This is a genomic window from Hyella patelloides LEGE 07179 (assembly GCF_900659865.1).
Classification (GTDB): Bacteria; Cyanobacteriota; Cyanobacteriia; order Cyanobacteriales; family Xenococcaceae; genus Hyella; species Hyella patelloides.
In genome coordinates this window covers 1-47,474 of record NZ_LR213787.1, presented here as the reverse complement: position 1 = coordinate 47,474, position 47,474 = coordinate 1, and the positions used below count along the sequence as shown (strand labels likewise).

The window sequence follows — 47,474 nt, the reverse complement described above, 5'->3', positions numbered from 1 at the left end:
TCAATACTTGAATATATTTTGTTTCTCTTCGCCTAAAAATGGCGAGGCGCATACTCCAACTTCGGGCTTGATCTAACTCCTGACTCCTGACTCTATCCTCCTGACTTCAGCCCGAAGGGCGTGGTAAAAAGTCATAGCTATATGCTTAGATTTCCTGATAGCTCACATTCCGCAGAAAAATTTAATTTCTTCGTGATTTTTTGAGCAATTTAGTCTACACACTTTAAGAGATAGAGAATACAGCGATTTTAGAAACAGAATAAGAACTAATATATTATTTGGTGTTTTTGAAGATTGGCGATTGCTATAAACGGCTATATTCAAGCAAATTCATTTAATTATTTCCTTGAGAAAATTATCTGCGGAATGTCAGTGATAGGTAACCCATTGGCGAAATTTTACAAAAATCAAACTTAATATCTTCTGCACAAATTAAGGTAGCTCTTCGCGATCAAAAAAGATATCAAGAATTAAATCTAGGGAATCTTAAACATGGAGCTTGTTATGACGACACAACTCTTCTTGATGCCTATTTCAATCCGCTTCAAGAAGGTATGAGGTATACAGGAACAGAAATTTACACTCCTAAAATTTTATTACCCTAAAAACTCTCAGGAATTAGTCGGTTTTTAGTCTTACGAATGTTGATAAGTCTGAAACTTACGCAATTAAAGGCAAAATTAAAAGTTTGAGCTATGGGAAATAGGCAATTATAGGCATTGTTATGAATCTGAGTACATCAATCCTGAACTCAATAATTTTAGGTATTTATCCTCATTAGAGATATTTTTTACTTTGATAATCGATAATTTGTATTACTTATTTTTAGCTATCTATTGAGAAAAGATAGCAAAAGATGTAAGATTTGTTTTTGAATCGAATCAAACGCTCTAACTTTAAGAGCCTAAATATTAGTCAATAATCAATGAGCAAATTTACAAGACGCTTTTTCTTGGGGACTGGTGCAGCTACCGCAGCAGTAGCAGCTAGTCAGCTAGTCAAAACTAAACCAGGATTAGCCCAAACCGAACAAATTAATCTTTATTCTTCTCGTCACTACAACACAGACGATCAGCTATATGACATTTTCACTAACCAAACAGGAATTCAAGTCAATTTAATTGAAGGGAAAGCTGACGAATTAATCGAGCGTATCAAGAGTGAGGGAGCCAATAGCCCAGCCGATATCCTGATTACAGTAGATGCTGGTCGTTTGTGGCGAGCAGAACAAGAAGAAATTTTTGCACCAGTATCGTCTCAAGTCTTAACTGAAAAAATACCTGCTAATCTGCGTCATCCCAATAACCTTTGGTTTGGCTTTACCAAAAGAGCGCGGGTCATTATGTATAACAAAAATACTGTCGATCCTGCTCAACTTTCTACCTACGAAAATTTAGCCGATCCCCAATGGAAAAATCAATTAGTTATTCGCTCTTCTAGCAATATTTACAATCAGTCTTTGGTAGCTGGATTAATTGAAGTTCATGGGGAGCAAACAGTAGAAGAATGGTGTAGAGGAATAGTTGATAACTTTGCTCGTCCTCCTGAAGGTAACGATCGAGCGCAAATTGAAGCTGCTGCTGCTGGCTTAGCAGATTTAGCTGTGGCGAATACTTACTATTTACCTCGTTATGCCAAAGATACCGATCCTGCCAAGCAGGCTATTTTTGAACAAATTGGGGTATTTTTCCCCAATCAAGATGAGCGCGGTACTCACGTTAATATCAGTGGTGGCGGTTTAGTTAAGAGCGCGCCTAACAGAGAAGGTGCGATCGCATTTTTAGAATATTTAGTCAGCCCCGCAGCCCAAACTTTCTTTGCTCAGGGAAATGATGAATATCCTATAGTAGCAGGAACACCAGTCGATCCGATTGTGGGCAGTTTCGGCACATTCAAAGAAGACGCAACTAATGTAGTCGCTTATGGTGCTAATAATGCTTTAGCAGTACAAATTATGGATCGGGCTGGTTGGAAGTAATCCGCCAAGTCTTGCATCATCATGAAATAGTTAAGGCTGACGGGGAGACTAAGAGATTTTTTTCTTTTTTATTTCTTAATGTTGACCGCAATTATGCAACACCTCAACAACCAACTAAGCTTCTATGAGGTCTTGGTTAAGATAATTTACTTTTGACTAAAGCCTGAATTTTTTTACCGTCAGCTTTACCTTTTAACTGTTTCATAGCTGTTCCCATCACTTTCCCTAAATCTTTAGCAGAAGTTGCGCCCACAGAAGCAATAATCTCATCTAAAATAGATTCTAATTCGCTATCATCAACTTGTTTGGGTAAGTAAGTTTCTAAAATAGCTAATTCTTGCTGTTCTTTCTCTGCTAAATCTTCTCTTCCTGCTTTTTGATATTGTTCAATAGAATCACGACGTTGTTTTGCTTGTTGTGCTAGTAGTTCAATTTCTTGCTCTTCTGTTAGGCTATCTTGTCCTTTGGGACGTAGAGCCACTTCTTTTTCTATAATTGCTTTTTTGATACCTCTGACGGTTTCCAGACGAATTTTATCTTTCGCCTTCATAGCTGATTTGATGTCTTCCCCAATACGTTCTTTAAGGCTCATATTTTTATTATTCTTAATTCCAAATTTTACCTCATCCACTGTAGCGTAATCAGGAAATAAGATTTTTTGGCGATCGCTTTACAGTTATTAACATCATTTTAATTTTCTTTTGTCCTCGACTCAAGAATTCTGTAGATATCTTACAAAACTAACGATGCAATTTATGGGTCAATATTTAGAGAATAAACCACCAAGCAAAGAACACTTACAAAAATGCGTAGATTTTTTTCATGAAAATGGTTATTTAGTAATTCCTAATGTTTTAACTCCAAAAAGATGCCAAGAACTAAGAGATGATTTGGATCGTGATATTGCTCAACATCCTGAATTAAACAATCGCAAGTATTATTTCAGTCATCGGATGTTTGAACGCTCTCAAGCTAATTTAAACTTATTTGAATTAGAACCAATGATATCTTTTGCGGAAAAACTAATTGGAGAAGCTAATGGTCAGGGAATGGCAAAAAATATAGGAATCCCAAACTCTAATACTATTCATGTAATCCACAATAACTCTTTTGTGGTTTTGCCTAAAAGCCCAGGTTTAGCTAATAGTAGTTGGCATCAAGATGATAGTCCCCATATACTTTCTCTTGATGGAAAACCAATTAAAAATGTGCGACTTAATGTGTTAGCTTTTACGATTAATTTTTACTTAACTGATGTTCTAAAAGTTGAAAATGGCTGTACGCAAGTAGTTCCTGGCTCTCATTTATTCGGCAAAGTCTGTCCATCAGATGTTAGGGGCTATAAAATTGATAGCTGTTTGGCACCAATTGGTTCGGTTGTTTGCTTTAATAATCAGGTATGGCATAGAGGCGCGCCAAACTTATCCAATCGCCCGAGATATATTACTCAAATAACCTATGGAAAAAGATTAGTTGGACATAAATATTATCCTTTTATGAATTATCAAATGCCCGAACATTGCTACAAAAATGCTAGCCCCCGACTAAAAACTTTATTGGGTTTTTTACCCAATGGTGCTTATGGATAATCAAATTAAGAAGCATGAGCTATGGTCTGATTGGTTAACATTTCCACCGCAGCTTTATATTGCACATCTTTTTCTGTGCCAATTTCTGTATAAAGAATAGGTGCTTCTTGTTTAATCACGCGATCTGGTTCTATGCCCAGCTTATTAATATCTTTATGACTGGGAGTTTCGTATTTAGCCACAGTAACAGCTATTCCTGCACCATTGGGAAGTTCAAACAGAGATTGAATTAATCCCTTACCAAAAGTTTTTTCTCCCACTAAGGAAGCTCTACCATTATCTTGTAGCGCACCAGCTAATATTTCACTAGAACTGGCTGTACCAGAATTTACCAGCACCACCAGTGGTGCATCGCTGAGTAATGCTTCATTAGAGTCAAAACTACCCAAAGTACCTTGACGGTTAACTGTGTAAACAATTGTGCCTTGATCTAACCAAAGGCGAGCCACTTCGACACCTGATTGCAATAAACCCCCAGGATTGTTACGTAAATCTAAAATGTAAGACTTGGCACCTTCTTGTTCGAGTTTAACTACAGAATGGGCAATTTCTTGGGCTGCATTAGCACTAAACTGAGTCAGACGTACATAACCAATCTGATTTTTCCGATCTAACTTAGCATACACGGGATTAAGTTCAATGCGATCGCGAATCAATCTCACATTTTGAACTGATTCATCTTCATGTTTTTGAACTCTGAGGGATACTTCAGTCCCTATTTTGCCCCGCATGGTGGCTGCTGCTTCATCTAGAGTTAGGTTTTTTGTATCAATACCATCTATTTCTAAAATGTAGTCCCTTGATTCAATTCCCGCCAATGCTGCGGGAGAACCTGCTAACGGTGAAATCACCTGTACTAATTGGGTTTGGGGGTCTACATTAATTTGTAAACCAACTCCTGAAAGTTCTCCAGAAGTACTAACCTGTAAGCTACGATACTGCTCTGGTCTTAATAGCCTGGTAAAAGGATCGTCCAGGGTAGCCAACATCTCATCGATCGCATCATAAGCCTCATCACGGTTTTTCATCGGCTTTTTGACTAACTTTTGGCGTAGTAACCACCAATTCTGATGATTAAAAGTTTCATCTACATAAGACTGGTTAACAATACGCCACGACTGTAATAGTAGCTTTTGTTGTTCTGTAAAAGCCTGCGCTGGTGTAGGAAGCCAAACCAAAGAAAATGTACACCAAACAAATACCAGCAAAGTAACCCAAAAAGCTTTTTTTAGCATGAGACAGATGACTTAATAATTGAGCGTTAATTTGACGGGAGGAAATGAGGGAAGACCCCGCGTTATGCGGAGCGGTATCCTTTAGGACGCTGTAAGTGCGTGACCGAAGGAAATCCTTTAGGGTGACCGAAGGGAATCCTTTAGGGCAAGCGTCCGACTTAAACTGCGCGGGAAACCCACGCAGTCGCGGACTTGGGAATGCTTCCCGATGCTCTGGTCGCCAGAGCATATTCCGAGAGCGAGTGTTGACCAAGAGGGATTCTCTTGATTAGAGAGCATATCCAATTGCAGTGTTGACTACTATTACTTAGTGTAGTGCAGCTATTCTTAACTAATTGTTACTAATTTCTTAGTAAATTTACCGCAATAAGGAAACCCTAACTACAAAAGGGAAATACTGCCATTGTAGACTATGAATATGTGGTCGCGGTACAATCTAAGATTAAAAGACCACACCATAGCTTAAAGCTATGTTACATTTTTTAAAGGGAAATAAGGATGCTAGCACTTTGTAGCTAGCAATTCTGTCACGACTCGCGCGTTCCTTAGATGAGGAAGGGTCAGAAGCCCGCATGGCGCGAAAGACATTTATCCCCATCGCATTTGGGGGTTTATGCCCGTCGTTTTGGGTGCAAGGGAACGTCCTCCAAGACAATCTCATTAAGATAGCTCATCAACCGCACAACGCGGTTAATATGGAAGTAGAATAGCGCAACAGCCTTGCAGGAGTGTTTCCCGACCCAGAGGACTGTTGTAAGACAGCTTCTTAGCCAGAAGTGTTTCCTTCCGTCATAATATTCATAATTATTCTTTGTTAGCTAATTAAAGCTTCATGTTCACTAAACAAGTAACAGACTCAAAAGTTTATAAGTGGTTTGACGAACGCCTTGAAGTACAGGCGATTTCTGATGACATTTCCAGCAAATACGTACCTCCCCATGTCAATATTTTCTATTGTCTTGGTGGCATCACTTTCGTTTGCTTTTTAATCCAGTTCGCTACTGGATTTTGCATGACTTTTTATTACAAGCCTACTGTAACTGATGCTTTTGCTTCCGTACAGTATTTAATGAACGAAGTTAACTTTGGTTGGTTGATTCGTTCCGTGCATCGCTGGTCTGCCAGCATGATGGTTTTGATGATGATCCTTCATACTTTCCGCGTTTATCTGACTGGTGGTTTCAAAAAACCCCGTGAGTTAACTTGGATTACTGGAGTAATTATGGCAGTAGTTACTGTCAGCTTTGGTGTAACTGGCTATTCTTTACCTTGGGATCAAGTGGGTTATTGGGCGGTCAAAATCGTTTCTGGTGTACCTGCTGCTATCCCCATCGTAGGCGACCAAATGGTTGAATTACTTCGTGGTGGTGCTAGTGTTGGTCAATCAACTTTAACTCGTTTTTATAGCCTACATACGTTTGTCTTGCCCTGGTTAATGGCAGTGTTTATGTTAGGTCACTTTTTAATGATTCGTAAACAAGGCATCTCTGGTCCTTTGTAAATCTCTCTTGACATCAGGCGACTTAGCTCTAGCTTTGTCGTCTACAATTTTTTTAAGAGATAGATTGCAGTTATCTAAAATCTAAATTTTAATTGAAAAAGCTCCGACAGCATAATTATTGAGTATTATCTGCTGATTCCGAGTTCATTAAGGAGAAACTAAATGTCCACATTAAAAAAACCCGATCTTAGCGATCCTAAATTACGCGCTAAGTTGGCTCAAGGAATGGGTCACAACTATTACGGTGAACCCGCTTGGCCTAACGATCTATTGTATGTTTTCCCTGTTGTAATTTTGGGAACTATCGGTTTAGTAGTTGGTCTAGCTGTTTTAGACCCCGCATTAATCGGCGAACCTGCCGATCCTTTTGCAACCCCTTTGGAAATCTTACCTGAATGGTACTTATACCCCGTTTTCCAAATTTTGCGTATTCTTCCTAACAAACTATTAGGAATTGCTTGCCAAGGTGCTGTACCTTTAGGCTTAATGTTAATTCCTTTCATTGAAAGCGTTAACAAGTTCCAAAACCCATTCCGTCGTCCTGTAGCTACTACAGTATTCTTATTTGGTACTGTTGTAACTATCTGGTTGGGAATTGGTGCTACTATGCCTATTGACAAATCTTTAACTTTAGGTTTGTTTTAAGACACTAAGCAATCATAATCTTTTAATTAAGAATAACGCTTGCGATCGCTATTTGAGAGTTTTTTTATTTTCTCAGGTGATTGTAAGCGTTTAATTTTTTCAAGCAAAATCCTGAAATAAGATCGCTGATAAAATAGAGAGGAGATTGACATCACTGAGATTGGCATCATTGAGGTGGACACCTAAGAGTATGGCAACAAAGAGGTCGAGTCTTATATTGGGATGATCTTTTAGCCACTAATTCCAAGCCTTTACTCCTTGTTCCAGTTTTTCTAAATGCTTCTGGTCTGCCATACCTGTTTTAGATAATGCATTTCAAGGAAGTCTAGCAAAGATATATATGGTAGTGTGGCTTTGAAAGTGAGCAATAGCAATTATTCTAAGGCAGCTTCAATACCAGCTTTGGCAATGTTGAATATGGGATTATCGACGGCTTCGGCGAGGGCTTCAATTCCCATTGCTTTGATAACTTTGATTGGTTTTTGCCAACGATTAGGATTGTTGGTGATTTCTTCTATTACTTTTGCTCCTACTACCATTTTTTCTGATGGTGTTTTAGTAGGATAAGTTTTAGATAGTTGCTCTAGAAGTTGTTGAATTTCGGCTGCTGCTTGGGTTAAATTTTGTGGTGCTGCTTCGTTATATTCCCCAGTAATTATTCCTCCTGAGATATCACCTTCATTGTTAACTATTCCCGCTTTTTCAGTTTTAAAGTATTTGTCAATTTTGGTTTCCTTATTATTAGTCATGTTGTTTGTTCGTTGTTGATTAGCTAAGTAGTTGTTGACATTAATTTGTTGATTCGCTCTGAGTTTAATAATTTCTAATAGCTCATTTTTCTCTTGACGATTCAAAAATAATTCTTCACGTTTGATATTTAACTCTTCATGTAAAAACTTGATTTGTTCTTCTTTGGCTTTCACCATTGGTTGATATATTTGCTTGAAAGACCTTTCAACTTCTCCTTTATCCGTGTCAGGAGAAACACCAATTTCGATTACAAAAGAGCCATCACCAGTGTTTTTGATTCCTTGAACTATAGGAAATTGACGATCGCCATCTTGAATTTTGAGCTTTTCTTCCTCCTGAAGTTTCTGAAATGATTCGAGGAATACTTGCCAATCAATACCTTCTCCGAAATATAAATCGACTGTTTCTAATATCTTCTGATAGCGTTTGGTAAACTCCCCTGGGGCAAAGATGTTATAAGGATCGTGAGGTCTGCGATCGCTATAAAAAGACTTTTGTTTTTCTTCAAAATAAATCTCTTTCAAATAGATATAGTCGCACTTCACATTTTCCAGGTTAGTTTTACTGTTAATATTCCAATCTTCGATACAAGCACCAGTTAGGGTTGCACCTGCAAAATTAGTATCCAATGCTTGAACTCTTTTGAGGATGGCACCAGAGAGCTTGATATCACTGAGATTAGCACCAGAGAGCTTGACATTACTGAGATTAGCACCCGTGAGATTGACATCACTGAGATTAGCACCACTGAGTTTGACATCACTGAGATTAGCACCAGAGAGGTTGACATTACTGAGATTGGCACCAATGAGATTGGCACCAATGAGATTGGTACTAGTGAGATTGGCATCACTGAGATTAGCACCACTGAGGCGGGCGATATAGAGGTTAGCACAACTGAGATTGGCACTAGTGAGATTGGATCTAGTGAAATTGACACCAAGGAGTTCGACACCACTGAGATTGGCACCACTGAGATTGGTATTATTGAGGAGTTTAGCAAAGAGGTCGGGTCTTATATTGGGATTATCTTTTCGCCACTGATTCCAAGCCTTCACTCCTTTATTCAGCTTTTCCAGATGCTCTTGGTCTGCCATACCTGTTTGATCTAATGCACTTAGTAAGAAGTGTAGCAAAGATATATATGCTAGGATTCTAAAATTGATATGAAGATTGAAGGCAATGGTTACAAAGAAACAAGACAAGCCCAAGCGGAAACCCAATAACCCCACTGGAAAAAATCAATATGCTGCGGGTAAAGGATTAGGAGAGAAAAATGATTCTTTTTTATTGAGACTTTCCAGTAAAGATAAGCAGAAATTTAAGAAAGCTGCTAATAAGAAAGAGATGAACCTAACTAACTGGCTGATTTCCGTGGCATCGGAAGCAGCAGAGTCGTAAATTAGGGGCGCGAAGTTAAAGACGATTATAGATCGAGATGAGGGATGAATATTCCACGATCTTTTACTCAGGGCGATCGCATTATACCGATCTAAAAATGATCTTAACAACTAATTTCAAATCACTAAAATACTTAAATTTTTTTAATTATTTCATGAAAGCATAAAGCATTTAAACTAATTGTTGCAACGGAGAGAGGGGGATTCGAACCCCCGTCAGGAATAAACCTGAAATAGTTTTCGAGACTACCGCATTCAACCGCTCTGCCATCTCTCCTAGGTCTACCTGGTTATTTTACTGAAATTGGAGCTATTTTGACTACTATTTACCACAAAGTATTGTTACGTTTTGCTTTTTCCGTTGCGGTGATAAATCCTGTATGGGGTGTCCAACTGATTGTACCTTGGCGATCTGTGGTATAAAATTGTAAAGACTTGTTAAGGTTAGTCGGTGGCTCGATCTTTTTTGCGATCGCTACTTTGCCCTCAAAGTTATTTAATGTTGCATAATCTAGCTCTTGACCCAACCACAATAAGATATTTTGTTGTTCAGATTGTGTTGTATTGAGAGATGAAAGTTTATTTGTAATTAACCATCGGTCATTATTGATGTTTAGTTGCAAAGTATTGGAGTTATTTACGGTATTAATAGCAAGAGAATTAGTTGTAATAGTAGAATTTAATTCGATAGGAATAGTGGTTTTCTGCTCCATTTTATCTAAAATGAGATCGCGAAGCGCCTCGGCGGAGCCGAGATCGCTATTTTTGTTACTTTTAGCGAGATCGCTGCCATAAATAAATAATTTTTTAATAGCTATTTGAGATTGTAGTGTTGATAATATCTGTTGATAATTTTGCCTGGGTTCTAAGCTCATTACTAAATAATCGAGTTTATTGATTCCCTGACTGGCTAAAAAAGGCAAAATTGTATATTTAATAGACTTAGATTCTGTATTATTTATTAAAATTACTTTTCCACTATTTTGAATAATGATAGATGGCTTATTAGAAGTATCTAAAATAGTAATTTGGGACAAATTAGCCTGTTGATACCGTAGAGGAATAATTGTAATGCCAATAATAATTAGCAAGATAAGATACCAGTTATTTTGACATTTTTGATTGAAGATAGTTAAAATAATTAAGCCATAGATAATCAACAGTAACAATAAAGATATTTCACCAATTGCCAAGGTACTACTAGGCAAATTAGTAAAAAATTTGGTGATAGCAATTAAGAGTAAAACGGGATATTTTAATACCCAAGTGATGTAACTTCCTAGAGATGGAACAATTAAGGCGATCGCACTAGTTAACATTCCTCCCAAACTAACAATAGTTATTAAAGGTGTCGTAATTAAATTAACAATAATACTGTAAGTAGCTATGGTGTTAAAAGTATAACTAATTAGTGGTAAAACCCAAATTGAAGCAGCCAAAGGAACAGCGATCGCAGTAGCAAGATTAGAAGGTAGCCAATCTAATTTATCTTCTAAAATAGGTAAGGTAAGAATAAGTCCTAAAGTGGCTAAAAAACTCAACTGAAAACCCAAATCCCAAATCCATAAAGGATTAAGTAATAATATAAATGTTGCTGCTAATAGTAATGAGCCTAATGGTCTAACTTTTGCTTTGTTTGCCATAGCAACCAAGACAGCAAATCCCATGATAACTGCACGAATTACCGAAGGAGAAAAACCAGTCAAACCAAGATAAATTAATAAAGTAACTACACTAACTATTAATTGTTTTTTCTCATCTAAAAAATTAGTTAACTTTAAAATAACTCCTAGTAAAAGAGAGACGTGAAAGCCCGATGCTGCAAGTATATGAGCCAAACCATTTTTAATAAATAAATTCCGAATATCTTCGGGTAAATCTACCGCCCTTCTTCCCAAAACCATTGAGCTAACTAACTGTCCTAGAGGACTACCTAAACCCTTAACTTGGGCGCGTATAATTCTCTTTCTGAGAAGATACCAACCCCATTTTGGCTCAGATTTTTCAACAGTCTTAAATCCTGTTAATCCAGCAAATGATCCGCGATCTCTCAGATATTTTTGAAAATTAAATTGTGTAGTATTATTAGGAGCTTTTGGTTTATATAAAGCCCCTTCAATAGCAAGTATGGTTTTAGGATAAATATTATTACTTTCTAGTAATGGTAAAGTAATATACAGCTTCCCTGATAATGTTTGAGAGTTATTACTATTTTTTTCTTTTGCTTCTTGAGCCTGTAACCAAAATGTAATCTTATTGTTGCTATTTAATCTTGGTTCGGTTAACACTTTACCTGTTACTGTTAATATCTGAGACTTGTCTGAAGTTACAAGATGGCTAATATCATTTTGTTGGGGTTGCGGTATACGAAGGTTAAAATAAACTGTTGCTAAAATTGCAATAAAAAAAGCACTTAACCAAACATTGTTGTTAATCTTTAACTTGCTATAAAATTTAGCTATTATTATTAATAACGCTAAAATAATTGCTGTTTTTAGAAAAACTAGACCAGAAAAATTATTGGTAGAAAAATAAAATAATCCAGTAGCCAATAAACCAATAATATAAGCCAAACAAATAATAATCCAGCTATAGCGATTCATTTAAAAAAATAAATATTGAGAAACAAAGAACAATAGTCTAGTTCATCAAATAAAAAACCGCTACAAATCAAAAGAATAAAGAAGAGGTTTATTTAAGATTTATTCATTTTTTTCTTTGATCTCAATTTTTTGCCACACTACCGAATGAAACAGCCCTACTCTTTAGGACTAACAATTAAAGCTTCAAACCCAGAAACAATATCGAGTAATTCTTCTGTAATAGTAGTTTGACGCTGATGATTAAACTGCATATTTAGTTCGGTTAGACGTTCGGCAATATTTTTTTCTGCTATCTGCATTGCAGCTAATCGGCTGGTATGTTCGCTTTTCAATGATTCTGCACAAGCACGATAGAGAGAAACAAAAAAATACTGACGAAATAAAGCTGCTGCTAAATTATTCTCGTTCATCGTAAAAGTCGGCAAACTGCGAGACTTCCATTGTTCGCATTGTAAGCTTTGTAGCCATTCTAAATTGAGGGGAAAAATTTGTAAGTCTGCGGGATGATAAGTAGCACTGTTAGTGATTTGGTTGTAAACAACTGAAATTTGCTCTATCTGATTTTCCTGTCGCCATCTTTCTAAAATTAAAACCATTTCTTGAACAGTAGATGTAATTCCCTCAATAGAACTTGGTAAGGTAAAACAAGCTTCACATCTATATCCTGCTGCGATAATGCGATCGCCTACTCTAGAACCAATAGCTAAAATAAGTTGATTTTCAGCATCAAGCGACCGACTTTCTAGTTTTTTAATAGTGTGATTGGCAATTCTTTCATTAAACTGACCGCACATTCCCCAATCAGAACCAAAAACCACTGTTCCCACACGATGATTGGTAATAGATGTTTTTTTCAACAAAACTTTTGGTCGCTGCTTGAGTAGAATCTGTAATCCCATTTCTATGGTGCGATTGTATTCAGTCAATGATTGCACAGCTTTTTCATATTGATGAATACTGACTGCTGCTAAGGCTTTCATCGTCTTGACCACAGACTGCAAGTCTTGAGCCGTAGTAATCTGATGTTTGAGTTCTTCAATAGTTGCCATTTCTTAAACAAGTTAGTTGATTGAGGTGGTTAGTAGTTAGTAGTTAATTATCTTTCTTACTTTAATTATTGCAAAATCAAAGGTTTAGGGAACTATAGGAATAGTTCGTGTATATTCCCAATTAAACTAATGGATAACAAAAAAGCTCTCGAAGAAATTTTGTCAGAACGCAATAAATTTATTTTAATTGGCTTAACTGGTAGAACTGGTTCTGGTTGCACTACAGCCTCAAATATTTTAAATAAGGAAAAAATAAATTTTCCCGATCCAGAACAGATAAGAACTAATGGTAAAGCATTTTACGAAGAACTCGACGTTTATAGATACACTATTTTAAAAAAATATGCTGAAGCAAATTGGCAGAGTTTTTTTACAATCAAAGTTAGTGATATAATATCAATATACTTATTTCAACTAAGTAAAACCAAGTTGATTGAATTCATTTATTACAATCAAGAAAAATATGATAATAAAGACAAAATTCCAAAAGAATCAATAAAGAATATTGTAAATAAAATCAAAGAAAAAAACAAAATATTCTTTAATAAAATCAAAGAAATTAGTGATATAACTATTTTCTCTGAAAAAGATTTATCGTCAGAGCAAATAAAACATCAATTATTTATTCGATTAGCAAAACTTGTTAGGAAGCTGACGCGAGATTTCAAGCAAGAACTAAAGTGTATTGATGAGACACTTTATGTATCAATCTATCAAGCAGCAGGTAATTCAATTAGAAAATTAGGCAAGGTAGATATTAATTATAAAGAAGCTTCATTTGATACATCAAAAATTTTTCACTTACCAGAAACACTTAATAGAATAATTAAAGCTATTAGAAAAATCAAAGATAGAGCTTTTATTGTTATAGATGCTCTTAGAAATCCTTATGAAGTTAGTTTTTTTAGAGATAGATATGCTGCATTTAAGTTGGTTGCTGTTAATGCTCCCGATCAAGATAGAAAAAAATATTTACAGCAGGTTCATAAATTTAATATAGATCAGCTAGATAAATTAGACAAAAATGAATCTGGACAATGGAAAAGTCTTGAAGATAGATTTACTGTTCAGAACGTAAAAAAATGTATTGAAATGTCAGATATTCATATATTTAATCCTAGAAATGAGCTAAAAAATCATAATATCTTGGCATCTCAGTTAGCATGGTATTTTTCGCTAATGCATCATCCAGGATTGGTTTCACCAACTTCTATGGAAAGATCGATGCAAATTGCATTTAGTGCAAAGACTAATTCAGGATGTATATCTAGACAAGTGGGAGCAGTCATAACAGATAATGAAAATTCTATTAAAGCAGTAGGTTGGAATGATGTACCCAGTGGTCAAGTTCCCTGTTCTTTAAGAAGCGTATATGGTGCATTGAATCATTTTGATGAAAGAATTTATAGTCATTATGAAAGGAATAATTCGGAGTTTCGCAAAGCTTTAGAAGAAAAATATAAAGAGAATATTGAACCAAAAAATAATTCTTTACGAGGTAGAAATTTATCTTACTGTTTCAAAGAGATAAAAAATTCAATTAAAGAAGAAAATAATCAAGTTCACACTCGTGCTTTACACGCTGAAGAAAATGCATTTTTACAGTTAACAAAATACGGTGGAATTGGAATACAAGGTGGAAAACTATACACTACAGCTAGCCCATGTGAATTATGTGCCAAGAAAGCATATCAATTAGGAATTAAAGAGATTATATTTATCGATCCTTATCCTGGTATTGCCAAAGAACATATTTTGCAGAATGGAAAATATCCACCCACACTTACCCAGTTTCATGGTGCTGTAGGTCGTGGCTATCATCAATTGTATGAAAGTGCGCTTTCCTATAAAGATGAGCTTAAGTTCTTGTTATAGATGAAATTTTCTGAATATTTTAATTGTCCTGCATAACTTGCTCAACAGTATCTTCAGCAATATTTAACAAATTAGTGAGATCGCTTTCATTTAATTGCTCTCCCACTTCAATTCTTTGACACACATCAGGTAATTTTTCTCTAACAGCTTGACGTATCGAGTTTTCCACTAACTTAATCTTTTCCACAGGAACAGTATCAAAGCTCCCCTGAGTAGCAGCTAGTAACACGGCGATTTGTTCAGCTACGGGAATAGGTTGATATTGATTTTGTTTGAGGATTTCTCTAACTCTTTGACCTCTTTCAATACTTTTTTGAGTTGCTTCATCTAACCGCGTACCAAAACGAGAAAAGGCTTCTAATTCTTCAAACTGAGAATAGGATAAGCGTAAATCTCCAGCTACAGCACGATAAGCAGGTAATTGAGTTTTACCGCCGACACGAGAGACAGATTTTCCTACATCAACGGCAGGTAAAATACCTTTGTGAAATAAGTTAGGGGTGAGATAGATTTGACCGTCAGTAATAGAAACTAAGTTAGTAGGGATATATGCCGAAATATTCTGTGCTTCTGTTTCTACTATCGGTAAAGCTGTCAAAGAACCACCTCCGAATTCGGGACGCAGATGAGTAGCACGTTCTAAAAGACGAGAATGAATGTAAAAGATATCTCCTGGAAAAGCTTCTCTTCCAGGTGGACGACGCAATAATAAAGATAATTCTCGATATGCTCTTGCGTGTTGAATTAGATCGTCATAAACAATCAAAACATCTTTACCCTGTGACCTGAAATACTCTGCCATGGTAGTGGCTGCATAGGGGGTAATATATTGTAAACCTGGGGGAGTTTCTCCTCCTGCCACCACAACTATACAGTAATCCATTGCTTCTCTTTGGCGTAACTCAGCAATCAGTTTTGCTACTGCCGAACTTCTTTGCCCGATTGCACAATAAACACAAATAACATCTTTGCCTTTCTGATTGATAATTGTATCTAGAGCGATCGCAGTTTTACCCGTAGCGCGATCGCCTAAAATTAACTCCCTTTGTCCTCTACCAATGGGAATCAAGGCATCAATAACTTTTATCCCCGTTTGCAAAGGTACAGTAACAGGTGCGCGCTGCATTATTCCTGGTGCTTCTCTCTCTACTGGAAGCCTTTTTGCTGTAGAAATTGCCCCTTGATTATCTAATGGACGACCAGTTGCATCAATAACCCTACCTAATAACTCTTCTCCTACAGGTGCATCCAAGACTCTCCCTGTCCGTAATACCTCACAACCTGCTTTTAAATCTTCACTGTCATCTAATAAAATAATTCCTACTTCATCGCGATCGAGATTGTAAGCCATGCCATAGCAATTCCCTGGAAATTTTACCAATTCCTCTGCCTGCACGCTAGGTAAACCAACAGCCCTGGCAATTCCTCCACCTAAATAGGTTACAGTTCCTACTTCTTCAATCTGTAACTGAAGGTTATGCCGATCTAAAACCTGCTGAGAAATAGCAACAGTTTCATCTAGAAGATTTTGCCAGGATAGGGAATGAATATCTGTCACAATGTCTTTTTGAAATTACTTCTAATATAGATAGTGCAAAAGTTTGAGGATGTTGTGAATATTCGCAATATACCAAAGATAACTCTAAAGATTAATATTCAAGCGGTCGCTATTGCTCACAAAATAATATTTATGCTACTTGGTTATTATTCTCTGTCAAAATTTTGGCTGTGGCTGTTTCTAACTCAGTTAAATAGTGTTCTAAATTCCAAGAAATCTTATAACCGCGATCGCGCAATTCAATGCCACAGATAAAATCTGTTACTATTTCAAACTGCACCTCGGCATTAGCAGCAATTTGTTCTCGAATAGCAGTAATTACACGCTCTTTTTTCTCTTCAGGAATTGTAAACGAACTACAGATGTTAATTATATGGCGAGGATTGGGAACTGGCGCGGTGTTAATGGTATTTTTTTGAAGCTCATCGAGGTTATACAAGCGATCGATAAATGTTTCGATAATTTGTGTTTCTAAATTAGCATTGGCTAAATCTGATAAAGCTTTTCGAGTCGTTATCGCGACTTGTTGGCTCAAGCGATCGCGTAATTCACAAGTAAATTTTTGCCGATCTTGTTCTAAATTCGCATACCATTGGGAACGAGCTTGATTTACTTCAGCTTGTGCTTGCTGAGTTAATTTTTCTTTTTCCTGCTCTACTTCTTGTTTGGTTTGTTCTAACCAGGCTTGCTTTTGTGATGCTAACTCCTGTTGTTTTTGGAGATATAATTCTTTTTCTACTTCAGCATCTTTCTCTTTTTCTGCTGCTGTGGCTAACTGACGTTCAATTCTCTGCGATCGCGCTTCCATTGCCTGAGTAATGGGTTTATATAAAAAACGCTTCAGCAAAGCAACCAAAATTAGAAAGTTAATGATTTGAGCAATAACAACAAAAGGATCGATTAACATAACTTGGTTAGTGGTTAGTAGTTAGTAGTTAGTAGTTAGTGGTTAGTAGTTAGCGGTTAGTACTGATCGTGCTTTATTACTGATTACTGATTACTGATTACTTATCCACCTGCTTTCTCGATAAAGTAATTCCAAAAGGGATTAGCAAAGATCAAAATTAAAGTAATTACAAAACAGTAAATAGCTGTTGATTCTACTAATGCCATCCCCACAAATAAAGTACGAGTAATATTTTTAGCTTCGTCTGGTTGCTGAGCGATCGCATTTAATGCCTGTGCCAAGGCTTTACCTTCTCCCAAGGCTGGACCAATAGAACCAATAGTAATTGTTAATCCTGCGGTTACGATTGATGCCATACCAATTAGTGCGAGATTATCCATAGGTATATTGTTATTAGTATTGATAGTAGGGGCGATGTGCCTTTACAGTGGTTAATTATTATTCGTTAGTTGTCTGAGTGGCTGCTGCGATGAAAACCATGGCTAAAATGGCAAAAATATATGCCTGAATTAATCCCGTTAGTATTCCCATAGCTTGCATAATGATGGGGAAAAATAACGGCGCGATCGAGAGTAAAATACCAACAATCATTGTGCCACTCATAACGTTACCAAATAGACGTACTGACAAAGAGATCGTGTTAGAGAACCTACTAATAATATTAAACGGCAGCATGAAAGGAGTGGGCTGAAGATAGTATTTTTTAAAGTAACCCATAAATCCTTGTTTTTTAATGCCATAAAGAGGAATAGCAAAAAAAACACATATTGCTAGGGCAGCCGTAGTGGAAAGCGAACCTGTAGGGGGTTGATAGCCTGGAACAATACTGAGAAGATTAGAAACAGCAATAAAGATAAATAGAGTTCCCACAAAAGGAGTATAAGGTTCTGGTTCTTGTTGGCTAACTTCTTTAATTTGATTGCCGATTCCTAACACCAAAACTTCTAAAAGATTTTGTCCCTTAGAGATTTTGGTAGATGCCGATAGTTTACGAGTAACTAACCAAGAACCGAAAATCAATAAAACCATGATCAGCCAAGTAAAAACCAAAGTGGCATTGATCGTAATTATGCCTCGTTGCCAGAAAATAATTTGGTCTGGAGTTAAATTCATATATCAGGTTTTAACTTGATGTAATTTAAGTTCAATATTCTGGTTGTTTGCTAATTGCTAATAGTTATTTTCTCAGCCTCATGATTAGTTGCATTAGATGATCGCGAATGTGCCAGCAAAGCAAATCTCGATTAAATCAGCATGATTGCTATAGTTCTAACCATTAAAAATCCTAGACAACCAGTCAATAAGGTAATTACGTTATATAGTTCGGTATTGCCACCAATAATTAAAGATAAAACAAACATACTTATTCCCAATCTCAATAAAAAACTAGATAACATTAATCTGTAAGGGTGTTTGGTTACAGGTAGCTGCTGCACCGTCAGCCACAAACCACCAAAGTAGAACAATCCCAAACCAGAACCCACAATAAAAGCAATGATTGATGTCAAATTTTTATTTCATTCTCAACAGTTTGCAATAATCTTAGACAGAAAATTTGAGGAACTTGTGAAATCATTCAAAAATCACAGATCTGGTATTGTTCAACCTCTACTTAAAGATTAATTAATTTCAGCTTATCGTTTTAACTGAGTTTTTCTTTAGCAATGGACGCAATAGCAATGGAGAGGTAATACAAGTTATTGCCGAAACCAAAATCATACTGGTGAAAATTTGTGGCGATACTGCCCAATATCCCAATTGTCGCCCTCTTTCCATAATTACCATGGCAATTTCGGCACGAGGAATCATGCTAATACTTAGTAATAAGACACTCGTTTTATCTGTAGTTAGAAAGAATAGCGGGTAATCCTGTACCTACTACCTTCCCTAAAATTGCCACAATCAAGAGAATAAAGACTGGGAATAAGTTCGAGTTGAAGCAGTTTAGAGGCTGTCAAAAAACCCAGGATGCTACTAAAAGAGAGATTTCCTAACAAAATAAAGCTAGCGCGAGGTAATTGACGTATTAACCCCGCTAAATTACTTTCTAAACCAACACGAAACAATAAAGAGATAATGCCCAACTCGGCTAAAAAAGCATATACTTCTCTAACTGAGGGGGTTAGAAAATACATTCGGCTATTTACAACCCCCATTCCTATTCCTAAAAGTAGATAACCAACCAAAGGAGGTACGCCAAGTCGATCTAAAACAGCTTTAATTAGAATAGCGAGAATGAGGGTTACTCCCACGAGTAAAACCAGAAACAGCAGTAAAGTTTCTCCTTCAATCACTTTGACTCTCCTTAGCGATCCAATACCAAGCATTGAAACAGCCCAAGGCTACACCAATTACTAGTAGCATGAGAGTCCAAGAATATTTACTCTGGATATGGGTATCGATCCAGACACCTAAACCAATACCTAGCAAAGAAGGAATAGCCACCGACCAACCTACCATGCCAAACATACCCAAGCCAAACCAGATGTTTTTAGCTTCTCTTCTGGCTTTAAGTTTGCGATCGCTTTTAGTAGAAATTTGACGTTGAAAGTTTTTTTTATCCATGTCCCAACTCCTTAAAATGGCGCATCATACTCGCTTCAAACTTTGCCAAAACTGAACGGGTTAGTTTTTCTTTTTCGTCTAATATCTGAAACTGTTGCGCTACGGTTTGCTGGAGAGTTTCTAAATTATTTCCCTCAATTGCATTACGAGTAGATACTAAAACTTCTCGATCGCATTTGACTAAAATCCCTTCATCTACAGCGACAAATATTTCTTCTTCTGTTTCAACTGTATAGCTAAGTATTCCTGGGGCTAATGCAGTCGCAAAATCAATATGATGGGGGAGCAAACAAAAATGACCATTTTCTGCTTCAGCGATTACTTTGGTGACTTCGCGATCGATTAGTACTTCTGTAGGAATTAAAACTTTCAACTTCATCCTAATTCAAGAGATTCTGCGAATTAAAAGCTATTCTGACAGCAGTTTGTGAGCATAGTGTGATGCTAAAAATAATGCTCTACAAAAGCTCGATAAATTCCTCTACTGTCAGTTCTGAATCTCGTAATATTTTACGGAGTAAACCTTTGCCAATAGTTTTGCCTTATGAATAGGAACAGTCACAACACGATTATCTTCATGTTTCATCCTCACATGACTTCCTTTCTGTCTCACGGCTTGAAAGCCGATCTTTTCTAGAACTTTCATAACTTCGCTGGCTGTAACTACTGGAAGTTTAGGTATTAGACAACAATTTTCTGAATTCCGACAAACTCTGAACTTGATTCCTCAGTTGCTTCTAACATACAGAGTTCAATTACTTCCTTCATATTCGCCATTAATTCATCAATTGTTTCCCCTTGGCTATAACAAGCTTTTAGTTGTGGCACTTCCCCCACATAGTATTCATCTTCATCTCGCTCAATAACTACATAAAATTCTTTTTTGGTTTCGGTCATAAAATTATCTGCATAAAAACCATGACTGCTAGTATTTTGACATATTTTGTAAATACAGCATTGACAAAAGATTGCTGATTATAATGATTCTGGCATGAGTAAAGTTAATCTAGATTCACTAATAGAAAATTTGGATTCTAAACAAATATCGAATTTATTCTTCTTCATTACTAGAATATTCGTTTAATCGATTTACATTATCAACAATATCTCTCAAATTTATTTGAGGTGTCATAATGTTTTTTAATTCTTTCGCATTAAATTTATAGCTTTCTACTATTTTGCTCATTTCCTTACTTAATTCAGTGAACGGATTAAGTTGCTGATCTATCAATTTTTTTATCGCAATCTGATTTTTAAGATTAATTCTGGGCATCATAACTTTTTCTAATTCTTTTGTATTGAATCTATAATTTTCTAATACTTTATCTACACCTTTGAATGAATTAATTTGTTGACTTGATAAATTTCTCAAAATGGATGCAGTATCAGATTCTGTGCTTAATCTAGAATTATTTTCTGTTGTAGGAGAAATGTCTTCACCTTCGAGTCTAACTTCTTCTGCTTCCTCTATTGTTTCTGGCTGTTCGTTCAGTTTTAAATAATCTTCGGCATACCTCAAAAAACGATCGCCAGTATACATCCAGAAATCCACATTAGCTTCGTTTTTCATTTCCTCTATTAATTCTGTTCTGGGACTAATTGTTTGTCCTTGATGTCTCTTCCACCAATCGTCTTTATTGTCGTCGGTAACAAAAATAATCGGTTTGTTTTCAGTTTTTGCATACTCTATTATTTGAAGCCATAGAATAGCATCACCATATTGCTTTTGATCTACAGATTTGTTTTTATCTTTATAGCCTGGTGGTATGTTTTTTTCAAAACGAGATTTACATTGTGTATGAACTTCTTTTAGCTTGTCTTCGTCATGTGGGCTTCCAATTTTATCTTCAAACAAATCGCCTATTTTTTCTCTATAAATATCATTCTCAATTAGGTTTGGGTATTGAGATTTTGTTTCCTCTAGAGATTTTAATATTCTTTTGTTTGCTCTTTTTGTTGTGTCAATAAACTTTTTATCATCAACCAATGAAGTAAATGAATGACGTTTGCGATATGGCTCAATAGCTGAGTTAAGTCTTGCCAAATTCTCATTCAAGACCTTTTCTATTTCTTCATAAGGTTTTAACTGATGAGAAATAACGTTTAATCTTTCCTCTTGATATTCATAAGCTACTTGGTATGGCAACCAAATTCGAGCCTGTAGCAAATCTAATATTTCAAATAGCCTTTCTCTTGTCTTCTCACTGTAACGATAAACATTTAGCAGAATATTGGTGTCGAAGACAAAAATACATTCATTCCATAGCTTCTGAAATTCTTTTTCACTAGGTTTATAGTGACCAGGAAACAAATTTTTCATCATTCACACTTACGCTAAACTGGGAAAATATGCACAAAAAGCTATTTGACCAGCTATAAATATAACCTAAGAATGCTGATACTGGTTCTTGTACGGATAGCGTGGTTTGAAAGTATATTATTTTTCGACCTCATCAATACTACCAATCATATATAAAGCCTGTTCGGGATAGTCGGAAAACTCATCATTTAAAATACGATCGCATCCATCCAAAGCATCTTCAAGCCTTACTATTTTCCCTTCTAAACCTGTAAACTGTTCGGTGGTAAAAAAGGGCTGAGTCAGAAATCTTTCCAATCTACGGGCGCGATATACTATTTGTCGTTCGCTTTGGGCTAATTCTTCTAGTCCCAACATGGCAATAATATCTTTTAATTCTTCATAGTTAGCTAGGGTTTGACGTACTGTTTGGGCAATTTGATAATGGCGATCGCCAATTACTTGAGGTGTTAACATCTTAGAATCAGACTGAAGAGGATCGATCGCAGGATACAGTCCTTCACTTACGCGTTTGCGAGATAAAACAATAGATGCGGAAAGATGAGAAAAAGTATGTACCGCAGCAGGATCGGTAAAGTCATCGGCAGGAACATAGACAGCCTGAATGGAAGTAATCGAACCCGATGCAGTATTACAAATGCGTTCTTCTAGTTCCGCTAACTCTGTAGCTAAAGTAGGTTGATAACCGACTCTGGAAGGCAATTGTCCCATCAAACCAGAAACCTCTGAACCCGCTTGAATAAAACGAAAAATATTATCAATAGTTAGGAGAACATCTTTATGTAAATCATCGCGGAAATATTCTGCCATAGTTAAGGCTGCGTGTCCGACACGAAATCTTACTCCAGGTGATTCGTTCATCTGTCCGAATACCATGACGGTGTTATTTAGCACTCCCGCTTCTTTCATTTCACGATACAGTTCTTCTCCTTCCCGCGATCGCTCACCAATACCACAAAAAATACTCACTCCCTTGTAGCGACTGACAACATTATTAATTAACTCAGTAATTAAAACCGTTTTACCTACCCCTGCACCCCCAAATAGTCCTGCTTTTCCGCCTTTTTCCAAAGGTGCGAGAACATCGATCGCTTTAATTCCCGTGAGAAAAATATCTGTCGTAGTAGCGCGATCGCCCAAAGGAACAGGTGAGGCATGAAGCGATCGCCATTGACTAGCTGATAGTTGCTCTCTACCGTCGATAGTTTCACCAAAAACATTGAACATTCTTCCTAAGTTAGCTGTCCCTACAGGAACTTGAAGAGGATGACCAGTATTATTAACAATTGAACCTCTGGCTAATCCTTGAGTTGGAGTAAGAGCGATCGTTCTGACCACTTCTGAACTAAGATAGGTCATTATCTCTAGGGCTACCCGTTTATTTTCCCCTGCTGTTAATAAACTATGGAGTTCTGGCAATGAATGAGAAAATAAAACATCAACTACGCTACCGCGAATAGAAATTACTTTACCTTGATTTATTATCATACTGATAGCCATTTGTGGGAATTGTCGCCCACCTGAGTCTTTTTGATAACCGATCTCCGATCGCTTTTTATCGGGCGCGGTGTCCGATATCTCTACGGTAGTACATTTTATCAAAACTAATTTGGGCAACTGCGGGATAAACTTTTGCGATCGCCTCTTGAAAGTTATTTCCTAATGCTGTAATGCCTAAGACTCTTCCACCATTGGTAACTAATCGATCGCCTTCTAGTTTTGTTCCTGCATGAAAAACGATTGCATCGTTGACAGTCTCTAATCTGGCGATCGCTTTCCCTTTTTCGTAAGCATCGGGATAACCCCCCGCAGCAGCGACGACACAGACTGCACTACCTGATTTCCATTGAATATTTACGTTAGCTAATTCTTGATTTACGCAAGCCAGCATTAACTCATCTAAGGGAGTATCCAATAAAGGTAAAACTGCTTGAGTTTCAGGATCGCCAAAACGACAGTTAAATTCTACTACTTTGGGTTCACCATCAGGAGTAATCATTAATCCTGCATAGAGAATTCCCCGATAGTCAATACCCCGTTGATTAAAAGTGGCAATGGTGGGCTGCAACACTTCGGTTTCGATGCGCTGCATAATCTCAGGAGTAACTAAAGGTGCAGGTGCATAAGCTCCCATTCCCCCTGTATTCTTTCCTGTATCTCCTTCTCCAATGCGTTTGTGATCTTGGGCTGGTAATAAAGGAATAATAGTTTTACCATCGGCTAAAGCAAGTACAGAAGCTTCTTCTCCTACTAAAAACTCTTCAATGACCAAAGTGTTAAAACCCTGTCCAAACAATTCTTCCACTGCGTTTAGGGCTTCCTGTTTAGTCATTGCCACAATAACCCCTTTACCTGCTGCTAAACTGTCTGCTTTGACAACAATTGGCGCACCTTCTTTTTCTATATAAGCCTTTGCCTTTGCTGCATCAGTAAAAGTTGCAGATTTAGCTGTCGGGATACCCCCTTCTACCATTAAATCCTTTGCCCAAGACTTACTTGCTTCTACTTCTGCACCTGCTTTAACTGGGCCAAAAACCGCAATATCCTGTTGTTGTAAATAATCGGCAATACCCAAAGATAAAGGTACTTCTGGCCCTACTACAACTAGATCGAGATCGCGCTCTTTAACTGCTTCAGCAATCCCTGCAAAGTCATCTACTGCTAAAGACAAATTCTGACAGTTTTCTAATGTTGCGGTACCGCCATTACCAGGAGTACAAAAAACTTGTTCTACATTGGGTGATTTTAATAACGTCCAGGCGATCGCGTGTTCTCTACCACCGCTACCTACTACCAATACTTTCATGATCTTTTCCTTCTTAACTTGCCAGATTGCATTTTCTCAGAAAAAGGGGTCTTGCACAGTTTTGGTGAAACCAAGAACAGGCGATCGCTACTGCTTAAACAAGACATAAATATCTATTCTCCAATAACATCTTCATTGCCATCACTCCTGTATGTTAGCCAATCTGCGAACACCTTCTGTCAGTTGTAGCTCAGTAAGATTAGAGTAGCCAAAAATAAACTCCTTTGTCGTAGTAGCCTGAAGATAATAAGGTTTGAGACTAATCATCCCTACTCCTACTTTATAAGCAGATTTGATAATCTCGTCCTCACTAAGTTTAGTATGGAGTCGTACAATTAAATGAATTCCTGCATTTTCGCCTAAAATTGTGGCTCGTTCTCCCAAATAGTTATTAATAGCTTCTACTAAAACTTGACGACGGCGATCATAAAAACGACGTATGCGCCGAATATGCCTTTCAAAATGTCCCTCAGTAATAAAATCCGTCAAAGCATATTGTTCCAATAAAGGAGTAAAGCGATCGCCCAACCATCTAGCCTGACACACAATCGGTACTAATGTACGGCATATCTATCAACTGTAATGCTCCAAAAATCGGCTTCGGTTGCTGCCATAGTCAGCTTAACAACCGCCTTAGGTTTCTCTAGTGGTGCTTTGTTTACCAATGGCGTTTTGTTATTCGATGATTCTTTAGTTCCCTTTAGTTACTGGGTAGTCTTTGGCTTACTTTTAGGCTGTATTGGTTTGAGTATTCAATTATCAGAACAACCTACGTCCAAAGATAAATTAGTTCGCTTACCTAGCTTTCCCAAAGGAACTATCTCCGCAGGAATAGCGATCGCCCTGGCTTAGTCTTTAGCGGGAATTGTCGGCATCATTCTGCCAGAACAGTTAGAACAATATGGTTTGCCCAATTGGTCGGGCGCGATGCTGTTTATCTTCGTAATTTCTGGAGTTTTAATTCAGTCTTTTGCTCGTAAATTAGCAGCAAAGCGATCGCAAAAACTTGGTTCTATTTTATTGGTTATTGGCTATCTTACCTTTACCTGTGGGGCGTGGCTCAATGTTTTGGCTTTAGTAATTGCAGGAGTTGCGATCGCTGGTACGGCTTGCTACGGATTTACTTATTTGGGTGGATTGGCTCAAGTAGTAAAGATTGCAGATTCGCAGTCAGCAAGAGTGACATCGGGATATTTTGTCTGTGCTTATCTCGGCTATGGTTTGCCCGTAGTTTTGATTGGGTTTCTCGCTGAAAATTTAGGTACAATCGCTACCTTATTTGGTTTTGGGGCAATTTTAACCATTAGCAACATTTTACTTATACTTAACTATCAAAATGAAAAAGATTCTCCATCTCGATTCCAGTCCTAGAGGCGGTCTGGCTCTGCCAGCACTGCGTGGTCTGCGAAGCAGGCGCTGCGCGATCGCTCTCTATCTCGTTCCTTAACGAGTGAGTTTAAGCGTATTTGGCAGGAAACCTATCCTAAAGATAAAATTACCTATCGCGATTTAGGACATAATCCCGTTCCCTTTGTTGATGAAGCGTGGATTGCAGCAGCATTTAGTCAAGCAGGACAGCTAACGCCAGAATTAAAGTCGGCAATAGAGATTTCTGACAAATTGATTGATGAGTTTCTGGCTGCCCAAGTCTGCGTGTTTGGTATTCCCATGTATAACTACGGTGTACCTGCTAACTTTAAAGCCTACATCGACCAGATTGTCAGAGTAGGACGTACTTTTGCCGTTACAGCTAATGGCTATGAAGGCTTGGTTACAGACGACAAAAAAATATTGGTTATCACAACTAGAGGCGGTAGTTACAAAAATAGCCCTCTTGATTTTCAAGAACCATACTTGAAAGCTATTTTTGAACTTATTGGCGTTACCGATGTAAGTTTTATCCACGCTGAGAATTTAGCGATGGGAGACGAAGCGCGTCAGCAGTCTTTGAGTCAAGCTCGTCAAGTGATACAACAATTCATTGCTACATTTGCTGCTAGCTAAAAAGTTTTTATAACCAGAAAAAATAACTATGGTTGCGCGATTCACAGTCGCGTCAGGATTTCTATGTCTCAAAATAGGCAATTGCTAATTTTTATCTGTCTAATAATTTCTAGTATTAATGGCATATCTGCGGTCAATGCTCAAACATTTCCCGTTTCTCAAGTTCCTTATCCATCAGTCTCAAAACTCAAAGACGTTGCCCCTTCAGATTGGGCTTATGAAGCAGTTCAACTTTTAATCGATCGCTATGGCATAGTGACAGGGTATTCAGATAATACCTTTAAAGGAAACCAGTCTCTAACTCGTTATGAATTTGCAGCAGCGTTAAATGAAGTACTTCAGCGAGTTGAAGAATCAATAGCTCAGAAAAAAACATCCGTCTCTAGTGAAGACTTAGCTACATTACAAAGACTAAAGCAAGAATTTAACGCTGAGTTAGTTACTTTAGAGAGTCGTGTTAATGAGTTGAAAACTAGGACTAATTTTTTAGAAGCAAATTTTTCTTTTTAGAATAATTTTCCGCCAACAAAATTATTAATATTCAATCTACATAGCAATATCTTTCATTAATGAAGCTAAACTGGCAGCCAGAAGAATTAATTGAACACTGCACACTTATCTCTGCTGAATTAGACTTACTAACTAAGAAAACGGCGATTAATCGCCTGGGAATAGCTTTGTTACTCAAATATTTCCAGTATGAAGGTCATTTCCCTACATCTAAAGCCGAAATTTCCCGTGATGCTATTCGTTTAGCAGTTACATATCGATTGCTAATATGGGAAAGATGACGCAGTGTAACAGTGGAGAATTAATTCCGATCGTAGATGGTCAGAAAACACTTTATCAAGTAGGTGAGTGGTATCATGTACCAGCGCAAGCTACTCATGTAGCGCGTTATGATAAAACCACTTTTCAGATTGAATTTTGGTTCTACTTAAAGTAGTTAAAGTGACATCCTTATAACGCTATCACTATACTTTTTTAGTCTGGCTTTTACCAAATAATCCATTGGGCTTCAAAGTTAGAGCTAAAATCACCAAAGCAAAACCAATAATTTCTCGGTAGCTACCGCCTAAATATCCTGCTGCTAAAGATTCTCCAATGCCATACAGGATTCCTGCGATCGCAATTCCCCAAGGACTACTCAACCCGCCAATAATCGCCGTGGCAAAGGCTTTTAATCCTAGGAGCGTACCCATACCAGCAGAAACATTGTAGATTGGTGCAATGAGAATACCCGCAACTCCCGCTAAAACTGTAGAAAGAGCATAAGCAAAAGCGATCGCTCCTTCCACGTTAATGCCCATAATTTTAGCAGCGTCAGGATTTTCACTCGCAGCGAGAAAAGCTTTACCCCAAAGGGTATGGGTAAAAGTAAAACGAATGGCAAAAGCGATCGCTATACCAATAAGAGGTGTCAGTAATTCGAGGGGAAAAACCCCAAAGCCTAAAATATTTATCGGTGTTTGAGCCAAAGGTGAAGGATAACCCCGTACTTCTTTGCCAAATATTACCATTGCCAGGTTTTCAGCAATAATACCTACGGCAATAGTAGTTAGTAACCAGGAACTTGAACCATCCACAGCAAACGGACGTACTGCTAATCTTTCGACAATTAAGCCAAAAACAGCACACACTATTAAAGATAAAGGAATAGCGATCGCAATATGCCAACCGTAAGTAATATTAAGTGAATAACAAACAACTGCCCCCAACATCACTGAAGCACCCTGGGAAAAATTCATCGTATTAGAGACGGAATAGGTAATCTGCAATCCCAAAGCAACCAAACCATAAACGCTGCCGATAGCAATACCAGAAACAATAAATTGTTGTAACATAAATCCATACTGCAAAACAATCTTATCTTAATAGGAAAACCTGCGATCAAACCAATTGTGTTGCAAACAAGCTAAAAAAGTATTGCTATAAAATGTAATCAATAGTTATTTCTTCTGACAACTGGCTGAAAAATCTTCTGATTGCGGGATCGATGAATGGTTATTTTTTTGACTACATAAATACTCCAACAGCAAGCGTTAGAACCAGCGATCGCGCCAATTACTTATCTGTTTGTAGGAAAAGCCAAAAGTGAAGGTCTTCGCGAGAATTTTTCCAACTTTATCAAAGAAGGAGCAGCTTTTGAAGTAGGAGTTTAGGAGGTAAATAGCGATCGCAGTATTCCTTTGTATTTATCAGTTAATTATATTTATCTGACAAAATCGGAATCAAATCTGATTGACATCAAAATTCAAGATCGATCGTATAGAATCATGAGACCGAAAAAACGAAATAGTTTAAAAAAGTAGCCTTAAATCATGCTTGAAAATAAAGATATTAGTCAAACTCCTTTCGCAGAAGTCTCAACAGGAAGACTTAGTTTTCCTGCTCCTCATTTTATTGAAATTGATGGACAATCAGTGTTACTGATTACTGGTAGATCGGAAGTTCCTTTATTGGTTGGAGATCAATTTATCACAGTTTTCTCTGGGGAGATTGAGTATTATCCTTTAGTAGAAGGAGAGTATGTAGAGGCGGAATTAGAGGAGAGTCCTTTACAGGACATCGAAAACGGTAGACGAATTGTCGATTTTACGGTGGCTGACTTTAATAACGATGACATAGACGACATCATTAACAGTATCAATTTAACAGAAAGCGATCGCGATCCTTTGGGAAGTGGCACAATTGAATATTATCAACTTAATAGTAACGGATTATATCAACCTTTAGCACCCAGTCCTTTTACAAATCTCAATCAAGAAGATGCTGGTCAGTTACAAACGGCTCTTGATGTCAATGGTGATGGGTTACTCGACTTAGTATTTGCTACCGTTGAAGGCGATTCCTCTACTATTTATCTCAACAATGGAGACACTTTTGAGCTTTCTACAGCAGAAGTCAATTTACCAGAAGGAATCGATCTTAGTAATCCTAGAGTTATTTACTCCGTAGATGGAGATAATGATGGCGATCCCGATCTGGTGGTAAAACAAGAAGATAACAGTCTAGCTTTTTTCCGCTATCAAGATGGTCAATATACAGCAGTCGCCGAATCAGAAAATCCTTTTGCGGGGGTGAATGTAGTTGAAACAAATCAATTAGCTTTTAGCGATACAGACGGAGACACAGATATTGATTTATTAGCTATTGAAGATAATGGGAATATTAGTTATTACGAGAATAGCTTAGAAGAAAATGACAATCCTCCTACTGAAGACGACGATCCTAACACTGATTCTTTATTAGACACCTCAATCAATCGTTTCCAAAATATGGATATCCCTGGTACTTATCTGTATGCTGGAGAATCAGAAAGTGAAGCTATTCGCGAAGATTTTCCTGATTTTACGGAAGAGGGATTAGCTTTTAAAGTTGCTGTCGAATCGGGAGAGGATTTAATTCCTTTATATCGTTTTCAAAGTAATACTACTCCTGGTACTTATCTGTATGCTGGAGAATCAGAGAGAATAAATATTAATGATAATTTTACTGAAGAGTTTACCGAAGAAGGATTAGCTTTTTATGTCTACGGAGCAGGTACAGGTCAAGGAAATACATTCTATCGCTTCCAGAACGAAAACAAACCAGGTACTTATCTATTTGCAGGAGAAGCCGAAAGAGAAAGCATCTTAGCTGATTTTCCTAACTTTATCGAAGAAGGCGCAGCTTTTGAAGTTGGGGTTTAGGATTGTGGTTTAGACTAAAAAAATGGTGATGTTGTTTTGAATTATTTTGGCTCAATTTACCGTTTTTCTATGGGGGAGAGTGAGCGGTTACAACCTAAAGTACGATAAACTGATAAACTGCAAACCCACTTTGCAACAAAACCGTACTCAACTGCTCATTCTCAAAGTCGCAGGAGAGCTAAACAATAGAGCTAAACAATAATGATGTCAGCCCCAGGGATAAAGTCACTATCATTGACAACATTTTCTAAAGTTGCAAACTGCTGACCATTAAAGCTTAAAGCACCTGTACTAGAATTAAAGTCAAACTGGTTAGTGGAGGTCGCCCCAAATCCACTACGAGATATTTCAACTAAATCATTTTCTCTCCACTGAAAATCAGCAATACTGTCGTTTCCTTCAGAAAGACTGTTAAACACAAAACGGTCGGCATTGGCTCCGCCTGTCAGCACATCATTGCCTTCACCACCAATTAAGCGATCATTGCCTCTACCACCAGTTAAGGTGTCATCTCCTCTATCTCCAATAAGAGTATCCCGATCATCTCCTCCTAATAAAGTATCGTTTCCCCATTCTCCCTGAACAGAATCATTTCCAGAACCTCCATCAATGAGATCGCCAATGCTATCGATAAAACCTGATGCGTCCGAATCTAAGATATCATTGCCACTCCCTCCAAGGAGAGTATCTGCACCACCTTGACCACGTAATTGGTCATTATCTTCCCCTCCATCAAGGCTATCATTGCCAAAGCCCCCATCTAAAAAATCGTTGCCGATGTCTCCAATAAGAGTATCTCGATCGTTGCCACCAAATAAGGTATCGTTCCCCCATTCTCCCCTTAGACTGTCATTACCAAAACCTCCATCGAGGCGATCTCCAATTCTATCGATAAAACCTGATGCGTCCGAATCTAAGCTATCATTGCCACTCCCTCCAAGGAGAGTATCTGCACCACCTTGAGCAAGTAAAAGGTCATTGCCTTCACCTCCATCAAGGCTCTCATTTCCATTGTCTCCCCGAAGAGTATCATTGCCATCGTCTCCCCGAAGAGTATCATTGCCAGCTTCAGCGAGAAGCGAATCATTACCAGATCCACCTAAAAGCCTATCATTACCTCCTCTGCCTTCAAGAGTATCATCGCCAGCTAATCCGTCGATCACATCAGCTATTGCTGTTCCGATTAACAGGTCATTATTTGGTGTTCCGTTGATATTAGCCATAATTTAAGTAAAGAGTGAATCAATATAGTTTCGTCATGAGCCAGTTAATATCGCTATCACTAAGTTCCTGTAAAAGAGTCTGACTCATGACAATTTTTCTATTTTAAGAGCTGATTTTAAACATACAATTTCAGCGTTAATTAACCACATACTTTTCTGTACGAAATACAGTTTAAATTTTTAGTAGTCCCGACAAAGAGCGTGGAGGTACAGAATTCATCGGTACTTTCAAAGGTAGGTGCAAGGATCAAATCTTGCCATTACAACTGAGTTGAAGTCAGATCGAGACTTGGAAGGTTATACCGTTTCTCAAAAAGAATAAGAGACTTAGTTTGAAGTCAAAAATGAAAAATTAAAAGCTATAATTCAAGAATAAAAAAGCTTTCAGAAACTAATTATTATAGTAAATAATTTGATTATGTATTTAGCTAGTTTTGAGAATTGGTATTAAAAAAAAGTGAGAGACTGAGAAGAGGAAAATATCTCAAGAAAAATACTTCCCCTAGTCGGTATATCAGCAGCAGTCGCCAAGTTTCTCAAATTATATGAAAAGTATTTCGTAAAGAAGCAGGATTCAAACCCATTAATCATTACATTAATGGGTTATTAATGATTCCCAACAAAATCCGACAAAGAATCCATAGCCAATTAGTATGGAATGAAGAAGATCGGATAAGCATTTGTATAACTTACTTTAATTAAGTCAAAGCTTATTGCTTCAGGAAAAATCTACAGAACTCGTTCTGTAGGCAATGATACTTTTATAGTATTCTCGATCTTAATTAAATCTCTTCTCATTTGGAAACCTTCCAAATCGTGTCTATTATCTTAGATGGTTCGTTCATTAGCTTTTGTTTTTAACCAGAACAATAACTTAATCATATAGAGTCTTAGTTCGTAGCAAATTGTGACTGTAAAAACTCAACCACACGCTGATACACTCTGTTTGTAGGATGTCCTGACTCGCTACTATATCCCAAGGTTAAAACAGCATGAGAACTCTGGGGAAGATTGTAAGGATTATTGGGTTGAGAATTAATCTCTATAGTTTCCAAAGCTGCGTTACGTTTCCAACATAGTTCCGCATTATCTTCTATTACTTCCGTTTCCTCTCCAAACTCTTTTCGCAGTGTTGTAAACTTATCGGGTGGACTGGTTTTATCCTCAGAAAACCGCAAAGCTAAGATAGGAACACCATTATTTGCCCTTGCTTGAGCAACTTCTAATTCTGCGGGAGAAACTCCTAAAGCTGCTTTGTGAGCAGAGGTAATTCCAAACGGAAGAGAAGGCTGACTGGCAACAGAGGCAATTACCGAATCATCTGCCATTAGCGATAAAACGAATCCACCAGTGAGACACATCCCAATTACTCCAACACCTTGTCCTCCACATTCCTGTTTAGCTTGTCTGCAAAGTGCTTTCAGCCAGTCGGTTATGGGACTAGATTTATTTTGAGCAAAACAATAAAATTCCTGGCTAATACAAATTCGAGCCGTGTATTGCAACATTTTTGGGACAGAAAGAGGTTTATCTGGTTCTCCAAATAGCAACGGCATATAAACTGTAAAATTCTCAGCTAGCCGTCTGGCTAAGTCAACACATTCAGGAATCATTCCTGGTAATTCGTGCATCAAAATAACAGCAGCACCACTACCTTTCTTATATACTAGGCGTTTTGATGAACTATTCTCAGTAAAGTAGAATGTGCTGAAGTCTTCCATAAAACTAACGGAATCAAGTTTTATTACTTTTCCTCAGATTAATAGAGTTTTGGTTGATATACAACCCGTTACCACTTGTTCGGTTTACACCTATTTATCCTATCAAGTGGAATAATATCCCGTCAGGCGGGTACATAGTTTGGTTATTTGCTTGTTATCCTAAGCAGTTTCTATATGCTCCATCGACTAATATTAGGGACGCAATCACTGACATTAAAATTTGCTGCCAAATCAACATCTTGTTCAAAACCTCTCTCAATAAGTTCTTTACCCGAACCACACTGCTTTATTAGAGGTTCTAAAGTTTTGTGAATGCCTCGATATGCTGTAACCGCTAATTGTGCTTCTGGTGACAAACTACCTTCTAAATAACTGATAATCGCTCCTGCTCCTATAAAATCCTCAAATGAGGGACGAAGACTTCGATCGCTCCATTGCTCTCCTGCTGGTATTACAGTAATTTTTCGTCCATAGTTCATAGCAGCTAAAGCCACTGCTTTACAGTTTCTCAAGCATCCCGTCAAAATTGGTACTGTTGTTGTTGCCAAGCTCAAAGATGAACCGTTAGGCGAGGGAAGCACCAATCGAGTTCCCTGAGTAATTGACATTAATGAAGCTGGAGATAGGGAATAGCCACTACTACCGCGTTTTTCTGCTAGTCTTGCTCCCACAGAACGAGCGTATGCTTTGGCAGAGTCATCTTTCCACTGATAGGGAAAAACGATCGCACCTCGGCTATTAGCAATTTCAATGCAAGTCGAAAATGAGAGAACATCGACTACTATCATGACATCACTTGCTGGAGCTAACTGGACAACACCTTGCTTACCCCATTCGCACCGTACTTCAAAATCAGTTTGCTGAAAGTTCATATTAATTGGTTGTCACAGGATTCTGATTAGCTTTTGGCTTCGACGGGAACAATTTTGTTGTCCTCCCAACGCACCATAATATAATCATCCTCGGTTAAAGCATCGTAGTTGTCGGCGGTAAAGGGATTATCGTAAGTTTTAATCAATCCCTCATATTGAGGTAAATTGAGCAAGGCTTCTCGAATTTCTGCCCCTTCCGTTGTGCCTGCGGTATCGATCGCCATTTTGGTCAGCATTAGAGCATCATAGGCATTGGCAGTACCTACGGGAGCAAGTATTTCACTGGGGTCTTTTAGCTGAAATTTTTCGTCTAATTTGTTGAGAACTTTTTGACCGACTTCTGATTGTGTGTCAAAAAAGCTGTAGGTTTGCACGAACTCTACTTTACCAGCAATATCTCCTGCTAATTCAGGAAAACGTCCCCCAGAAATTCCCCAATGAGAGACAATCGGTACATCCCAATTAATTCGAGTGAGCGATCTCATGACTTGAGCAGCAGGAGCAGCATTCGCAACTAGCATCAAAGCTTCAGCACCAGAGTTTTTGAGCCTTGTTAGCTGTGCTGTTACATCGGTATCTTCTTCATTAAATTTCTCAATACCAGTAATCTCAAGATCGTATTCACCTGCCCATTCTTCAAATCCTTGTTGGTTGGATTCTCCCCAAGGGTTATTAATCAGCATTAACCCCACTTTACTGACATTGTAGGTTTCTCTGGCATATCGCAGTAAAAATTTATCGACTATATTGTCATTAGCGGAAACACGAAAGGCATAGTTAGGGTCAAAATCATTACGAGTAATACCTGTAGCTGCTGCCCAAACTCCCATATAAGGTGTTTCTAGTTCGTGAAAGACAGGTAGCATTGCCAACGATACAGGAGAATCAAGTCCGCCAAAAACTACGGCTGCATTCTCTTGTTCGATTAATTCTCTCGCAGCAGCAACTCCTTTAGCAGGATTTGATTCATCATCGCGACGAATTAATTCTAAAGGTCTTCCGCCTAATACTCCTCCTGCTTCGTTTACTTTCTCAATTGCAACAGATAGACCGCGAGTAATTGCTTCTCCTGATAGAGCGGATTTGCCAGTTAAAGCAGCTACTAAGCCTAGTTTGACTGGTTCAGTGGAGTCTGCTTGACCGACAATATCTGGTGCAGAATCGGTGGGGGAAGTTTCTGTTTCAGCAGCTTGCTCGTTTGATGCACAGCTAGCCAACTGAGAAATAGCTATACCCGTAGCGAAATAGCCAACTCCTTTTAATAAACCACGTCTACTAATATTATTTTGTTTACCAGTCATTATTTGTACTTGCTCCAATAATTATTATGCTCGCTTTGAAACGAATATTTCCGATACTGTGCCTGGGATCATTGTTTCCTTCTTAGGATAAATAGCATATTGTGTCGTCAAAATGGTTAAATAATCAAAAATATTGTAATGTTTGTGACTACAATGAGTCTTAAAATTGTCAACGCCACTTTACCAGATCGAGCAGGTTTTTGGAATATAGAGATCGCTAATGGTTATATAACTGAAATTGCTGTGGCTGATTCTACCATCAAAGAAACCGATCGGACACTTGATGCTCAGGGAAAGTTACTAATTCCTGGGCTAGTAGATGCTCATATTCATCTTGATAAAGCTTTATTATTGGATCGCGATCCTGCTATAGAAGGAACTTTTGCCGAAGCATTGCAAAAAACGCTTCAAGCCAAACAAGAGTATACCTTAGCTGACATTCAAACCAGAGCCAGAACTATCATTGAAAAAGCGATCGCTTTTGGCACTACTGCTATGCGAACTCATGTAGAAGTTGACCCCATTCTTCAGCTTAAATCTCTGGAAGCTTTACTACCTCTGAAAGAAAAATATGCTTGGGGGATTACTTTGCAGCTAGCGGTTTTTGCTCAAGAAGGAATTACCAATCAGCCTGGGACAGCAAGTTTACTCAGAAAAGCAATGTCAATGGGAGGGGATGTAATTGGTTCTGCTCCCTATGTCGATCCCAATCCCGAAGAGAATATTCGCCTTATTTTTGAGATCGCTCAAGAATTTAACTGCGATATTGATTTTCACCTTGATTTTCTCGATGATGATGCACCTTTATTGCTACCAGTGGTCATTGAAGAAACCCTAAAACACAACTGGCAAAATCGAGTATGTCTGGGACACATGACTAAGTTAGCGGGCTTGACTCCAAAAGAATTGGCTGCTTTAATTCCCTCGCTCAAAGAAGCTGGGATCGCTATTTTAGCTCTACCTGCTACCGATCTTTATATGATGGCACGACAAGATACCCATAACGTCAGAAGAGGCGTAGCACCTGTTCATCAGCTAGCAGAATCGGGAATTAAAGTAGGAATAGCCACTAACAATGTGCAGAATTTGTTTACCCCTTTCGGTGATGGAGATGTGTTAAAAATTTGTACCTTACTAGCTCAAGTATTGCAATTAGGAACAACTGCTAGTCACCAACTTTGTTTGGAAATGGCAACATCTAGAGCAGCACAGGCAATTGGGATTAATAACTATGGAATTGAGGTGGGAAAAGTTGCCGATTTGGTTTTACTGGAAGCTAATTCTGTTTCCTCCGCAATTGGGACTGCACCCTTGAATAGAACCACAATTAAAAGAGGACAAATAGTTGCCCAAAGTCACTGTGCAGTAGGCTTAAAAGAAAATGTCAGATTTTAATAACACATTTTGAGATTGGTCATGAGCTTCAGTTCAGAAGAACTCAACGCAGCTCGTCAACGTCTATTTGATAAACAATCTATTTTTAGAAATCCTTCTTTTTGCGATCGCTATAATTTTTGATTCTCTCTTGAAAGCCAACCAGCTTGTTGATTTGGCAGTTCTTTTAAAGTAACACAGGCGATCGGTATTAATAACTATGGAATTGAGACGAGAAAAGTTGCCGATTTGGTTTTACTAGAGGCTAATTCTGTTTCTGCTGCAATTGGTGTTGCACCCTTAAAGAAAACCACCATTAAACGGGGGCAAATAGTTGCTCAAAGTAACTATTCAAGAAAATGTCAAGAAAATGTCAAATTACGGTTGTGTTTTTAGGATGTGTACGCAATAATACTGTGGTTAAAGAGAGGTTTCTTAATGAGATTCAGAACCGTTAGTCTTGAAACTCATGAGATTCTGTGTCGAATTCTGAAAATATGTTGAATAAAGTACGAACTTTGTGGCTCAACCCCTCTATATTGCTCCTAGCCATTTTGATAGCAGCAGGATATGCAGGCAATTATTTGAGTTTTCCTTTTGGATTTGGAGTTGATTTTTTATTTGGCAGTATTACCGTTTTGATAGTAGTTAGACTGTATGGAATTTGGTGGGGAACTGTTGCCTCATTGATTGCTGGTTCTTACACAATTGCACTGTGGCAACATCCCTATGCTCTAATTATTTTTACCTGTGAAACATTATTTGTTGCTTGGAGATTGCGCCGAGGAAATCAAAATTTATTACTGATAGACATGATTTTCTGGTTGTTAATTGGTATGCCGTTGGTTTGGTTATTTTATGGCGGTATCCTTCAAGTTGGAGCAATTACCACCTTAATTATTGTGGTCAAACAGGCAGTAAATGGAATTTTTGATGCTTTGGTTGCTAGTTTATTACTGACCTATAAGCCACTTTATCGCTGGGGAAATTTCTCTTTAAGAAATGCTAACTTTTCCTTTGAGCAGATTTTACTTAACCTTTTGGTAGCTTTTGTTCTGATACCTGCTCTAATGCTCATGTTCGTTAGTAATCGAGTTGCTATGAAACACGAACAAAATACACTGATTGCAACTTTAGATACTTCCGCTCAAAATATGTCAGCCTATCTGCTTCGATGGCATCAGTCTGGTTTAGAAGCTTTAAGCCGTTTGGCAGAAACAAGTAGCGAAACTCAAATTGTGATTTCAGGACAAACACAACAGAGCATCGAACTAGCGATTGGAAGTCTACCACTTTTTCGACAGATATATATTATTAATGCTGATTTAGAAGTAATTGCAGCAGCGTCTAGTTCCAATGAGTTCGATCGTAGTGACTATCTGGATTTTTCTCAGTTAGATATTCCTAGAAACCCTCAAATATTTATAATACCAGACTTAACAGAAGAGACTGATGCTTCCTCAAAGACAAAAATTCTCCAAACCTTACCAATTATTCTCGATAATCGCTGGTTAGGAAACATAATAGCAGAGTTAGATATAGACTTTATCGGGCAGTTATTACAAACAGAAACCTACACCGTACCTTTAAAAAGTACCTTATTCGATGAAAACCAGCTTATCATTGCCAGCACTCATAACGAATTAGATGCTCAACAAGTCTTAAATCGTTCTCAAACTGGAGAAATTAATTATGTAGAATCAGATGGTGAAGATCGAGAAATTTATCATTGGTTACCAATTGTAGAAGGAAAACCTCTAATAGGTCGTTGGAAAGAATCTTTTTATGGAAGAAACCTCTTAATTGATGAAGAGATCATTCCTTTAAATTTAATTATGGAAGCTCCTGCTGCTCCTTATATTGAATATTTGCAATTACTCTACATTAGAAGTCTTACTATGTTGCTGCTGATTGCTTTTGGCTCTATTTTAACTGCGAAATTTTTCAGTCGTCTTTTAGTTAAGCCAATTCTAAATTTGGCTAAATTTACAACTAATGTTCCTGATAAACTCATTCAGCTTGAAGCTATTGAACTGCCGAGAAGCTTTGTCCAAGAGATGAATGTTTTGGCTAATAACTTTGAGGAGATGTCTCATACAATAGAACAAAATATTCAGCAGACTCAACAAACTAACCAAGAGTTAAAAAAAGCCAAGGAAACGGCGGAAGTAGCTAACCAAACTAAAGCTCAATTTTTAGCGAATATTAGCCATGAATTGAAAACACCCCTCAATAGTATTATTGGTTATAGCAAACTGATTCAAAAGAATTTAGCTAATTCCCATTCACCAACCGAAGATCGCTTTAATGTTATCCAAGGGATAGAAATTATTAATCAAAGTGGTAAATATCTTTTGTCTTTGATTGATGAAATTCTCGACTTTTCTAAAGTACAAGCCAATAAAACACGATTATATCCTTCTGTAATCAATATTGCGACTTTTATGGAAGAGATAGTGAAGATTAATGCAACAAAAGCAGCAACTAAAAATATTGCGTTTAAATATCAAACTTCAGGTGATTTACCAACTAATATTTATACTGATGAGATCAGGCTCAAGCAAATACTATTCAATCTAATTGATAACGCTATAAAATATACCAATAAGGGAAAAGTAACCTTAAAAATTAGTCAAATCGATTGTGTTTCCACAACTGATAGCTATCCTCAAGATCGAGTATGTTTGCGTTTTGCTGTTATTGATACAGGAGTGGGAATTGCTCGCCAAAATTTAACGAAAATTTTTCAACCTTTTGAACAAATTAATACATTGGCAAGTAGAAGATTTGGTACAGGCTTGGGTCTGACAATTTGCCAACAGCTAGTAGAATTAATGCAAGGAAAACTTGAGGTTCAAAGCAGATTGAATGAAGGTTCTGTATTTTGGTTTGATGCAGTTTTTCCTAAGACAAAAGTAGATTCAGAAATTTCGTCAGAACCAATTGGAGAAATTGTTGGGTATCAAGGTAAACGAAAGACGATTTTAATAATAGACGATATAAGAGCCAGCCGTCTTTTACTTACCGATATACTTAAACCTTTGTTGTTTAAAATCATTATTGCCCAAAATGGAGAGCAGGGATTAGAATTAGCTCTGAAACATAAGCCCGATTTAATCGTAACCGATTTATTTATGCCATTTAAAACTGGCTTTACTTTAGTTGCAGAGCTTCGGAAGATCGAGGACTTTGCACAAGCACCAATGATTGCTATCTCAGCTAGCGATTTTGAAGAAGTAGAACAGCAAAGTAAAGCTATGGGTTGTGATGATTTTTTGACTAAACCAATTGATGATGAAAAGCTACTCCATTTAATCGGAAAATATTTAAACTTAAAGTGGATATATAGATAATTAATTTTGAGACAGTTTTAAAGCTATATTAGGTTGTTATTTTATCCCCTAACCCCTCAATCAACTCAATTTTCTGACCTAGAAAAGATGCTACAAAATCGATAAAAGTGCGAATGCGAGTAACGTATCTTAAATCTTCGTGAGTCAAAATCCACAACTCTTTTTCTAATTCAGGAATTGGGTTACTGACGCGATTAAGATGAGGATCGCTATCTCCTAGATAGCACGATAATAAGGCTAATCCTGCATTTTCTTTGACTGCTGCTAGTATACCCATACAAGTATTGAATCGATAGTGAAATTTGACATCTGGAACAGTGTGCTTTAACCAACGGGCAGTTGCTGAATCAATTACACTTTCGTCAAAACCAACCCAGTCATGCTGGTTTAACTCACTTAAATTAGGGTGAATTCTAAGATATTCTTTTGAGCCGTAAATCGCAATAGCAACACTAGAAACTTTTCGCCCTACTAATGTTTCTAAAGGTTGCGTCGTCGTGCGAACTGCTATATCAGCATCTCGCTTGGTGAGATTTAACACATCTTTGGAAATTAAGACTTCTAGCTCTATTCTAGGATATTCTAGCCGAAATTTCGCCAAACAGGGAGCTAAAAGCTTAACTAATAAAGCATCAGCCATTGTAACTCTAATTGTGCCACTAGGACGCATATCCTGTCCGCTAATACGTCGATTTAAAGCAGAAATATCAGCTTCAATGCGTTCTGCTGCCTGACAAAAATCTTCCCCTGCCTCCGTCATCACATAGCCACTGGGCAATCTTTCAAACAGTCGTACGCCAAGATTTTTTTCTAAAGTATTCAATCGTCGAAACACAGTCGATTGATGCAGGTTAAGTTTAGTTGAAGCTTCAGCTACATTTCCCGCATCAGCGATCGCTTTTACATATCTCAGATCGTTCCAATCCATATTCGCAAATTTGCAATTTTATCTCGCACTAATACCTATATTACTCGCAAAATTAAGAGTGATAATAAATATAACTAAAGTTTTTTGAAAATAGGAAACTGCAAAATGACTGAATTACGAGGAAAAAATGCCTTTGTTACTGGTGGTACTAGAGGAATTGGGGCAGCAATTGCTCAAAAAATGGCAGAGGAAGGAGCAAACGTGGCTTTTACTTATTATAAATCTCAAGATGAAGCTCAGGCTATAGTTCAAGAGATTGAAGCTAAAGGTGTCAAAGGATTAGCAATTCCAGCTGATGCGATGCGAGCAGAAAATGTGGTGCAAGCCATTCAGAAAGCTGTATCAGTATTTGGAGCTATTGATATCTTGATAAATAGTGCGGGAATCTTTGAGCTTAAGTCAATTACCGAAAGCACTTTAGAAGATTACGAAAGAACTGAAAGCGTCAATGTGAAAGCCGTTTTTGCTGCCACAATGGAAGCGGTAAAATCTATGCCAGGCGGAGGACGCATTATTACTATTGGTAGCGTTAATGCTGATTTGATGCCGTTTCCTGGTTGCTCGCTGTACGCGATGAGCAAGGCTGCTGTAAAAATGATGACACAAAGCTGGGCGCGAGATTTAGGCGATCGCAAAATTACGGCTAATGTTATTCAGCCAGGTCCCATTAATACAGACATGAATCCTGCTGATGGTCCTTTTGGAGAAGCCCTAACAGCGATGACTGCGATTAAACGATATGGCAAATCAGAAGAAGTTGCCGAACTAGCTGCTTTTCTTGCTAGTCCCAAAGCCTCTAATATTACTGGCTCTGCTATTAATATTGATGGCGGGATGACTATTTAGTAGACATTAAGCCGAAGTAGAAACGCTCTTAAGCGATCGCCCATAACTGAATCTAAACCAATGACAATTATTGAAAAACAATCATGCCTAATGTCAAACAATCTAACAGAAGCTTGCTAACGCTCAAAACAGCAACTCAAGTAAATCTCAATAACAAGGAAATTAAACAAATTCGCGATCGTCTTGCCCAATGGCAACAATTGTTTGCCCCTGGAGATAATTTATATACCCTTGATGGTTATGAGAATCTTTTCTGGCAAAATCATCATGAGTTATTAATTTATGATAATTATGCAGAGAAAGACACTCGCTGGACAGGATTCAATCGCTACCGTGAAATCTGGGAGCATGAAATTAACAAAAACTTTCCTGGCTTTACTATGTATCGTATTGAGGTTGACCGTATCGAAGCTAATGGCGATATTGCTTGGAGTGCTTGTACCTGGTGGGGAAGCGTGATTAAAGCTGGTAAAACGCTTTATACGGCACAACACGCAACCCACATCTGGAAAAAGAATCAAGGTCAATGGCAGATCGTACATGAACATCTCACCAGTGGCATCAAGGAAAATGGTCAAGAATCTCATCGTTCCCAAGAAGATATAGATCTCGATGACCAAACACTTCACCACCAAAGAGCATGAGGGTTGGTGGAGATTACTATAATCTCAGGCATAGTTACCAAAAGCGATCGCGATCCTTGACAAATCCCTCTTTAAATAACCGCTTCAATTCTGGTGCGGTTAACACTTTGGCTTGCCCATTTCCGAATACTTTCATCGGAAAATTGCCTCAAAAAACAGGCGATTCAACATAAATGTGATTATGTTTGAAAAACTGTGAGACGAAAACTATTGGCAATTTGCACAAACTATTGGAAGGCTTAATATTTCTGTTCTACCAAAATATCCCCATTTATGAAACCTCTATCAATTCCAGACATTTCTTTGAAAGTTCATCTGCCATTGACACAGATTCGACATCAACACAGACAAATCCAAGACGTTCAACCTCCTCCCTCATGCGTTTGTTGTAGAGTAGGGTGCGGTTCAGAAACTTTTGAATTAGATACTTTTCATCCTCACCTACATTATCAAAATTACTCGCACTCAAGATTCGGTTTCGGAAAAGTCGATCGCTAGCTGTAAGCCAAATTGCTTTAACACCATTTTTGCTAACTAAATTTGCTACAAATCTAGGCCATAACGCAGAGCCTTCAAGTATGAAGCATTCTGTTGATAAATCAGATGCATGAGTTTGAACAATAGCCTCGACTTGTGGCAACACATTTTTCTCATAGTGCGACAATACATCTAAAAAAAGAGTATCAACAGATAGAGTTCTATAATGTTCTGCTACGTGTTCTTTAATGACCTTGGCATTTGCATTCATCCAAGGACGACCAGGATGCCGAGCGAGACTATCCGTAGAAAGATAACTCCAGCCCAGTTTTTCAGCCAAAGATCTGCTGAGGGTCGATTTGCCTGCATGAGAAGAGCCACCAATGAGAATCACTTTTGTTTCATCGATCGATTTATCCATAAACTTTTTCTGTTTGTCATAAATCCTGTAAACTAATTTGGATGTAAGTTTCCTAAATAAGAATCAATAATTCTAGAATCTCGACTCAACTCTTCTGGTGTACCAGCTTAAATAATTTTTCCTGTTTCTAGCACGTAGAGGTGGTGGGCAACCGAAAAGGCTAATTGAGCCATTTGGTCTACCAATAAGATTGAAATACCTTCATCACATAGGGATGCCAAGGTTTCATAGAGAGATGCCACTAATTGTGGTAATAATCCCAGAGAAGGCTCATCTAAAAGCACAATTTGCAGTCTAGCCATCAAACCAAGAGCGATCGCTGCTAGAATTGCAGGACTATTAAGCGATCGCCTATTAGAACCAGCTATGCAGTCACAAAGTATTTTAAGTTATTTATTTGCACCTATTTTTGGTACTGACACAGGTGCAGGAATAGCACTGTTGTATGTAATGATTGCGACCGCTATGTTGTTAGTTGGTGTTGTTGGCTATAAACTACCTCAACTGCATCCAATAGAAAATATGAAATCGGAATAATCAAGGCGATCGTTCTCATTACCTTAAGAATCTCATTGGGTAGGCACAATTCAGTTTTAAACTTTAGCTAAATCAGAAAAGCGAATTTTTAAATAATCCTCTTCCATTTTTGCCCCAGTAGGATTAAGAGCAGCTAGAGCTTGTGGTAAGACTAAATTACGACGGTGATTACCAATTCTGACATTTAATTCATCACCAGTTTTATTTAGTTGAATTTGCTCTTTAGGAATGCCTGGTAGATATAATTCTAGACTGTAATGATCTTTTCCTTGAATAATATTGATGGTATTTTCTTTGTAATAAACTTGGCTGGGGTCTTCATCGCCATAAAGAATTTCTTTTAACTTTTCTAAAGCGGATAAACCACACATTTCTTCGGAAAACAAAGGAGCTTCTTTAATAGGCAAAGGATGGAAATTATCGTAAATCTCTTGCTTATAAACGTTTTGATTAGCCTTCCAACGCTCAAAGAAAGGGTCGTTTACTGTATCAGGAATAATTCTATTAGCAACCACCATATCTGTTGCTACATTATACAAACTCAAATAGGCATGAGCGCGTAAAGACTCTTTAATAACCATCTTTTCAGGATTCATAACCAAACGCACCGAAGTCTCAGTATTATCAGTTAAAACCTTCTCTAAAGCCTCAATCTGCTCGTAAAATTCGTAGGGTGCATCCATCACTTCATTATCAGGAAGAGAAAACCCCGCAATGGGTCTAAAGATTGGCTCTACTATAGGACGCAACGCAGCAGACATTCCCTGAAACGGCTTGTAAAAACGTCTCATATACCAACCACCCACTTCGGGAAGACTCAACAGACGTAAAGCAGTCCCCGTAGGAGCAGAATCAATAATTAGAACATCAAAATCCCCTTCATCATAATGGCGTTTCATTCTCACCAAGCCGAAGATTTCGTCCATCCCTGGCAAAATCGCTAGCTCTTCAGCTTGAACTCCTTCCAAACCCCTAGCTTGTAAAACCTGAGTAATGTAACGCTTAACTGCACCCCAATTACCCTCTAACTCCATCAAAGCATCCAGTTCTGCACCCCAAAGATTAGGACGCACCTGCTTGGGTTCATGTCCCAATTCCAGATCAAAGCTGTCTGCTAAAGAATGAGCAGGGTCGGTACTTAAAACCAAAGTTTTATGACCAAGTTCGGCACAACGAAGACCAGTTGCAGCAGCTACAGAGGTTTTGCCAACGCCTCCTTTACCAGTCATGAGAATTACGCGCATAAAGGGAATTTATCCTAAGCTTAAAAAAATTTACATTACTTAAACTATTATAAGGATTTCCCGCAAAAACCCGTACTCTATTCTTCTGTAAACTTCTATTAATATTAAATCAAAGATTAATTAGCTGACAAAACTGCCGTTTTATGTATAATTATATAGGCTTGTTGATACGAATATTTTTCATACAGCGTATTTTCAAGACGTTTAGAAAATCTTAACCAATTGGGTACGTAGCTCAGGGGATAGAGCAACCGCCTTCTAAGCGGTCGGCCGTAGGTTCAAATCCTACCGTACCCGTAAGACTTCCTGCCTTCTTGAAAGGTGGTTTCACTATCTACTTGTCGATTGCCAAATTAAATGTCACCGTTGCTAAATTAGTGTCGTCTTGACAAATTATTTGTCATTATTGACTAGCTTTCTACGCTTGTTTTATTTGCGAAGAAAGATTTTTAAAAATAAACTTAAACACTCTCATCTTGTTTCTTTTTTCTAGTTCACCTAATCTTGAGATGCATACCTTAATTGAAGGGTACGGCAAGATTTGCTTTCATTTAATTTATTGAATAATAAAAAATCCTTCTTGCTCGAAGGTGATTCAGTAACCACTACTATGGTAAACCCATACCCTTATTGCTGGGAGCGCACCTTATTCCTATCTCTCGATAGCAGCATCAGGGCGAGCAGTTATTAGGGTCAGAAAGCAAGATTATTTTTGACAATAACCAAACTAACCCACATTTTTCGTAGTACAGAGGTTCGATAAAACATGAATTACGGCGCGATTAATATTTGAACATTTGAGTTATTAAATATTTGTTTTAGTAAAGTCGTGCTTAAAGCCTAATTTTCAATCCATCTCATTGAGCGAAATTGATTGTGACAGTTGGTTACTTCCTTCAACTGCAATAGCAGTTAGACGTAACTCCAGTGATGAATGTTGATTCGATATTGTTTGGCATATTCTTTTTGTCCTTTTTCGCAGCCAGGAATTTTGACTTCTGCTTTGGCTTTAATTTCACTTTGAACTATTTCTGTTATATCTTCGATTTGAGGAACAGCGATCGCACTTACCTGAGATTGTTTGGCTAATTCGACAATTGCTTTAGCGATTAATCGATCTACATATTCTCCCAAATTAGATTCACCCTTTTGATTATCGGCAGAAAGTTTTTGGGCTTTGTGTCGAAAGTGGGATAAAGTTTGTTTTTGTTGTCTTTGGCGGTTGAGCAATCTGTAATCTTTGCCTAATAGTTGTTTGATATTACGTAACATAATTACTTTTTCTTCATCTCCATCAACAATTGCAACTGTAGCTGGTTTTTCTAATCCCATTGCTACGCCAAGAATTATATTGTCTTTACCTCGATAAAGCTTTCGACTGGGACGAGGAAAAGGATGATGTAATTTAGCTAATGTAGCGTGTTTCTTTTGAACAAAGGCTTGCTGATTTGTCGTCAATTCGCCTTTCTCTTTCATACTAATGATAGTTTTCAGTAGTTTGTCTTTTTTCTCTTCTCTAGCTAATTGCGTTCCTTCAGTAGACCAAAAACGAGTGTCTACAGTGCAGAATAAAACTAAGCGATTCGCATTCCAAGGTTCGCCTTGATTTTTTTTCTTATCTTCTTTCCAAGCTAGTTGTGCCGATCGCAAGGTAAATAAGCCACTAGAATAGCTATTTTTTCCTTCCTTCTTGATTTGTTGGTCTTCTAAGAAGCGTTGAAACCAATGTAGCTGTCGGCGATCGCAATATATCGGAAAAGTATGCTTACTCAAGCCATTGAAGCGTAAACAAAGACGACCTTTTTCATTTTTATGCCATTTCAAATCTTCATTGGTTTCATAAGTAGGCGTTGATGATTGAAGTAATGACGCATAAAATATTACTGTTCGTAGCTTTAGGCTCTAAGACGGGGCGTATCCCCATTCGAGGACAATGTAAACTTTTGAGGAGACCTCAAAAGACAGCCCCTCCTCTAAGCTCTAAGCTTTTGAGAACTTTTTATTCGCTCCTGCAAGTTAACTAAATAGAGTTGAAGCATTACATATTCAGCAACGC

The 47,474-nt window shown here is 37.7% G+C and carries 46 protein-coding genes, 2 tRNA genes and 2 pseudogenes; 20 read left to right on the top strand and 30 right to left on the bottom strand.

Annotation, left to right across the window (positions count from 1 at the left end; genetic code table 11):
• Positions 1-925 precede the first annotated feature (925 nt).
• A complete protein-coding gene (locus H1P_RS05820) occupies positions 926-1,978 on the top strand; it encodes a Fe(3+) ABC transporter substrate-binding protein (RefSeq protein WP_144865044.1) in 1,053 nt (350 codons plus the stop codon).
• Between the two features lie 136 nt (positions 1,979-2,114).
• Here H1P_RS05820 and H1P_RS05815 read toward each other — a convergent pair whose 3' ends face one another.
• The gene (locus H1P_RS05815) at positions 2,115-2,570 is read right to left on the bottom strand and encodes a GatB/YqeY domain-containing protein (RefSeq protein WP_144865043.1); all 456 of its coding nucleotides are present in this window, start codon (positions 2,568-2,570) and stop codon (positions 2,115-2,117) included.
• A 163-nt stretch (positions 2,571-2,733) separates the two neighbouring features.
• Here H1P_RS05815 and H1P_RS05810 point away from each other — a divergent pair, with 163 nt between their 5' ends.
• Positions 2,734-3,567: a phytanoyl-CoA dioxygenase family protein gene (locus H1P_RS05810; RefSeq protein ID WP_144865042.1), complete on the top strand. Its 834-nt coding sequence runs from the start codon at positions 2,734-2,736 to the stop codon at positions 3,565-3,567.
• A gap of 5 nt (positions 3,568-3,572) precedes the next feature.
• Here the strand turns inward: H1P_RS05810 and ctpA are convergent, their stop codons facing one another.
• Positions 3,573-4,802, bottom strand: a complete 1,230-nt coding sequence (ctpA, locus tag H1P_RS05805) for a carboxyl-terminal processing protease CtpA (RefSeq protein ID WP_144865041.1) — start codon at positions 4,800-4,802, stop codon at positions 3,573-3,575.
• 832 nt (positions 4,803-5,634) lie between these two features.
• Between ctpA and petB the strand changes: the two genes are divergently transcribed.
• Both petB and petD read left to right on the top strand, forming a co-directional pair.
• A complete protein-coding gene (gene petB / locus H1P_RS05800; protein WP_144865040.1) occupies positions 5,635-6,303 on the top strand; it encodes a cytochrome b6 in 669 nt (222 codons plus the stop codon).
• A gap of 162 nt (positions 6,304-6,465) precedes the next feature.
• Positions 6,466-6,948, top strand: a complete 483-nt coding sequence (gene petD, locus H1P_RS05795) for a cytochrome b6-f complex subunit IV (protein ID WP_144865038.1) — start codon at positions 6,466-6,468, stop codon at positions 6,946-6,948.
• A 374-nt stretch (positions 6,949-7,322) separates the two neighbouring features.
• Here the strand turns inward: petD and H1P_RS05790 are convergent, their stop codons facing one another.
• Positions 7,323-8,795, bottom strand: coding sequence for a pentapeptide repeat-containing protein (locus tag H1P_RS05790; RefSeq protein ID WP_144865036.1), 1,473 nt, complete (start codon positions 8,793-8,795; stop codon positions 7,323-7,325).
• Between the two features lie 85 nt (positions 8,796-8,880).
• On the opposite strand from H1P_RS05790, the gene H1P_RS05785 reads away from it, so the two are divergent.
• The gene (locus tag H1P_RS05785) at positions 8,881-9,099 is read left to right on the top strand and encodes a hypothetical protein (RefSeq protein WP_144865034.1); all 219 of its coding nucleotides are present in this window, start codon (positions 8,881-8,883) and stop codon (positions 9,097-9,099) included.
• A gap of 189 nt (positions 9,100-9,288) precedes the next feature.
• Here H1P_RS05785 and H1P_RS05780 read toward each other — a convergent pair.
• The 3 genes from H1P_RS05780 to H1P_RS05770 all read right to left on the bottom strand — a co-directional run bounded on the left by H1P_RS05780 (position 9,289) and on the right by H1P_RS05770 (position 12,750).
• Positions 9,289-9,375: transfer RNA gene (locus H1P_RS05780), tRNA-Ser, on the bottom strand.
• 49 nt (positions 9,376-9,424) lie between these two features.
• On the bottom strand, positions 9,425-11,701 hold the full coding sequence (locus tag H1P_RS05775; RefSeq protein WP_144865032.1) for a ComEC/Rec2 family competence protein: 2,277 nt from the start codon (positions 11,699-11,701) through the stop codon (positions 9,425-9,427).
• 155 nt (positions 11,702-11,856) lie between these two features.
• Entirely contained in the window at positions 11,857-12,750 is an 894-nt protein-coding gene (locus H1P_RS05770) for a F0F1 ATP synthase subunit gamma (protein WP_144865030.1), read from the bottom strand.
• Positions 12,751-12,879: 129 nt separating this feature from the next.
• Between H1P_RS05770 and H1P_RS05765 the strand changes: the two genes are divergently transcribed.
• The gene (locus H1P_RS05765) at positions 12,880-14,625 is read left to right on the top strand and encodes an anti-phage dCTP deaminase (protein ID WP_144865028.1); all 1,746 of its coding nucleotides are present in this window, start codon (positions 12,880-12,882) and stop codon (positions 14,623-14,625) included.
• Between the two features lie 19 nt (positions 14,626-14,644).
• Here H1P_RS05765 and H1P_RS05760 read toward each other — a convergent pair whose 3' ends face one another.
• The 14 genes and pseudogenes from H1P_RS05760 to H1P_RS05695 form a co-directional block, all read right to left on the bottom strand.
• A complete protein-coding gene (locus tag H1P_RS05760; protein ID WP_144865026.1) occupies positions 14,645-16,183 on the bottom strand; it encodes an alternate F1F0 ATPase, F1 subunit alpha in 1,539 nt (512 codons plus the stop codon).
• A gap of 130 nt (positions 16,184-16,313) precedes the next feature.
• The gene (locus tag H1P_RS05755) at positions 16,314-17,090 is read right to left on the bottom strand and encodes a F0F1 ATP synthase subunit B family protein (protein ID WP_144865024.1); all 777 of its coding nucleotides are present in this window, start codon (positions 17,088-17,090) and stop codon (positions 16,314-16,316) included.
• A 101-nt stretch (positions 17,091-17,191) separates the two neighbouring features.
• Positions 17,192-17,470: a F0F1 ATP synthase subunit C gene (locus tag H1P_RS05750; RefSeq protein ID WP_144865022.1), complete on the bottom strand. Its 279-nt coding sequence runs from the start codon at positions 17,468-17,470 to the stop codon at positions 17,192-17,194.
• Between the two features lie 58 nt (positions 17,471-17,528).
• Positions 17,529-18,203, bottom strand: a complete 675-nt coding sequence (locus H1P_RS05745) for a F0F1 ATP synthase subunit A (RefSeq protein ID WP_144865020.1) — start codon at positions 18,201-18,203, stop codon at positions 17,529-17,531.
• 131 nt (positions 18,204-18,334) lie between these two features.
• Positions 18,335-18,598, bottom strand: a complete 264-nt coding sequence (locus tag H1P_RS05740) for an ATP synthase subunit I (RefSeq protein ID WP_144865018.1) — start codon at positions 18,596-18,598, stop codon at positions 18,335-18,337.
• Positions 18,599-18,937: 339 nt separating this feature from the next.
• Entirely contained in the window at positions 18,938-19,384 is a 447-nt protein-coding gene (locus tag H1P_RS05735; RefSeq protein ID WP_222426946.1) for a cation:proton antiporter domain-containing protein, read from the bottom strand.
• Positions 19,377-19,655, bottom strand: a complete 279-nt coding sequence (locus tag H1P_RS05730; protein ID WP_144865016.1) for an AtpZ/AtpI family protein — start codon at positions 19,653-19,655, stop codon at positions 19,377-19,379. Before H1P_RS05730 ends, H1P_RS05735 begins: the two co-directional genes overlap by 8 nt.
• Positions 19,648-20,034: a F0F1 ATP synthase subunit epsilon gene (locus H1P_RS05725; protein WP_144865014.1), complete on the bottom strand. Its 387-nt coding sequence runs from the start codon at positions 20,032-20,034 to the stop codon at positions 19,648-19,650. Before H1P_RS05725 ends, H1P_RS05730 begins: the two co-directional genes overlap by 8 nt.
• 79 nt (positions 20,035-20,113) lie before the next feature.
• A pseudogene (locus H1P_RS05720) lies at positions 20,114-20,337 on the bottom strand (type II toxin-antitoxin system HicA family toxin).
• Complete coding sequence (locus H1P_RS05715) at positions 20,337-20,552, bottom strand: type II toxin-antitoxin system HicB family antitoxin (protein ID WP_144865012.1); 216 nt, start codon at positions 20,550-20,552, stop codon at positions 20,337-20,339. Before H1P_RS05715 ends, H1P_RS05720 begins: the two are co-directional and overlap by 1 nt.
• A 154-nt stretch (positions 20,553-20,706) precedes the next feature.
• Entirely contained in the window at positions 20,707-21,978 is a 1,272-nt protein-coding gene (locus H1P_RS05710; RefSeq protein WP_144865011.1) for a PIN domain-containing protein, read from the bottom strand.
• Positions 21,979-22,092: 114 nt separating this feature from the next.
• Positions 22,093-23,463 (bottom strand): F0F1 ATP synthase subunit beta, encoded by a 1,371-nt coding sequence (gene atpD / locus H1P_RS05705; RefSeq protein ID WP_144865048.1) that lies wholly within the window; start codon positions 23,461-23,463, stop codon positions 22,093-22,095.
• Between the two features lie 67 nt (positions 23,464-23,530).
• Positions 23,531-24,781, bottom strand: coding sequence for a phosphoribosylamine--glycine ligase (purD, locus tag H1P_RS05700; protein ID WP_144865009.1), 1,251 nt, complete (start codon positions 24,779-24,781; stop codon positions 23,531-23,533).
• Between the two features lie 141 nt (positions 24,782-24,922).
• The gene (locus H1P_RS05695) at positions 24,923-25,327 is read right to left on the bottom strand and encodes an aminotransferase-like domain-containing protein (protein WP_144865007.1); all 405 of its coding nucleotides are present in this window, start codon (positions 25,325-25,327) and stop codon (positions 24,923-24,925) included.
• Positions 25,328-25,363: 36 nt separating this feature from the next.
• On the opposite strand from H1P_RS05695, the gene H1P_RS05690 reads away from it, so the two are divergent.
• The 6 genes and pseudogenes from H1P_RS05690 to H1P_RS35800 all read left to right on the top strand — a co-directional run bounded on the left by H1P_RS05690 (position 25,364) and on the right by H1P_RS35800 (position 27,731).
• Positions 25,364-25,633, top strand: a complete 270-nt coding sequence (locus H1P_RS05690) for a hypothetical protein (RefSeq protein WP_144865005.1) — start codon at positions 25,364-25,366, stop codon at positions 25,631-25,633.
• A gap of 54 nt (positions 25,634-25,687) precedes the next feature.
• On the top strand, positions 25,688-26,152 hold the full coding sequence (locus H1P_RS05685) for a hypothetical protein (RefSeq protein WP_144865003.1): 465 nt from the start codon (positions 25,688-25,690) through the stop codon (positions 26,150-26,152).
• Positions 26,118-26,785 (top strand): annotated as a pseudogene (locus H1P_RS05680) (FMN-dependent NADH-azoreductase). The gene H1P_RS05685 and the pseudogene H1P_RS05680 overlap by 35 nt, the downstream one beginning before the upstream one ends.
• Positions 26,786-26,848: 63 nt before the next feature.
• Positions 26,849-27,295 carry an iron uptake porin gene (locus tag H1P_RS05675; protein ID WP_144865001.1) on the top strand — a complete coding sequence of 149 codons (447 nt, stop codon included), beginning with the start codon at positions 26,849-26,851 and terminating at the stop codon, positions 27,293-27,295.
• 59 nt (positions 27,296-27,354) lie between these two features.
• A complete protein-coding gene (locus H1P_RS05670; RefSeq protein ID WP_222426945.1) occupies positions 27,355-27,576 on the top strand; it encodes a DUF4158 domain-containing protein in 222 nt (73 codons plus the stop codon).
• The gene (locus H1P_RS35800) at positions 27,573-27,731 is read left to right on the top strand and encodes a hypothetical protein (protein ID WP_186375854.1); all 159 of its coding nucleotides are present in this window, start codon (positions 27,573-27,575) and stop codon (positions 27,729-27,731) included. The genes H1P_RS05670 and H1P_RS35800 overlap by 4 nt, the downstream gene beginning before the upstream one ends.
• Positions 27,732-27,759: 28 nt before the next feature.
• Here the strand turns inward: H1P_RS35800 and H1P_RS05665 are convergent, their stop codons facing one another.
• On the bottom strand, positions 27,760-28,629 hold the full coding sequence (locus tag H1P_RS05665; RefSeq protein ID WP_144864999.1) for a branched-chain amino acid ABC transporter permease: 870 nt from the start codon (positions 28,627-28,629) through the stop codon (positions 27,760-27,762).
• A gap of 477 nt (positions 28,630-29,106) precedes the next feature.
• Here H1P_RS05665 and H1P_RS05660 point away from each other — a divergent pair, with 477 nt between their 5' ends.
• The gene (locus H1P_RS05660; RefSeq protein ID WP_144864997.1) at positions 29,107-30,477 is read left to right on the top strand and encodes an FG-GAP repeat domain-containing protein; all 1,371 of its coding nucleotides are present in this window, start codon (positions 29,107-29,109) and stop codon (positions 30,475-30,477) included.
• 191 nt (positions 30,478-30,668) lie between these two features.
• On the opposite strand, the gene H1P_RS05655 is transcribed toward H1P_RS05660, so the two are convergent.
• The 4 genes from H1P_RS05655 to H1P_RS05640 all read right to left on the bottom strand — a co-directional run bounded on the left by H1P_RS05655 (position 30,669) and on the right by H1P_RS05640 (position 35,594).
• Positions 30,669-31,700 (bottom strand): calcium-binding protein, encoded by a 1,032-nt coding sequence (locus tag H1P_RS05655; protein ID WP_144864995.1) that lies wholly within the window; start codon positions 31,698-31,700, stop codon positions 30,669-30,671.
• 890 nt (positions 31,701-32,590) lie between these two features.
• A complete protein-coding gene (locus H1P_RS05650) occupies positions 32,591-33,421 on the bottom strand; it encodes a dienelactone hydrolase family protein (protein WP_144864993.1) in 831 nt (276 codons plus the stop codon).
• 170 nt (positions 33,422-33,591) lie between these two features.
• Positions 33,592-34,293: a 2-phosphosulfolactate phosphatase gene (locus H1P_RS05645; RefSeq protein WP_144864991.1), complete on the bottom strand. Its 702-nt coding sequence runs from the start codon at positions 34,291-34,293 to the stop codon at positions 33,592-33,594.
• Positions 34,294-34,319: 26 nt separating this feature from the next.
• A complete protein-coding gene (locus H1P_RS05640) occupies positions 34,320-35,594 on the bottom strand; it encodes an ABC transporter substrate-binding protein (protein WP_144864989.1) in 1,275 nt (424 codons plus the stop codon).
• 138 nt (positions 35,595-35,732) lie between these two features.
• On the opposite strand from H1P_RS05640, the gene H1P_RS05635 reads away from it, so the two are divergent.
• The 3 genes from H1P_RS05635 to H1P_RS05630 all read left to right on the top strand — a co-directional run bounded on the left by H1P_RS05635 (position 35,733) and on the right by H1P_RS05630 (position 40,321).
• Entirely contained in the window at positions 35,733-36,989 is a 1,257-nt protein-coding gene (locus H1P_RS05635) for an amidohydrolase family protein (protein ID WP_246141479.1), read from the top strand.
• 228 nt (positions 36,990-37,217) lie between these two features.
• Entirely contained in the window at positions 37,218-37,364 is a 147-nt protein-coding gene (locus H1P_RS35795; RefSeq protein ID WP_186375853.1) for a hypothetical protein, read from the top strand.
• A gap of 101 nt (positions 37,365-37,465) precedes the next feature.
• A complete protein-coding gene (locus H1P_RS05630; RefSeq protein ID WP_144864987.1) occupies positions 37,466-40,321 on the top strand; it encodes a hybrid sensor histidine kinase/response regulator in 2,856 nt (951 codons plus the stop codon).
• A gap of 28 nt (positions 40,322-40,349) precedes the next feature.
• Here the strand turns inward: H1P_RS05630 and H1P_RS05625 are convergent, their stop codons facing one another.
• Positions 40,350-41,249, bottom strand: coding sequence for a LysR family transcriptional regulator (locus tag H1P_RS05625; RefSeq protein ID WP_144864985.1), 900 nt, complete (start codon positions 41,247-41,249; stop codon positions 40,350-40,352).
• A gap of 105 nt (positions 41,250-41,354) precedes the next feature.
• Between H1P_RS05625 and H1P_RS05620 the strand changes: the two genes are divergently transcribed.
• Both H1P_RS05620 and H1P_RS05615 read left to right on the top strand, forming a co-directional pair.
• Complete coding sequence (locus H1P_RS05620) at positions 41,355-42,095, top strand: SDR family NAD(P)-dependent oxidoreductase (protein WP_144864983.1); 741 nt, start codon at positions 41,355-41,357, stop codon at positions 42,093-42,095.
• Between the two features lie 83 nt (positions 42,096-42,178).
• On the top strand, positions 42,179-42,739 hold the full coding sequence (locus tag H1P_RS05615; RefSeq protein WP_144864981.1) for a YybH family protein: 561 nt from the start codon (positions 42,179-42,181) through the stop codon (positions 42,737-42,739).
• A gap of 271 nt (positions 42,740-43,010) precedes the next feature.
• Here the strand turns inward: H1P_RS05615 and H1P_RS05605 are convergent, their stop codons facing one another.
• Positions 43,011-43,637, bottom strand: coding sequence for a (d)CMP kinase (locus H1P_RS05605; RefSeq protein ID WP_144864979.1), 627 nt, complete (start codon positions 43,635-43,637; stop codon positions 43,011-43,013).
• A 107-nt stretch (positions 43,638-43,744) separates the two neighbouring features.
• Positions 43,745-43,939 (bottom strand): ATP-binding cassette domain-containing protein, encoded by a 195-nt coding sequence (locus H1P_RS05600; protein ID WP_222426944.1) that lies wholly within the window; start codon positions 43,937-43,939, stop codon positions 43,745-43,747.
• Between the two features lie 64 nt (positions 43,940-44,003).
• On the opposite strand from H1P_RS05600, the gene H1P_RS05595 reads away from it, so the two are divergent.
• Complete coding sequence (locus H1P_RS05595) at positions 44,004-44,174, top strand: hypothetical protein (protein WP_186375852.1); 171 nt, start codon at positions 44,004-44,006, stop codon at positions 44,172-44,174.
• 56 nt (positions 44,175-44,230) lie between these two features.
• On the opposite strand, the gene H1P_RS05590 is transcribed toward H1P_RS05595, so the two are convergent.
• Complete coding sequence (locus H1P_RS05590; RefSeq protein ID WP_144864977.1) at positions 44,231-45,418, bottom strand: TRC40/GET3/ArsA family transport-energizing ATPase; 1,188 nt, start codon at positions 45,416-45,418, stop codon at positions 44,231-44,233.
• A 224-nt stretch (positions 45,419-45,642) separates the two neighbouring features.
• On the opposite strand from H1P_RS05590, the gene H1P_RS05585 reads away from it, so the two are divergent.
• A tRNA-Arg gene (locus H1P_RS05585) sits at positions 45,643-45,715 on the top strand.
• A 615-nt stretch (positions 45,716-46,330) separates the two neighbouring features.
• Here the strand turns inward: H1P_RS05585 and cas12k are convergent.
• Entirely contained in the window at positions 46,331-47,299 is a 969-nt protein-coding gene (cas12k, locus tag H1P_RS05580; protein ID WP_281291097.1) for a type V CRISPR-associated protein Cas12k, read from the bottom strand.
• Between the last annotated feature and the right edge of the window lie 175 nt (positions 47,300-47,474).

Coding starts and splice junctions, on each gene's coding strand:
- atpD (WP_144865048.1), bottom strand. CDS start 23,463: ATGATAATAAATCAAGGTAAAGTAATTTCTATTCGCGGTAGCGTAGTT.
- H1P_RS05625 (WP_144864985.1), bottom strand. CDS start 41,249: ATGGATTGGAACGATCTGAGATATGTAAAAGCGATCGCTGATGCGGGA.
- H1P_RS05640 (WP_144864989.1), bottom strand. CDS start 35,594: ATGACTGGTAAACAAAATAATATTAGTAGACGTGGTTTATTAAAAGGA.
- H1P_RS05590 (WP_144864977.1), bottom strand. CDS start 45,418: ATGCGCGTAATTCTCATGACTGGTAAAGGAGGCGTTGGCAAAACCTCT.
- H1P_RS05670 (WP_222426945.1), top strand. CDS start 27,355: ATGAAGCTAAACTGGCAGCCAGAAGAATTAATTGAACACTGCACACTT.
- petD (WP_144865038.1), top strand. CDS start 6,466: ATGTCCACATTAAAAAAACCCGATCTTAGCGATCCTAAATTACGCGCT.
- H1P_RS05715 (WP_144865012.1), bottom strand. CDS start 20,552: ATGACCGAAACCAAAAAAGAATTTTATGTAGTTATTGAGCGAGATGAA.
- H1P_RS05815 (WP_144865043.1), bottom strand. CDS start 2,570: ATGAGCCTTAAAGAACGTATTGGGGAAGACATCAAATCAGCTATGAAG.
- H1P_RS05650 (WP_144864993.1), bottom strand. CDS start 33,421: ATGGAAGACTTCAGCACATTCTACTTTACTGAGAATAGTTCATCAAAA.
- H1P_RS05620 (WP_144864983.1), top strand. CDS start 41,355: ATGACTGAATTACGAGGAAAAAATGCCTTTGTTACTGGTGGTACTAGA.
- H1P_RS05730 (WP_144865016.1), bottom strand. CDS start 19,655: ATGGATAAAAAAAACTTTCAACGTCAAATTTCTACTAAAAGCGATCGC.
- H1P_RS05645 (WP_144864991.1), bottom strand. CDS start 34,293: ATGAACTTTCAGCAAACTGATTTTGAAGTACGGTGCGAATGGGGTAAG.
- H1P_RS05755 (WP_144865024.1), bottom strand. CDS start 17,090: ATGTTAATCGATCCTTTTGTTGTTATTGCTCAAATCATTAACTTTCTA.
- H1P_RS35800 (WP_186375854.1), top strand. CDS start 27,573: ATGACGCAGTGTAACAGTGGAGAATTAATTCCGATCGTAGATGGTCAG.
- H1P_RS05710 (WP_144865011.1), bottom strand. CDS start 21,978: ATGATGAAAAATTTGTTTCCTGGTCACTATAAACCTAGTGAAAAAGAA.
- H1P_RS05655 (WP_144864995.1), bottom strand. CDS start 31,700: ATGGCTAATATCAACGGAACACCAAATAATGACCTGTTAATCGGAACA.
- ctpA (WP_144865041.1), bottom strand. CDS start 4,802: ATGCTAAAAAAAGCTTTTTGGGTTACTTTGCTGGTATTTGTTTGGTGT.
- petB (WP_144865040.1), top strand. CDS start 5,635: ATGTTCACTAAACAAGTAACAGACTCAAAAGTTTATAAGTGGTTTGAC.
- H1P_RS05690 (WP_144865005.1), top strand. CDS start 25,364: ATGCTCCAAAAATCGGCTTCGGTTGCTGCCATAGTCAGCTTAACAACC.
- H1P_RS05600 (WP_222426944.1), bottom strand. CDS start 43,939: ATGGCTAGACTGCAAATTGTGCTTTTAGATGAGCCTTCTCTGGGATTA.
- H1P_RS05785 (WP_144865034.1), top strand. CDS start 8,881: ATGGTTACAAAGAAACAAGACAAGCCCAAGCGGAAACCCAATAACCCC.
- H1P_RS05635 (WP_246141479.1), top strand. CDS start 35,733: ATGTTTGTGACTACAATGAGTCTTAAAATTGTCAACGCCACTTTACCA.
- H1P_RS05595 (WP_186375852.1), top strand. CDS start 44,004: ATGCAGTCACAAAGTATTTTAAGTTATTTATTTGCACCTATTTTTGGT.
- H1P_RS05615 (WP_144864981.1), top strand. CDS start 42,179: ATGCCTAATGTCAAACAATCTAACAGAAGCTTGCTAACGCTCAAAACA.
- H1P_RS05605 (WP_144864979.1), bottom strand. CDS start 43,637: ATGGATAAATCGATCGATGAAACAAAAGTGATTCTCATTGGTGGCTCT.
- H1P_RS05675 (WP_144865001.1), top strand. CDS start 26,849: ATGTCTCAAAATAGGCAATTGCTAATTTTTATCTGTCTAATAATTTCT.
- H1P_RS05790 (WP_144865036.1), bottom strand. CDS start 8,795: ATGGCAGACCAAGAGCATCTGGAAAAGCTGAATAAAGGAGTGAAGGCT.
- H1P_RS05750 (WP_144865022.1), bottom strand. CDS start 17,470: ATGGATAATCTCGCACTAATTGGTATGGCATCAATCGTAACCGCAGGA.
- H1P_RS05665 (WP_144864999.1), bottom strand. CDS start 28,629: ATGTTACAACAATTTATTGTTTCTGGTATTGCTATCGGCAGCGTTTAT.
- purD (WP_144865009.1), bottom strand. CDS start 24,781: ATGAAAGTATTGGTAGTAGGTAGCGGTGGTAGAGAACACGCGATCGCC.
- H1P_RS05745 (WP_144865020.1), bottom strand. CDS start 18,203: ATGAATTTAACTCCAGACCAAATTATTTTCTGGCAACGAGGCATAATT.
- H1P_RS05810 (WP_144865042.1), top strand. CDS start 2,734: ATGGGTCAATATTTAGAGAATAAACCACCAAGCAAAGAACACTTACAA.
- H1P_RS05630 (WP_144864987.1), top strand. CDS start 37,466: ATGTTGAATAAAGTACGAACTTTGTGGCTCAACCCCTCTATATTGCTC.
- H1P_RS05770 (WP_144865030.1), bottom strand. CDS start 12,750: ATGGCAACTATTGAAGAACTCAAACATCAGATTACTACGGCTCAAGAC.
- H1P_RS05765 (WP_144865028.1), top strand. CDS start 12,880: ATGGATAACAAAAAAGCTCTCGAAGAAATTTTGTCAGAACGCAATAAA.
- H1P_RS05775 (WP_144865032.1), bottom strand. CDS start 11,701: ATGAATCGCTATAGCTGGATTATTATTTGTTTGGCTTATATTATTGGT.
- H1P_RS05660 (WP_144864997.1), top strand. CDS start 29,107: ATGCTTGAAAATAAAGATATTAGTCAAACTCCTTTCGCAGAAGTCTCA.
- H1P_RS05725 (WP_144865014.1), bottom strand. CDS start 20,034: ATGAAGTTGAAAGTTTTAATTCCTACAGAAGTACTAATCGATCGCGAA.
- H1P_RS05820 (WP_144865044.1), top strand. CDS start 926: ATGAGCAAATTTACAAGACGCTTTTTCTTGGGGACTGGTGCAGCTACC.